44 protein-coding genes, 1 tRNA gene and 5 pseudogenes (1 of these 50 running past the window's edge) are annotated in these 57671 nt (G+C 56.6%); 35 read left to right on the forward strand and 15 right to left on the reverse strand.

Annotated features, from left to right (window positions below; translation table 11 throughout):
* Window positions 1-189 precede the first annotated feature (189 nt).
* Entirely contained in the window at window positions 190-2109 is a 1920-nt protein-coding gene (tet(W/N/W), locus tag ACTQYB_RS01945) for a tetracycline resistance ribosomal protection protein Tet(W/N/W) (RefSeq protein ID WP_441481715.1), read from the reverse strand.
* A 628-nt stretch (window positions 2110-2737) separates the two neighbouring features.
* Here tet(W/N/W) and ACTQYB_RS01950 point away from each other — a divergent pair.
* The 6 genes from ACTQYB_RS01950 (at window position 2738) to ACTQYB_RS01975 (ending at window position 12166) form a co-directional block, all read left to right on the forward strand.
* Window positions 2738-4426: an MFS transporter gene (locus ACTQYB_RS01950; RefSeq protein WP_441481716.1), complete on the forward strand. Its 1689-nt coding sequence runs from the start codon at window positions 2738-2740 to the stop codon at window positions 4424-4426.
* A 763-nt stretch (window positions 4427-5189) separates the two neighbouring features.
* Window positions 5190-7535, forward strand: coding sequence for an HAD-IC family P-type ATPase (locus ACTQYB_RS01955; protein ID WP_441481717.1), 2346 nt, complete (start codon window positions 5190-5192; stop codon window positions 7533-7535).
* Between the two features lie 248 nt (window positions 7536-7783).
* Entirely contained in the window at window positions 7784-9244 is a 1461-nt protein-coding gene (locus ACTQYB_RS01960) for an FAD-dependent oxidoreductase (RefSeq protein ID WP_441481718.1), read from the forward strand.
* Window positions 9245-9614: 370 nt separating this feature from the next.
* Window positions 9615-10589: a zinc metalloprotease HtpX gene (gene htpX, locus ACTQYB_RS01965; RefSeq protein WP_033507543.1), complete on the forward strand. Its 975-nt coding sequence runs from the start codon at window positions 9615-9617 to the stop codon at window positions 10587-10589.
* A 209-nt stretch (window positions 10590-10798) separates the two neighbouring features.
* Complete coding sequence (locus tag ACTQYB_RS01970; protein ID WP_441481719.1) at window positions 10799-11644, forward strand: phosphatase PAP2 family protein; 846 nt, start codon at window positions 10799-10801, stop codon at window positions 11642-11644.
* Between the two features lie 111 nt (window positions 11645-11755).
* Window positions 11756-12166: a peptide deformylase gene (locus ACTQYB_RS01975; RefSeq protein WP_441481720.1), complete on the forward strand. Its 411-nt coding sequence runs from the start codon at window positions 11756-11758 to the stop codon at window positions 12164-12166.
* Between the two features lie 675 nt (window positions 12167-12841).
* On the opposite strand, the gene yddG is transcribed toward ACTQYB_RS01975, so the two are convergent.
* The 3 genes from yddG to ACTQYB_RS01990 form a co-directional block, all read right to left on the reverse strand.
* Window positions 12842-13846, reverse strand: a complete 1005-nt coding sequence (gene yddG, locus ACTQYB_RS01980) for an aromatic amino acid DMT transporter YddG (RefSeq protein WP_441481721.1) — start codon at window positions 13844-13846, stop codon at window positions 12842-12844.
* 184 nt (window positions 13847-14030) lie between these two features.
* On the reverse strand, window positions 14031-14198 hold the full coding sequence (locus ACTQYB_RS01985; RefSeq protein ID WP_304326630.1) for a hypothetical protein: 168 nt from the start codon (window positions 14196-14198) through the stop codon (window positions 14031-14033).
* 93 nt (window positions 14199-14291) lie between these two features.
* Window positions 14292-14429 carry a hypothetical protein gene (locus ACTQYB_RS01990; RefSeq protein WP_441481722.1) on the reverse strand — a complete coding sequence of 46 codons (138 nt, stop codon included), beginning with the start codon at window positions 14427-14429 and terminating at the stop codon, window positions 14292-14294.
* Between the two features lie 44 nt (window positions 14430-14473).
* On the opposite strand from ACTQYB_RS01990, the gene ACTQYB_RS01995 reads away from it, so the two are divergent.
* The 6 genes from ACTQYB_RS01995 to ACTQYB_RS02020 all read left to right on the forward strand — a co-directional run bounded on the left by ACTQYB_RS01995 (window position 14474) and on the right by ACTQYB_RS02020 (window position 17130).
* Window positions 14474-14992, forward strand: a complete 519-nt coding sequence (locus tag ACTQYB_RS01995; protein ID WP_441481723.1) for a hypothetical protein — start codon at window positions 14474-14476, stop codon at window positions 14990-14992.
* A 22-nt stretch (window positions 14993-15014) separates the two neighbouring features.
* Window positions 15015-15563 carry a sugar transferase gene (locus tag ACTQYB_RS02000; RefSeq protein ID WP_441481724.1) on the forward strand — a complete coding sequence of 183 codons (549 nt, stop codon included), beginning with the start codon at window positions 15015-15017 and terminating at the stop codon, window positions 15561-15563.
* Window positions 15517-15861: a sugar transferase gene (locus ACTQYB_RS02005; protein ID WP_441481725.1), complete on the forward strand. Its 345-nt coding sequence runs from the start codon at window positions 15517-15519 to the stop codon at window positions 15859-15861. Before ACTQYB_RS02000 ends, ACTQYB_RS02005 begins: the two co-directional genes overlap by 47 nt.
* Before the next feature lie 110 nt (window positions 15862-15971).
* Complete coding sequence (locus tag ACTQYB_RS02010; RefSeq protein ID WP_441481726.1) at window positions 15972-16655, forward strand: helix-turn-helix domain-containing protein; 684 nt, start codon at window positions 15972-15974, stop codon at window positions 16653-16655.
* On the forward strand, window positions 16610-16897 hold the full coding sequence (locus ACTQYB_RS02015; RefSeq protein ID WP_441481727.1) for a hypothetical protein: 288 nt from the start codon (window positions 16610-16612) through the stop codon (window positions 16895-16897). The genes ACTQYB_RS02010 and ACTQYB_RS02015 overlap by 46 nt, the downstream gene beginning before the upstream one ends.
* On the forward strand, window positions 16879-17130 hold the full coding sequence (locus ACTQYB_RS02020) for an IS3 family transposase (protein WP_441481728.1): 252 nt from the start codon (window positions 16879-16881) through the stop codon (window positions 17128-17130). Before ACTQYB_RS02015 ends, ACTQYB_RS02020 begins: the two co-directional genes overlap by 19 nt.
* A 387-nt stretch (window positions 17131-17517) precedes the next feature.
* Here ACTQYB_RS02020 and ACTQYB_RS02025 read toward each other — a convergent pair whose 3' ends face one another.
* Window positions 17518-18057, reverse strand: coding sequence for an arsenate reductase/protein-tyrosine-phosphatase family protein (locus ACTQYB_RS02025; protein ID WP_321046125.1), 540 nt, complete (start codon window positions 18055-18057; stop codon window positions 17518-17520).
* A 90-nt stretch (window positions 18058-18147) separates the two neighbouring features.
* A complete protein-coding gene (locus tag ACTQYB_RS02030) occupies window positions 18148-18768 on the reverse strand; it encodes a hypothetical protein (RefSeq protein WP_321046126.1) in 621 nt (206 codons plus the stop codon).
* Window positions 18769-19102: 334 nt separating this feature from the next.
* Here ACTQYB_RS02030 and ACTQYB_RS02035 point away from each other — a divergent pair, with 334 nt between their 5' ends.
* The 9 genes from ACTQYB_RS02035 (at window position 19103) to ACTQYB_RS02075 (ending at window position 31345) form a co-directional block, all read left to right on the forward strand.
* Window positions 19103-20983, forward strand: a complete 1881-nt coding sequence (locus tag ACTQYB_RS02035) for a DUF4012 domain-containing protein (protein WP_441481729.1) — start codon at window positions 19103-19105, stop codon at window positions 20981-20983.
* A gap of 148 nt (window positions 20984-21131) precedes the next feature.
* Entirely contained in the window at window positions 21132-22508 is a 1377-nt protein-coding gene (locus ACTQYB_RS02040; protein ID WP_321046129.1) for a polysaccharide biosynthesis tyrosine autokinase, read from the forward strand.
* A 5-nt stretch (window positions 22509-22513) separates the two neighbouring features.
* Window positions 22514-23635 (forward strand): glycosyltransferase, encoded by a 1122-nt coding sequence (locus ACTQYB_RS02045; RefSeq protein WP_321046130.1) that lies wholly within the window; start codon window positions 22514-22516, stop codon window positions 23633-23635.
* Window positions 23632-25380 (forward strand): glycosyltransferase, encoded by a 1749-nt coding sequence (locus ACTQYB_RS02050; protein ID WP_441481730.1) that lies wholly within the window; start codon window positions 23632-23634, stop codon window positions 25378-25380. Before ACTQYB_RS02045 ends, ACTQYB_RS02050 begins: the two co-directional genes overlap by 4 nt.
* On the forward strand, window positions 25377-26570 hold the full coding sequence (locus tag ACTQYB_RS02055; RefSeq protein ID WP_321046132.1) for a hypothetical protein: 1194 nt from the start codon (window positions 25377-25379) through the stop codon (window positions 26568-26570). The genes ACTQYB_RS02050 and ACTQYB_RS02055 overlap by 4 nt, the downstream gene beginning before the upstream one ends.
* On the forward strand, window positions 26567-26803 hold the full coding sequence (locus tag ACTQYB_RS02060) for a hypothetical protein (protein WP_321046133.1): 237 nt from the start codon (window positions 26567-26569) through the stop codon (window positions 26801-26803). The genes ACTQYB_RS02055 and ACTQYB_RS02060 overlap by 4 nt, the downstream gene beginning before the upstream one ends.
* Window positions 26800-27894, forward strand: a complete 1095-nt coding sequence (locus ACTQYB_RS02065; RefSeq protein ID WP_441481731.1) for a glycosyltransferase family 4 protein — start codon at window positions 26800-26802, stop codon at window positions 27892-27894. Before ACTQYB_RS02060 ends, ACTQYB_RS02065 begins: the two co-directional genes overlap by 4 nt.
* A 106-nt stretch (window positions 27895-28000) precedes the next feature.
* Window positions 28001-30022 carry a glycosyltransferase gene (locus tag ACTQYB_RS02070; protein WP_441481732.1) on the forward strand — a complete coding sequence of 674 codons (2022 nt, stop codon included), beginning with the start codon at window positions 28001-28003 and terminating at the stop codon, window positions 30020-30022.
* Between the two features lie 321 nt (window positions 30023-30343).
* Window positions 30344-31345, forward strand: coding sequence for a glycosyltransferase (locus ACTQYB_RS02075; protein WP_441495898.1), 1002 nt, complete (start codon window positions 30344-30346; stop codon window positions 31343-31345).
* 122 nt (window positions 31346-31467) lie between these two features.
* Here the strand turns inward: ACTQYB_RS02075 and ACTQYB_RS02080 are convergent, their stop codons facing one another.
* On the reverse strand, window positions 31468-32520 hold the full coding sequence (locus ACTQYB_RS02080; RefSeq protein ID WP_321046803.1) for a glycosyltransferase family 2 protein: 1053 nt from the start codon (window positions 32518-32520) through the stop codon (window positions 31468-31470).
* A 52-nt stretch (window positions 32521-32572) separates the two neighbouring features.
* Window positions 32573-33664 carry a glycosyltransferase family 2 protein gene (locus tag ACTQYB_RS02085; protein WP_321046802.1) on the reverse strand — a complete coding sequence of 364 codons (1092 nt, stop codon included), beginning with the start codon at window positions 33662-33664 and terminating at the stop codon, window positions 32573-32575.
* A 504-nt stretch (window positions 33665-34168) separates the two neighbouring features.
* On the opposite strand from ACTQYB_RS02085, the gene ACTQYB_RS02090 reads away from it, so the two are divergent.
* From ACTQYB_RS02090 to ACTQYB_RS02110, 5 genes and pseudogenes are all read left to right on the forward strand, one after another.
* On the forward strand, window positions 34169-34975 hold the full coding sequence (locus ACTQYB_RS02090; protein ID WP_321046801.1) for a hypothetical protein: 807 nt from the start codon (window positions 34169-34171) through the stop codon (window positions 34973-34975).
* A gap of 11 nt (window positions 34976-34986) precedes the next feature.
* Window positions 34987-36522 (forward strand): lipopolysaccharide biosynthesis protein, encoded by a 1536-nt coding sequence (locus ACTQYB_RS02095; RefSeq protein WP_441481734.1) that lies wholly within the window; start codon window positions 34987-34989, stop codon window positions 36520-36522.
* A gap of 176 nt (window positions 36523-36698) precedes the next feature.
* Window positions 36699-37934 (forward strand): annotated as a pseudogene (locus ACTQYB_RS02100) (ISL3 family transposase).
* Window positions 37935-38260: 326 nt separating this feature from the next.
* Window positions 38261-40162 (forward strand): DUF262 domain-containing protein, encoded by a 1902-nt coding sequence (locus tag ACTQYB_RS02105; protein ID WP_337489749.1) that lies wholly within the window; start codon window positions 38261-38263, stop codon window positions 40160-40162.
* Window positions 40163-40559: 397 nt separating this feature from the next.
* Window positions 40560-41564 carry an Abi family protein gene (locus tag ACTQYB_RS02110; protein WP_441481735.1) on the forward strand — a complete coding sequence of 335 codons (1005 nt, stop codon included), beginning with the start codon at window positions 40560-40562 and terminating at the stop codon, window positions 41562-41564.
* Window positions 41565-41604: 40 nt separating this feature from the next.
* Here ACTQYB_RS02110 and ACTQYB_RS02115 read toward each other — a convergent pair whose 3' ends face one another.
* Window positions 41605-42015, reverse strand: a complete 411-nt coding sequence (locus tag ACTQYB_RS02115) for a hypothetical protein (RefSeq protein WP_441481736.1) — start codon at window positions 42013-42015, stop codon at window positions 41605-41607.
* A 116-nt stretch (window positions 42016-42131) separates the two neighbouring features.
* A pseudogene (locus tag ACTQYB_RS02120) lies at window positions 42132-42575 on the reverse strand (ATP-binding protein); the annotation flags it as partial.
* 56 nt (window positions 42576-42631) lie between these two features.
* Here ACTQYB_RS02120 and ACTQYB_RS02125 point away from each other — a divergent pair.
* Both ACTQYB_RS02125 and ACTQYB_RS02130 read left to right on the forward strand, forming a co-directional pair.
* Window positions 42632-43761: pseudogene (locus ACTQYB_RS02125) on the forward strand (IS3 family transposase); the annotation flags it as partial.
* A 48-nt stretch (window positions 43762-43809) separates the two neighbouring features.
* Window positions 43810-47811 carry a YobI family P-loop NTPase gene (locus ACTQYB_RS02130; RefSeq protein WP_441495902.1) on the forward strand — a complete coding sequence of 1334 codons (4002 nt, stop codon included), beginning with the start codon at window positions 43810-43812 and terminating at the stop codon, window positions 47809-47811.
* Between the two features lie 65 nt (window positions 47812-47876).
* Here ACTQYB_RS02130 and ACTQYB_RS02135 read toward each other — a convergent pair whose 3' ends face one another.
* Both ACTQYB_RS02135 and ACTQYB_RS02140 read right to left on the reverse strand, forming a co-directional pair.
* A complete protein-coding gene (locus ACTQYB_RS02135; protein WP_441481737.1) occupies window positions 47877-48287 on the reverse strand; it encodes an IS3 family transposase in 411 nt (136 codons plus the stop codon).
* Between the two features lie 220 nt (window positions 48288-48507).
* Window positions 48508-48597: pseudogene (locus tag ACTQYB_RS02140) on the reverse strand (IS3 family transposase); the annotation flags it as partial.
* A 211-nt stretch (window positions 48598-48808) separates the two neighbouring features.
* Here ACTQYB_RS02140 and istA point away from each other — a divergent pair.
* A pseudogene (istA, locus tag ACTQYB_RS02145) lies at window positions 48809-49834 on the forward strand (IS21 family transposase); the annotation flags it as partial.
* Between the two features lie 29 nt (window positions 49835-49863).
* Here istA and ACTQYB_RS02150 read toward each other — a convergent pair.
* On the reverse strand, window positions 49864-50022 hold the full coding sequence (locus tag ACTQYB_RS02150; protein WP_441481820.1) for a hypothetical protein: 159 nt from the start codon (window positions 50020-50022) through the stop codon (window positions 49864-49866).
* A gap of 153 nt (window positions 50023-50175) precedes the next feature.
* Between ACTQYB_RS02150 and ACTQYB_RS02155 the strand changes: the two genes are divergently transcribed.
* Window positions 50176-50246, forward strand: a tRNA-Gly gene (locus ACTQYB_RS02155).
* A gap of 578 nt (window positions 50247-50824) precedes the next feature.
* On the opposite strand, the gene ACTQYB_RS02160 is transcribed toward ACTQYB_RS02155, so the two are convergent.
* Together ACTQYB_RS02160 and fbaA are read right to left on the reverse strand one after the other, a co-directional pair.
* Window positions 50825-51598, reverse strand: coding sequence for an SDR family NAD(P)-dependent oxidoreductase (locus ACTQYB_RS02160; RefSeq protein ID WP_441481738.1), 774 nt, complete (start codon window positions 51596-51598; stop codon window positions 50825-50827).
* Between the two features lie 510 nt (window positions 51599-52108).
* A complete protein-coding gene (fbaA, locus tag ACTQYB_RS02165) occupies window positions 52109-53185 on the reverse strand; it encodes a class II fructose-bisphosphate aldolase (RefSeq protein WP_015449627.1) in 1077 nt (358 codons plus the stop codon).
* 130 nt (window positions 53186-53315) lie between these two features.
* On the opposite strand from fbaA, the gene ACTQYB_RS02170 reads away from it, so the two are divergent.
* From ACTQYB_RS02170 to ACTQYB_RS02190, 5 genes are all read left to right on the forward strand, one after another.
* Complete coding sequence (locus ACTQYB_RS02170) at window positions 53316-54560, forward strand: polysaccharide deacetylase family protein (RefSeq protein WP_412170878.1); 1245 nt, start codon at window positions 53316-53318, stop codon at window positions 54558-54560.
* Between the two features lie 465 nt (window positions 54561-55025).
* Complete coding sequence (locus ACTQYB_RS02175; protein WP_033506480.1) at window positions 55026-56327, forward strand: adenylosuccinate synthase; 1302 nt, start codon at window positions 55026-55028, stop codon at window positions 56325-56327.
* A gap of 183 nt (window positions 56328-56510) precedes the next feature.
* The gene (locus ACTQYB_RS02180; RefSeq protein ID WP_441481739.1) at window positions 56511-57023 is read left to right on the forward strand and encodes a fluoride efflux transporter FluC; all 513 of its coding nucleotides are present in this window, start codon (window positions 56511-56513) and stop codon (window positions 57021-57023) included.
* Window positions 57020-57442 (forward strand): fluoride efflux transporter FluC, encoded by a 423-nt coding sequence (locus tag ACTQYB_RS02185; protein WP_441481740.1) that lies wholly within the window; start codon window positions 57020-57022, stop codon window positions 57440-57442. The genes ACTQYB_RS02180 and ACTQYB_RS02185 overlap by 4 nt, the downstream gene beginning before the upstream one ends.
* A gap of 59 nt (window positions 57443-57501) precedes the next feature.
* Window positions 57502-57671, forward strand: partial view of a ClC family H(+)/Cl(-) exchange transporter gene (locus tag ACTQYB_RS02190; protein WP_441481808.1) — the beginning only. It continues 1366 nt past the right edge of the window; the window shows 170 of its 1536 coding nt (coding positions 1-170); its start codon is at window positions 57502-57504; its stop codon lies off the right edge, out of view.

Here is a 57671-nt window from a genome sequence, read left to right on the forward strand (position 1 = left end):
GGCGAACAACCACGACGATCCGACGAACGAACCTGGATTCTACATCCGCAAAGGACACGTCCACTAACCAAAAATGGAAGTCTAAAACACCACGTTTAGTTCCTATAGCCCAGTTTCTCCTCTCTGATACTGATTTTATCAATGATATTTCGCAATAGCCAGCAATGAACGCTTGCATTGCGCAAGACGTTACATTATCTTCTGAAACATATAGCGCACCTTGTCCAGGCGGCTGTTTGGACGGCGGGGCTGGATGACTGGCTTGCCGACAGCGGCCTGATACCCTTTCAGTTCCGTCAGGCACACGCTCCGCCCGTTGGTGTAAAAGGCCAGATCAGTACGGTATGCCTGTATGCAGCGGGCGGGAATCTCGCCAGTAAAGACAACTTCATCCTTTTTTACCTGGGTCGTTTCGATGGTGGCACAGTATTTCGGCGCATCATGATAAGCCCTGGAAAGGTATTCCTGGGGCGCATAGAGGGTGAAGGAGAGATAAGGTTCCAGCAGCTGCGTCCCCGATTCCTTCAATGCCTGTTCCAATACAATCGGGGCCAATGAGCGGAAGTCCGCCGGCGTGCTGACTGGACTGTAATAAAGCCCGTATTCAAAGCAAATCTTACAGTCCGTTACGTTCCAGCCGAACAAGCCCTGCTCCAGCCCGTAACGGATACCATCCCTGACAGCGTTTTGAAAACTCTGGTTCAAGTATCCCAGCGAAACCCGGCTCTCGTATTGTACGCCGGAGCCAAGCGGGAGCGGTGTAACAGACAGTCCGATAGATGCCCAAAACGGGTTGGGCGGCACCTCGATATGGATGGTGTGGCTGGCTGCTTTGAGCGGCCGCTCCATATAAATGACGGTGGGTTCCTTTACCACTGTTTCAATCTTGTATTTTTCCGACAGCAAAGCGGAAACGACCTCCAACTGCACCCGGCCCAAAAAAGAAAGAATGATCTCATGGGTGGTGGAATCCACCTCGTAGTGCAAAAGCGGGTCAGTATCCGCAATTTGCGTAAGAGCGTCCAGCAGCCGGTCTCTTTGCTCTGCCGTTTTCGGCGCAATCGCCGTCCGCAGCATAGGGAAGGGAACATCACTCCACATTTCACGAGGAAGTTGGGTTTTGTCCCCCAATATATCGTTTAATCTCAAGCTGTCGCTGGGAAGGATGACAATTTCGCCCTTATGGGCGGTATCTGTCCGAACAATCTCCCCTTTGGATGGAATACGCATCTCTGTGATTTTCAGCTTTTCTCTCCCGGCCAGGGCCACCGTATCCCGCAGACGCAGCGTTCCGCTGTATAGCCGCAGATAGACAAGCCTCTGGCCGCAATCGGTGTACTCCACCTTGAAAACGCTGCCGCATAGGGCGGCGCTCCCCTGTTCCCCAATCGGTTGGAACAGCCCTGTCACCGCATCCATCAACGGTTGAATGCCAAGGCCCTTTTTGGCGCTGCCATAATAGACCGGGAACAGGGAGGCGTCTTGAACCCGCCGCTGTTCCTCCCGCGCAAGTTTTTCCCGGCTGATTGGTTCTCCTGCGATATACTTTTCCAATAATTTATCGTTATTTTCGATGACCGCATCCCATGCTTCTATGTCGGTATTTTCCTCCAGGACTATTTCCGGGGACAGCGACACCGTCTGCTTGATGATAATATCGGCGGAGAGCTTATCCCGAACAGACTGAACCACGCTCTGCAAATCAACGCCAGCCTGGTCGATCTTGTTGATAAAGATAACGGTGGGAATGTTCATTTTCCGCAGGGCATGGAACAGAATACGGGTCTGGGCCTGCACGCCATCTTTAGCGGAGATCACCAAGATGGCCCCATCTAAAACAGCCAAAGAGCGGTATACCTCTGCCAAGAAATCCATGTGGCCGGGCGTATCCACAATGTTGACTTTACATCTGTGCCACTGGAAGGAAGTGACTGCCGCTTGAATGGTAATCCCACGCTGCCGCTCCAAAAGCATGGTGTCCGTCCTCGTTGTCCCTTTTTCGACGCTCCCCGGTTCTGAAATGGCTCCGCTGGCATATAGCAGGCTCTCCGTCAAGGTCGTCTTTCCAGCGTCTACATGGGCAAGAATTCCAATATTGATTATTTTCATGTGATTGTCCTCCCTTTACAGCCCCAAAGGGCATAAAAATCCCCAGCAGTAAAATACTTTTACCACTGGGGATTATAAGTTGCGGACATACACATATACAGCATACACCTGTTTGTGATTGCTGTTTTTGGGGATATGTCAAAATTGATAAGGCAAAAGTATTCTTAAATTGGGTACAAAAAACTAAGCCCCTACAAAAGGAGCTATCATAATCCTTTGTTCCCACTATTTGATTATAGTTTTATTTAAGAATATCTTGCCGCATATTTTTTACTCCTTTTCTGGACTAAACCATTGTATCACATCAGTTTTAGGAAAGCAAGTACCTAAAAGAAATTTTTCTTCCCCTTATATGTAACAATCATACCGGCTTCCTAGCGTTCAGAATGTTTTCTGCTGTCTGCTGTGGTGTTTGGTTGGAATTGTCCAACCAAAAGCCGATCCGTGGTGTTGTCTGCATTTTACTAAATACAAATTCAATGTATACAGAAAGATATAAGGAGTGGGAGGGATTCCGCCGTAGTTGGCATTGTAGGAAAATCCAAAAGTTTAGATTTTCCCACAATGCTTATCTTTTGGTCTTTGGTTCGGAATAGTGTAGTGCTGGCGGTCTATCTCTTGTTTTCGGTTGCTTGCTTCCTTACCGTACATGAGCATTATCGGCGGAGTCGCACCGAATTTCGCGATTCTGGTTGTGGCGCGCGTAGTGCAGGCGCTTGGCACCGGTATGATCGTGCCGGTCGGTATGAATCTGACGCTCGCTGTCGCGCCGAAGAACAAGATTGGCGTTTACATGGGTATCATCGGCGCGATGACCACACTTGGCCCGGCGTTCGGCCCGATTGTGGCAGGCGCGCTGCTGGCGCATGGCACGTGGCATACGCTGTTTTTCGCGCTCGCCGCCTTGTCTGCGATCTGCTTGGTGTGTTCGGTCCTGTGGGTCGGTGATATCGCGCAGCTGACGCACCCACATATGGATGCGTTGTCGGTGGTGCTCGCCGCCATCGGTTTGATCGGCCTGCTGTACGGCGTGTCTACGGTGTTCTCCGGTCAGCTGGTTGCCGCTGTTGTCGCGTTGGTTATCGGCGTGGTGGCGCTTGTTGTTTTCGTGTTGCGCCAGCGTCGTATTCCTGAGCCGTTCCTGAATCTGGAGCCGTTTGGCAACCGCGCGTTTGTGCTGGGTGTGCTGCTGGTGATCGCCGCGCTGATGACGGTCTTTTCGATGAATATTCTGCTGCCGCTGTTCATGGAGAGTGCGCTTGGTTTCACTCCGTTGCAGGCGGCGCTCACACTGCTGCCGGCGTGCCTTGTGTCGTGTGTGCTGTCGCCGGTGGCGGGCAAGGTGTTTGACCGTTTCGGCGTGGGCTGGCTGGTGAGTGTCGGTATGGCGGTGATTGCGTGCTTCGTGCTGGCGTTGTCGTTCACTGGCGGTTCGACGACCAGCGTGCGGATTGTACTGCTTTACGCGCCTGCGATTGCCGGTTGCGCTTGCGTGATGGGGCCTGCGCAGTCGTATGCGCTGTCCAGTCTTGACCGCCGGATGTATCCGCATGGCGTGACGATTGTGTCCACGACTTTCCAGATTGCTGGTTGTGTGGGTTCATCCGTGTTTGTTGGGATTCTGTCTGCGGTGTCCGCCGCTCATGAGGCGTCTGGCGAGTCTGTTGCGGTCGGTACGGCTGCGGGCTTCGATATCGCGTGCCGTGTCGCGTTCGTGGTGGATGTGCTGGGCTTTATTGCTGCGCTTGCGCTTGCTCGGGTTGAGGCTAAGGCGAAGGCGGCCGCGGCTGCCGGCGTTGAGGTTTCCGAAGCGCGCGAACAGGATTTGGAGCATGCCGGTGAGCCGTCGCTTGCTGATGCGATGAAGCGTGATGTGTATGCTGTCACCGCCGCCGACAGCGCTTACGATGCGCTTGTGGTGATTGTGCGAAACGGCACGACGGGCATTCCGGTGCTCGATGAGCATCATCATGCTGTCGGATTCGTGACGGATGGCGATATTATGCGCACGCTGATTGGCGATACGAATGACAAGGCGTCGATGGCGTATGTCTATGCGCTGTGGGTGCAGGGCGACAAGTTCACGCAGCGCGTGGCTGGTTTGCGCCAGACCAATGTGATGGAGATCTGCACGCATCGTGTGGTCACGGTGAATGAACATGCCACGATCCGTCGCGTGTGCGAAATGCTTGCCGGCAATCGCATCAAGAAGCTCCCGGTTACCGGTGGTGAGGATGGCAAGCAGGTGGTCGGTGTGATCAGCCGTTCCGATTTGATGCGGTACATGGTCACTACGGTTGCGCCTGCGGATGAGTGACGGGCACTGACGCTGATTGCGATCCTTTTCCCCGAACCGGTTATGCGGAGCAGGCTTGGTATTACTGAGCCGCTTGGTTGGTGTGCTTCCCTGAACGGGTTGCGTTGATTACCTCTCGCTGTAACCGGTTCGGCGGCGGGGCTTCCACGGTGGATTGTGGTGTGCCGCACTGTGGGGCCGCCTGCGCAAAAAAGAAAAGAGAAACCCGGCGGGGAGAAGAGAACCGCCGGGTCAGAGAGAAGAAGAGAAGGGATTGAGTTATCGGGTTTGCGCCCGGTCAGCGGATGCCCGCTGATAGTTTGCATACTACCGGGCAAGTCATTGAACACGCCCGTGTTTCTCTGTGAATTGACTGAGAGTCATCGCCTGTGGCCGGCATCCTGTCGCAGCGAAGCGGAACGTGGCTGCGGCTCATGACGGATTGCCTGTGACATTGCGCTTGCCGCGGGCGATTTGCGACAGGCGATTTCCAGCGGGATCCCCGACGAACAATCCGCAGACGCCGTCCGGCGCGACACGCCATATGCGCCTGACTCGCGTGGTGTCCGCAAACTGATACCATGGCAGAAGTCGCGCACATGCGCGTTGCGATAATTGAATTTCATAATTGAATATGTCATCTTTACGCCGTGTATCGGAGGCGCTTGTCCCGGGATTCAAGTCCCGGCACCAACAACGCAGTCGGTGGGTTAACAAGGCGTGATTGCAGAACCGGGTGCAAGCACCTTGCATCCGGCCCCGTATACGAGCGTAAGGAGAAACGATGAGACGCATCATCGATCTTTGCAAGCGAGTACCGCTTCTTCCAATCACCATCATCAGTGCGCTGCCGATTGCGTTGCTGTGGGGTTTCCGGCCGTGGGGCCATTCCCTCGGTTCCCTTGACCCGTCACTGGGCCAGTACATCATCATCGCGTTGGTCGCGTATACCGTCGTAGACACGATTATCGGCATGGTGGATGATTTGCGTCACGGTCACGTCGGTGTCGATATTCTCGCGGTGATCGCGATTCTGTCCACGGTCGCCGTGGGCGAGTACTGGGCGGCGTGGACTGTCGTGCTTATGGTTTGGAGCGGCGAGGCGATTGAGGAATACGCGCAGTCCAAGGCGGAAAGCAACCTGACCGCGCTGATCAAGGCTGCCCCGCAGACCGCGCATGTCGCCGCACTGCCGGGTGTTGGCTCGGCGGCAGGCAGGGCGCAGCATGGCGAGAACGGCTTCCATAAGACCGCAGACGCGACAAGTGCCGACCGCGCCGATGACTCCCATACTTCAACGGCTCCGGCGACCGATGACAGCAATGTGCACTTCCGCACGATTCCCGTCGAGGAAGTCAAACTGGATGACGTGCTGACCGTGCTTCCCGGCGAGACCGTCCCCGTCGACGGCGTGCTGATGAGCGGCCAGGCAACCCTCGATTTGAGCAATATCAACGGTGAGCCGGTGCCGCGTGAGGTATTCGCCGGCGCCCGCGTCATGTCGGGGGCGGTCAACGGTTCGACCGCGTTCACCATGCGCGCCACCCAGTTGTCGCACGACTCCCAGTACCAGCGCATTCTCGAACTCGTTGCGTCAGCGCAGAATTCGCGTGCGACCGTTGTGAAAACCGCGGATATCCTTGCTGTGCCGTTCACAGTGATTTCACTGATCATCGCATGCGTGGCGTGGGGTGTGTCCGGCGTGCCGACGCGGTTCGCGCAGGTGCTTGTGCTTGCTACGCCGTGCCCGCTGCTCATCGCCGCCCCGGTTGCGTATATGGCAGGCACTGGTCGCTTGGCGAAGGCTGGGATTTTGATTAAAGCCCAGGATATTTTGGAGAATCTTGGCCGCGTTTCACATATCTTCTTTGACAAGACTGGCACGCTGACAGTCAAGCAGCCGCAGGTCGTGCGCGTTGATTTGCTGCCGGATGCCGGCGCCGGAATCCCGATGCGCGTCACCGAAGCCGGAACGGCCGCCATGGTGGGCAGACCGGCGGGAGACGCCGCTGTCGCTGCCGCGAATACCGCTGCTGCCGTGGTCGCTGGAGGCTCGGGAGCCGATGCCGCTGGGACGGGAGCAGGCTCCGCCCACGCCCGCCTCGACAAGGATCATATTCTCATGCTCGCCGGGGTCGTGGAAACCTACTCCGTGCACATCCTCGCAAAAGGTATTGTGAAGGCGGGGGCGGCGGCAATCGACCGTTTGCATGACCGCTTCGACAAGGGCAACCGCAACTGTGCGCAACCCGCAACCGATCCGGGGCATCGCCGCGGTGATTACCCGGTCGTCAAGAACATCCACGAGGATGCCGGCAAGGGGATTACCGGCACCGTCAATGGGCTGGACGTCAGCGTTGGACGTTTCGCATATGTCACGCAAGGTCAGGTGGACGCCGGCTTGCAACCTCAGTCGGCTACACCGCTTGATTTCTTCCCGGACAGCCGGTACGGCGGTCTCGCCCCTGATGAGATGGCCACGTATGTGGCGGTGAACGGCAAGCTTGCGGCTCGTATCGTGATGAAGGATATTCCGCGGCCGAATGCGAAGGAATCATTGCAGCGTCTGCGCGATTTGGGTGTCAAACATCTGACGATGGTGACTGGCGACAAGGAGCCCAGCGCCCGTATCATCGCCGACGAGGTCGGTATCAGCGACGTCCATTCCGAGTTGCTGCCGGAAGACAAGGTGAATACTGTCCGTTCCGCCGCCCAAGACAAGGTTGCTCCACAGCCGTGGTGGGATCGCATCATCCAGAAGCTGGTCGGCGAGTCGACCACGCGTCCGGTGTCGATGATGGTTGGCGACGGCGTGAACGACGCTCCGGTTCTCGCGGCTGCCGATATTGGCATGGCGATGACCGATGGCACGACGACCGCTGCCTCCGAATCCGCACAAGTGGTCATCATGAACGACGACATCGCATGCGTGCCGAAGGCGATCGCGATTGCACGGCGGACCAAGCGTGTCATGCTGCAGGCGGTGATTGCCGGCTTGTCGCTGGCGATTGTGGGCATGGTGTGCGCTGCGTTCAATCTGATTCCCGCGGTGGTCGGCGCGTTCTTGCAGGAGTTGATTGACGTGGTGTCGATCCTGTGGGCGCTGACCGCGCTGCTCGATCGCGAGTAGGGGGTCGGGCTTCGGGGTTGGTATTTGTCTGCTGCGTGACTCGCTAGTCGCATGGCGGCGGGGTGCGACCCTGGTTCCTTCTTTCTCTGCTTGGTATCTGCCCGTCGTGTGATTGATTGATCGCACGGCGGGCAGTTTTGTGACGGAATCCTGCTCGGGCGCTCGCTATCGGTCCGTGGTGTAATCGGCCGGCTGCACGGCGCTCGTACATCTTCCGCAATTACCGAGGTTGCGTTAGGCTGGAACGCATGGTTGACCAACATGATGACAAGAATGGACTGCGGATTGCAGTGATCGGCGCCGGCCCGGCAGGCGTCTATTCGTCGGATATCTTCCTGCGCCAGCTGCGCAAGGAAGGCGAGAAGCTCGGCGTGGGCACGGACGCCCGCATCGACCTGTTCGAGAAGCTTCCGGTGCCTTTCGGCCTGGTGCGCTACGGTGTGGCCCCGGACCATCCGAGCATCAAATTCATTGCGGATGCGCTCGAGAAAACCCTTGACAATCCTGACATCCACCTGTATTGCGATGTGGAGTTCGGCAAGGACGTGACGCTGGACGATCTGCTGCAGCGCTACGACGCTGTGCTCTTCGCGACCGGCGCGGTCAAGGACAAGCCGCTGAATCTGCCTGGCGCAGACCTGGACGGCGTGTATGGCGCCGCAAAATTCGTCGAATGGTATGACGGCTATCCCACCGGCGCCCGCACGTGGCCGCTGGACGCGCAGCAGGTCGCCGTAATCGGCGGCGGCAACGTGGCCATGGACGTCGCCCGCGAGCTCATGCGCAACGCCGACGATCTCAAGGCCCGCACCGACATTCCCGACAATGTGTACGAAGGCATCAAGAACAACAAGGCGCGCGAACTGCACCTGTTCATCCGCCGTGGCGTCGCGCAGGCGAAGTTCTCCGTGCAGGAGCTTCGTGAAATGGAGAAACTGCCGGGAGTCCAGCTGATTATCAACGAGGACGATTTCGAACTTGACGACGACACCATCGAGGAAGCCGGCAAGAACAAGCTGACCCGTCAGATGGTCGAAGAGCTGTTTGCAATCCGAGAAATGGCCGAAGACATGGAAGATGACGGCGACGTCGATTTCGAAGGCAACCCCGCGGACCGCAAATACTACGTGCACTTCAATTCCGCTCCGACCGAAGTGCTCGGCGAGGACGGCAAAGTCAAGGCAATCCGTGTGGAACGCACGGAAACCGGAGCTGATGGCGTGATGCACCGCACCGGCGAATTCACCGACTACCCGGTGCAGGCGGTCTACCATGCCATCGGATACAAGCCTGCGACGGCACCCGGAATCGCCTACGATGAGCGGCACGCACATCTGGCGAACGCGGGCGGCGACGGCCGTATCACCACCGAGGCTGAAGGCGGCGAGGTGCGAGACCGCCTGTACGCGACCGGCTGGGCGAAACGCGGTCCGGTGGGCCTGATCGGCTCCACGAAGTCCGACGCCCTGATGATCGTCACCAATATGCTTGAGGACCTGTCGAAGGCCGCCGAGGGTGGCCGCATCGCCCCGGATCGCGATCCCGAATCCATCGACCGACTGCTTGCCGAACGCGGTGTCGAGCCGATTGATTTCGCCGGATGGAAGCGTATCGATGCGTTCGAACGTTCCGAGGGCGCGAAGGAAGGCCGTGAGCACAAGAAGGTCATTGAGCCTGAGCAGATGCGTACGCTCGCTCACGCCGAGTGATGCGGACGAAGTGGACGCGTGTGAAGTGATGCGGGCGGCGGACTGATGAGTTGGCGGTCTGGCGCTGGCGGACTGATCCAGCGGGCTGACACGCTGGTGGGTCTTCAGTCTGGCATGCTGGCGAGTTTGGCGGGTCGGCATTGCGCGTTGGCACGCTGACGCGCTGGTATCCCGGATTGATCGGAACCGGGACGCGCTGAGCTGAAGGCGTAGCGCCGCAGAACCCCATCGGCATAACCCCAAGAAACGGCGGTGTCGCAACGTTTTTTGCACGTTGCGGCACCGCCGTCGCGTATCTGGAACAGCCATCGCGCCGTACATCAAGCGCGTATTCAGAAAAAACTCAGCGACGGCTTTTAGTGTGAACACCATGAACGGCAACATGAAGGTGCATGGTCACTGCAACGGCTTGAAAACAGTCTTTCTGTTTGGGCTGATGTGGGCAATCATCATGCTGATATGGTGGCTGACCGGTGCGAGTCAGGACACGCTGGGGGTGTATCTCGTCATCGGTGTGGCCAGCACATTCATCTCATACTGGTTTTCGGATCGCATCTCCATCGCATCGATGGGCGCGCGTCATGTCTCCGAGCAGGAAGCACCTGAACTGTACCGGATCGTGCGTGAACTGTCCGCCCGCGCCGGCAAGCCCATGCCGCGCATCTACATCGCGCCGACCATGAGCCCCAACGCCTTCGCGACCGGCCGTAACGAGCATCACGCCGCCGTCTGCTGCACGCAAGGCATCCTGCAGATCCTCAACGAGCGCGAACTGCGCGGTGTGCTCGGTCACGAGCTTATGCACGTGTACAACCACGACATTCTCACCTCGGCCATTGCATCCGCCATGGCGACGGTCATCACATATCTTGGCTATGCGCTTATGTATTTCGGCGGTGGCGATGACGATGACCGCGATTCCGGGCCGCTGGGCTTCCTGGGGGTCATATTGAGTGCGATTCTCGCGCCGATCGGGGCGTCGCTGATTCAGCTTGCGATCTCTAGGACGCGTGAGTATGACGCCGACGAGGACGGCAGCAAGCTGACCGGAGACCCGGAGGCGCTCGCATCCGCGCTGTACAAGATTTCGTATGGCGTCAAGGAGCATCCGATGGCCGCGACCGCTGGAAATCAAAGCACCGCAGCCATGATGATCGAAAGCCCATTCAGCGAGGCAGGCTTCCAGAAGCTCTTCTCCACCCATCCGCCGACCGCCGACCGCATCAACCGGCTGATGCAGATGGCCCACGAAATGCACGGCGCCGCCGTCACCATGCCGGGCGAGACCCCGCAGGTGCCCTACCAGCAGACCGCCCAGCCCGCTTACTCCCAGTACGGCCGCTGACTATCGACAGTAAGGTGGGTGCCGGGCGTCGGCAGAAGCTTGTACCGACGCTGAGAATCGGGCGGTTGTGACGCCTTGGTGCCGGCGAGTCGATTGTCGCGTTCCGGCGATTTCTTCGATGGTATGCTAAATGGCTCGTGTTCGTGCCGCCGCCATCTTGGCCGGCAGACGCACGCAATGACAGCGAATGTGGATGAAAGGATTCGGCCGTGGCACAAACTTGGCGACAGGAAGTTCAAGAATCCCAAGACATCCAAGGACTCCCCGGCGATGTTGCGATCAATGACGTTGCAATTGATGACGCCGCTATCGGTGTCGCGACCGGGCAGACCGCAGTACAGTCCGCCACGCATGCGATTTCGCGCCACCGAACGTCAATCGGCATTGTATCGCTCGCGCTTGCGGTCGTTGCGCTTGCCATCGTCGAAGGTCTGATATTGCGGTCCAATACGGCGGACCATGTCGCGGAAATGCGGCTGATTCTTGCCGCGGGCGCGCGTTGGGCGGCGTTCGTGCCGGCAGCGCATACCATCGCCGTATGCTTCTCCGCGGTGGTGGCCGTGCCGGTGATTGTCGTGCTGCTTGGCGTGATTTGGGCGGTAACGCGCAGCGCCGGTCAGATGTTGCGGGGGCTGGCTATGGCTGCGTTGCCGATGGCGGTCGTCGGCCTTATCAAGACGATTGTTGACAGGCCGCGGCCCAGCACTGCCCGCGGCGCATTGATGCCCGACCCGAGCTTCCCCAGCGGGCACACAGCCTGCTCGGTGGTGGTCGTGTCGCTCGCGCTGTTCGCCTTGCATGTCATCGATGCGCGAATCAAGGATTCCCGCGGGCTGGCTGGCACGACAGTGCAATCGTCACAATCGCCGCGATCGCCGCTCGTCTGGCGTGTTCTGCGGACCGTGCTGACGGTCATTCTGGTCGTCGTGCCGTTCGTCGTCGCGCTGTCCCGCGTGATTTACGGCGTGCACTACCCGACCGACGTGTGCACATCGCTCGTTCTGACACCCGTTCTCGTGTGGTGCGTGTACCGGTTGTGCGATCCCGCGCGGTGAGTGGTGCGAGTGCGTCGGGCGCGGTTGATTGTGTCGGCACGCGAATCGCATCGGCGGCTGCCGGTATGATGGCAAACGCCAATCGGCACAAAGCTTTGGACAGGAGATATCATGCAGCGTGACATCGTGAAGGACAGGACGTTCCTTGCCCGGAAATCAGCGCCCGCGACGGCGGATGATACGGCGGTGATCACGGACCTGCGCGACACCCTCGCCGCGCATCATGACGATTGCGTCGGCATGGCCGGCAACATGATCGGCAGTTTGACGCGCATCATCATCGTTACGATGGGTGAAAAAGACGTCGTTATGGTCAACCCTGTGATTATCAAGCGCTCCGGCATGTACCTCACGAAGGAGGGGTGCCTGTCGCTGGAAGGCGTGACGCGGGTCAAGCGGTACGAGAACATCACCGTCGCCTGGCAGGATGACTCCTTCCACAGGCATGTGACCAGCTACGCCGGATGGGTTGCACAGATCATCCAGCACGAGGTCGACCACCTCGACGGCATTCTGGTGTGAGTTGGCTGCGGCGGGTGCTGTTCGTCGCGTGTGAGGGATTCCCGCACCATGGTGTGCTGTGGGTGGCGTGCGGCGTGCGGCGGGCTGGTGGTTCCGAGTGGTTGCGAGTAGTTCCGGCTGGTTCCGAGTGGTTTTGAGTAGCTCTGGGTGGTTCCGAGTAGTTCCGGGTGTCGCGGTTTGTGAGCGAATCCTCACACAACGGTGTGCGGAGACGTCGGATTTGCTGGTTTCGGGCGTTGTGATGCCCGTTGTGCGAGTGAATCCTCACAAAGTGGGGTGTGGGCTGTGCCGGATGGATTGATGGTGGCCGTCATGGGGCGCAGTTTGTGAGTGGATCCTCACACGGTGGGGTGTGGAGGTGCTGGTTCTGTCGGTTTCGGTGTTCGTGTTACCTGGTTTGTGAGCGAATCCTCACACAACAGTGTGCGGAGACATCGGATTTGCTGGTTTCGGGTGTTGCGATGCCCGTTGTGTGAGTGGATTCTCACAAAGTGAGTACTACGGAACCGGTACTACGGAACCAGCACTGCGGAACCAGCACTGCGGAATCGGTACTGCAGAATGCGGATCGATGTGGATTGAAAACAGACCGAGACGGATTGATGCGAATCAGTGCAGGTCTCCAGCGCAGGTCATCATCGCAGGTCGATAGATTCCTAGCTCATTCCCGGCTCATCAATTGGCCGCCCCGCTCGCGTCTGGCATGTGCGCCGCGCCCGATGTCCGCGCCTGCCGCACCCGCGTTCGTGCCCGCCGCGAGAACCACACGTTGAGCAGGGAGCCGGTGACCACAAGCACCACGCCAATCCAGAACGGCAGCCCAAGCGCGACCCCCAACAGCAGGGTGCTGGATGCGGTCGAAAACACCGGCGTCGCATAGGATCCGACTGCCAGCGTTTCCATATTGCCGTGCAGCATGCCGTACCCCCAGCACGCGTATCCGCTGGCAATCGACACGGCGCACGCAATCAACGCAAGATAGCCGCCAATCCCGGGAGCCTGCACGGGTATCCCGTCGCCGGACATGAAGTGGATGATCCATTGGGTGACCGCCACGCAGCAGAAAAAGACCGTCGTGCCGTCGTAGCCGCCGGACATGCTCGGCGTGATCGCCGCGTACACCGCCCAGATCAGAGCGCCGGCGAACGCCAGAATGAACGGCAGCGGATTCGACGCGATATTGCGCAGGGCCGACTGCACGTCCAGACTGTTGCCGCCCACCGCCATCGCAACGCCGACCGTGGCGATGATCGCTCCCGGCAAAGCCTGCCAGACTGCGCCTTTTCGGCCGGACAGCGCCGCCGTGAACAGTACCAGCAGGGTCGGCCACAGGTAGTTGACGAGGCTGACTTCGACGGATTGCGCGGCGGTCGAAGCAAGGCCGATGGACAGGGAAATCGACGTCTCGTAGGTGATGAACATGATGCCGCCGAGCAGCAGGTAACGGCGGGGCGCTTGGGAGAGCGGTTTGGGGCGGCGGGTGAGCAGCAGCATGACACCACCGGCCGTGTAGACCAAGGCGGCGCCGAGCGTGGCTCCGAACGCGTCCGCGGCGAGCCGCATGAGACCGGCCATGAAACCCCATAACACGACGGCGAACAAACCGATCACCGTGCCGCCATGTGAAATCGCATGCCCGAGCAGTGGATTGGTGGCGGTATCGGTGGTGCGGTTCGTCATGGCTGGGGCTCTCCTCTAGGATTGCTGGACGCGCGGTTCCGTTCGGCACCCGTTGCTCGGCACCCGGCACTTGGTCGGGCACTCGGTGTCGGACGGGTGTGCGGAGCGTATGTTGGAGCGGAACAAAACCGCCTCCCGCATCAACGCGTTCTCCAACTCTAGCTCCCGTATCCGCCGGCGCAGCTCATCCGGGTCGTCGCCCAGCAGTTCGTGTTCGGTTCCGGCCTGAGGCATGGCGTCCCTCCGTTCCGGTCTCCGGCGCCGCCATTCCGCCGGCGCGGTACAGTCTCATCCAATGATGCACCGCGCCGGTGCCGGCGCCAAGTTCTGCGGCCGCCTGCTTCTGCTGCATGCCGGACAGGCACAGCTCCACCGCGCGACGCCGCGTCCCCAACGGTATGGGAGGCTTGGGAACGACGTCGGCATACCGTGGATCGGCATGCAGTTACCGCTCCAGGCACTGCCTGGTCGGATACCCCAGATGCTCCACAACCTGCTTCGTGGACATCGACGTCGTGAAATACAGCTCCACCGCCCGCTCGCGCTCCTCGCGACCGGACACGGCAACAATCCTTCCGCTCATTCTCCAAGAAAACGTCCGCAGCCCCTTATCAGTGAAAATACGATGTGTGGCAGGGCAGGGAAGCGTTGTATTCTTCCCGTTTCCATTTCCATATTGGTTTGTGGTTGTATGCGCTTGCTTGCTCGTTGATTTGGATCTACTGCCTGCATAGTGTTGGCGTGTACCACCGTCATGTGATGGGTGACGGTTACCAGTTGAACGCGATACTGGTCAAAGGCACGTTTTTCACGGGATTGATGATTTGTGCAATTGATTCTATTCTCAACGTTTATATACCTTTGGTGCATACCGGCTTGGTGTTGCTGTGCGCATTCCTGATTACCATGCTGGAGCGTTTGACTATCCGCCAGTTTGTTCTGTCTAGTCGTGAAAAGGGCGCATATTCGTATGGCACCGTGGTGGTTGGTTCTCCTGATGGCATTGAGCATGCGTTGGAATTTCTGAGCCAGAAGCGCCAGCTGAATTATCATGCCATTGCGGTGTGCCCCGATTGGGGTGAACGAGCGGACTGGGCTTGTGGAGGCCGTTGCCGCGTCTGCCGATTTCAAGGAACGAATCCGTAAGATCAGTGGTAGGGACATCTCCATGCTGCCGTATTGCGGGAACTTCGCTGAACGTGCCGCTTCGATGGGCGTGCAGACGGTGATGGTTACGGATGTTATGCAGCGCTTCTCCGATAATTTCAACACGTTCGTGCTGGACATGGAGACCATGAATCTGGAGATTGCGGTGGTCACTTCCGCAGTGGACGTGAGTGGTCATGAGACCAACATCCGTGTGATTCAGGGTACGACGGTGATGACGATCAGCCTGCCGCAGTATTCGCCATGGGATATGTGCAAAAAACGCGTTTTTGATGTGCTGGTTTCGCTGTTTGCCGTGACTGTTACTGCGATTGTTACCGTTCCTATTGCGATTGCTATCAAGCTTACCGATGGCGGTCCTATTTTCTACACGCAGACTCGCGTTGGGCGCCGTGACAAGCCGTTTAAGATGATCAAGTTCCGTTCTATGGTGGTGAACGCGGACAAGATGAAGGCAGAACTGGCGAAAGAAACCGGTCAGAATGGTCGTTTCATCATTCAAAATGAAGGACGATCCGCGAGTCACCAAGGTAGGCAAGTTTATCCGTAAGTTCTCCATTGACGAGTTTCCGCAGTTCCTGAACGTGTTGAAGGGCGACATGAGCGTGGTGGGCCCGCGCCCGCCGTTACCTGAGGAGGTGGCTCAATACAATCAGACGTATGCCACTCGTATGCTGGTGAAGCCTGGTATTACCGGTCCGTGGCAGGTGTCTGGCAGATCCAACTTGAGTAAGGAAGAATCCGAGTCTTTGGACGTCAGCTATGTGCAGAACTGGTCCATGTTGGGAGACGTTGTGCTATTCTTCCGCACTGTCGGTGCCGTCGTTACTCATAAGGGTGCATACTGATAGAAGGCAAGGTATAACAGTAAGATTTCGTTAAACAATGGCAGTTTTTCCTGGTGTTGGGGAGGGGGGCTGCGGACGTTTTCTTGGAGACCGAACAAAAGGATTTGGTTGTGTTCAGTCCTGAGGAACGCAAGCGGGCGGTGGAACCCTGTCTCGCAACATCAATGATAGCCGCCGAAGTGGTCGAACGTCTCGGTTATCCGACCAGGCAGTGCCTGGAACGCTGGCTGGCGAAGGATCCCCGTCATGCCGGGCATATGAGGAGTCCCATCATCCCCATGGAAACCGGGCAGAAGGCGATCGAACTGGTATTGGGCGGCATGCGGCAGAAGCAAGCCGCCCGGCAGCTCGGCGTGAGCGTGGGCACCGTGGCCCATTGGGTCAAGGCGTATCGCGAGGGCGGCATGGCCGCGTTGCCGACCAGGAACGGGAACGCCGCGCAGGACGGCGGGGCGCTGTCGAGGCCGCGGCGTGACGGACTCCCTGGCGATGACGGTGACGTGGAGGCGCTGCGCCGCAGGGTCGAGGAATTGGAGTTGGAGAACGCGTTGATGCGGGAGGTGGCCGATGCGTTCGCCGCGTCCAAGGGTCGTTACGGGTACCGCGGGATCAAGGCCGAGCTCAGAACCGGCGTCTCGGAGAAGGTGACCGGACGGATCATGGTCGAGGACGGGCTCGTGGCGCATGTTCCCGGACGTCGCAGGTACGGTTCCCACGGGGGGCGAGACGACTCCCCGTGGGAACCTGATTGCCCCAGGACTTCACCGCAGAACGTCCCAACGAGAAGCGGCTGACGGACATCACCGAGATCAAGGCGGCGGACGGCAAGGCGTATCTCTCGCCGGTAATCGACTGCCACGATGGCAAGATAGTCGCCTACACAGCCGGATACGGCCCCAACGCGCAGCTCGCCGACACCATGCTGGAGAAGGTGGCCGTCACGTTGCCCGAGGCGCGCGTCCTCTGGCGCATTCCGACCGCGGTCGTCACCATAAGCGGTCGGGATGGCTGGAACTCATGGAGCGGTTCGGGCTGACGAGATCGACGGGCGCGAAGGGCCGTTCGCCGGACAACGCGGCCGCGGAGGGCTTCTTCGGCGGGATGAGGGCCGGGTCCGTCTACCCCGAGTGGTGGGAGGAGCGCACCTGTGGGGAGGTGCTCGCGTTGATTGACGAGTGCATCCACTGGTACGACCACGATCGCATCAAGCAATCGCTTGGTTGGATGAGCCCGGTACAATACCGGCTGAGCCATGGATTGGCTGCGTGATTAACTCCAAGAAAATGTCCGCAGCCCCATACCCGGGTTTATGGGCGTTTTTTGCCTATGGCCCACCACATCCAGCGTTGTATGAAAAGGTTCGCGAGGGTCAGCGGCACGAGCGCAAGGGCGGTGGCCGCAAGGCCCGCGAGAAGCTGTGAAAACCACGGTGTGGGCGCCACGTTGATGCCGATGACGCGGAAAACTCGCAACAGAACACGCCATGGTGTATATGGGAAACACCATGGCGTCGTAAGGTGGCGAGTTCGTTTCGTGGACTGAGAATGTCCGCATAGTGAATTCGATATGAAAAATTCCCGCAGAGAGCAAGTTTTTGGGTTGGCTGATTGACCGGTCAGTCGGTCAACCAACCCAGCCCGCTTCACCAATCTCGATTCACTTGGTGAGCGCGTCCGCGATGGTGCGGATATCGGCTTCGATGGTCTGCGCGACTTCGGCGTAAAGCGCGTCCGTGCCTCCGTAAGGGTCTTCGATCTCCTTCGCCCGCGGAAGTGTCGGCCGCTTGAACGGTTCGTTCATCTGCATGATTTCGAAACGCTCCCCGAGGGTCGTCGCCTGTGCGAAATCCCCGTCGGAGAGACATGCGTGCGCAAGATTGGCGAAATCGTCGATGAGATACGTCTTGCGTGCCGCCATCGGATACTCCTGCAGGATCTCGCTGAGCTGGGCGTCCGTGAACGCCAGGATCACATCGTTGCCATCGACCATCGCATCGGTGATGTGGCGCGACTTGTGCGGGGTGCCGTCGATGTGGCGGGAGGCGAGTTCCCGCACGTAATGCTGCTCCATGGGATGCCCTTCGAGATACAGCAGTCCGCTGCTGGTGACCGTCGCATTCGGCAAAGCGTCGCGAAGCAGGTATTCCGATAACGCCGAACGGCAGACGTTGCCGTGGCAGACGAACATGATGCGCATGATTGTTGCTCCATGGAAGAGGACAAAAGTATTGGAAGGAAAAGAAAAGGCTTTCGGCTCGGAGAATCGGAAGCCTTGAGGCAGTTGGACTCAGTTGTTGCGCCTGCGTGCAAACGCCAGTGCGAATCCGGCGGCGGCAAGAACCGCTACGCCGAAGGCGATCGGTGCCACGGAGGCGCCGGTCTTGGCGGTGGTTGCGCTGGTGCCGCTGTTGTTGTTCGTGATCTCGCCCACAGCCGGAATCGTCACTTCGAAAGTGTTGTTGTTGGCGTCGGCGCTGTTGGGCACGACCTTCACCAACGCCTCATTGTTAATGTTCTTCAACAGGTCAGCCGTGGAAAGGTGTTCCTTGGACAGGTACACCTTGAACTTCACGGTTCCCGCGTTCTTGCGGGCGCTGTCAGTAAGCTCCAGCGCAAGCTTGAAATCATCGGAGGAGACCTCGCCAAGGTACTTGACGGTGTCGAAATCCGACACGAGCTTCACGTCGGAGACCTGCGTGTGGTCGTACTGTGCGTAGGCGTACTTGTAACCCTGCTCGACGGCGCCGCTGGAGTGCACGGTCACGTTGATGGTGCCGGTGCTCGCGTCGTAGCTGATTTCGTTAGGATTGATGGTCGGTGCGTACTGATCCGCCGATGCGGTTGCTGCTGCGAAGCCAAAGCCCAAAACTGCTGCAATAGCCGCAATTAATGACAGAATCTTTTTCATTGATTTCCCACCTCTTCTTGTGCGCGTAAATCGTGTGGTTCAAGTGGGTGACCCATCACATAGACCATTTTGTAATTATAGAGAGGCTTAACATTCGGCGTGCATTTAGGGTGATTCGGTGTTTCCTCCTCCGAGGGGGTATATCTAAACATTTGTAGTCTTTTTGGAGATGCGAACGGTGTGTTTTGGTCGTTGAAGGGACCATGTTGGACCGGCTGATGAGTATACTGTGCCCTCGGCGGAATTTGCACGCGTTGATGGGCGGTTTAAGGTTGAGGAACGGGCGTGCAGACATGCGTCAAACACATTGGCAGGCGGTAATTAAGAGGTATTTATGGACGCGCTCTCGCAGGATGGGCGGCATGATGAAAAAGATGTGATCGCACCTGATTACTCCAACGTCATTGATGATCCGAATGACAATCGCCGACGCAGGAAACTGACGCGCGAGCAGTTGGAACAACGGCGTAGGCGTCTACGCCATAGGCGTATCGTTCGCGTGGCCTTGGCACTCATGCTGGCGTTTGTGGCCTATCTGGGCTACTTGGCGGTAAGCGCGTTCGTCATGGTCAAAGAGGCGAAGGACGCGGTCTCCTCCGTACAGCAGCTGCAGTCTTCGGTCGATATGTCCCAAGGCACGGTGAACAAGGCGCTGATGATGCGGTCGCTTGATGATCTGTCCGACCATATCAATGGCGTGTACCGTCAGATGAAGAGCCCGGGGTGGACGGTGCTTGAATATGTTCCGTATTATGGCAAGGACGTCAAGGCCGTGCGGGACACGGTGGCCGTGGCGAACGACATCGCAGACAACGTCATGCCGCAGTTGCGCAATGCGGTGAAAGTGATTGATTTCAACGCGGTTTCGTTGAAGAACGGCACGGTGAACCTGTCGGGCGTGCAGAACGCCGCAACCAATCTGGAAATCGCGGACGTGGCCATGAACAAGGCCAATACGGATATGCAGGCGGTCGAAGGTGGGCACATCGGCAAGCTGTCCGAGATCGTGGAGCAGGCGAAGCGTATTTCCAATATCGGGGAAGAGACGATAGACGGCTATTCGCGTTTCGCGGACGTCGCGCCGTCGATACTGAATCTGGACAGTTCCTCGCAGGCCCGCAACTATCTGATTCTCGCGCAGAACAACGCCGAATTGCGCGCCACTGGCGGCATACCCGGTTCCTGGGGCGTGCTGACGGTGCGGCAGGGGCATATCCAGCTGCAGGGATTCGTGCCCGACACCACCATCGCGGCTCAGGACCAGTCGGTCGTCTCGCTGACCGACGAGGAGCGGGGTCTGTTCAGCGACATGATGGGCAGGATCGCCCAGGACGTGAACCTGACTCCGGATTCCCCGCGGGCTGGCGAGGCCGCCAAGGCCCTGTGGGAGCGCACCCATGATGGCCAGCAGATAGATGGCGTCATCGGAGTGGACGTCGTGGCGCTGCAGGATATGCTGAAGAACGTCGGTGCGGTGACGATGTCCGACGGCACCGTGCTCGACGGTTCGAATATCACGCAGGTGCTTCTGCATGATGTGTATGCGCGCTCCGATGACAGCAACTGGCAGAACGAGTTCTTCTCCCAGACCGTGCGGGCCGTGTTCGATCAGGTGATCGGCAGCGGCAATCTGGTGCGTCTGGTAATGGGTGTCGGATCCAGCGCGCAGGGCCGTCACATCTCGTTCTGGTCAAGCCACAGCGCCGAACAGAACCGCATCGACGACACCGCGATCAGCGGTGGCCTGAACGACACTCCCGCCAAGCCGTCCGTCGGAGTGTACCTCAATGATTTGGGCCAGTCGAAGATGGACTGGTATCTGAAGCGCTCGGTCTCGACGAAGCTCGACCATGAGAATGAGGACGGCTCCAAGGTCTATCAAGTCAAGGTGACGCTGACCAACACGATGAGCGCCGATGAGGTGGCTTCCACGCCGCAGTACGTTCTCGGCGATCTGGCCAATGGCATGCAGGCCGGGCAGATCGGCGTCAACGTGTTCAATTACGCGCCCGCCAGCGGCCGACTGGTGAGCTGGAATCTGCCGGACGGGAAGAAGAACTTCGATTTGCTGACCACGCACGACGGGCACACCGTGGGCGCGTTGCAGGTCGCCCTGAGCCCAGGGCAGCGGTATTCGTACACCTTCAAGGTGCAGACGATCGCCAATGGCAATCAGTCCATGTTGACTATCAATCAGACTCCGTTGCTTCGGTGAAGGGTGTTATATATGTACAAAATGTACAAAAAATACATTTGGAAGAGGTCTTTCTACATGTCGGTGGTCACCCTTCCTGATTAAATATCATATAGATTGAGAAGATTTCGAATGGGAGCGAGCATTGACTGTTGCTGATATTCTTCAAATGATCAAAAGGCGCTGGATCTTCGGCGTGATTGTGCTGCTGGCCAGTTTGGGCGTCACCGGTGGTTTGGTGCATTCCGTCGTTCCCGTGTATTCCGCGTCGATGACTGCGATTGGCAATGCCGCTTCAGCCGGAGACAGTGTGGGCAACGGCAGCAAATTGGGTGTTGTGGCGCGTGTCGCCACGGCTCCGTCGGTGCTGCAGCCGGTGATCGACAAGCTCGGTCTGAACATGACGGTGCAGAAATTGGCGTCTTCCTTGACCGCTTCGAGCGACGAGAACGGATTCATCACAATCACGGCGCAGAGTACGAATCCCAAGATGGCGGCCGACATCGCCAATTCCGTGTACGCGAGCCTGGTGCAGCAGATCAAGAACGACAGCTATGCGAGCAGCAAGAACGATAGGTTGAGCGACGTCGAGCTGTCGATCGTCAGCCAGGCGGAGACCCCGTCCACTCCCGTTTCCCCGAATGTCAAGAAAATGTGGTTCGAGGGGACTCTGGCGGGCGTGGTGCTCGGTCTGATGGTCATCGTGGTCGTCGACCTTGCGGACAGGCGCATCAGCCAGGCCGAAGACGTGCAGCGCATCATGCACACCCCCATCATCTCCAACATTCCCAAGACCGACGTCTTCAAAGGCACGTCGCCGGTGGTCATCGCCAATCCGGCCGGTATCGCGGCGGGAACCATTCGGCGCCTTGCCATGAACCTCGACTTCATCACGCCGGACAAGACGAGCATGTCGAACATCACGGTGGTCACTTCCGATGACATGAACGAGGGCAAGACCACGGTCGCGGTCAACCTCGCTTCCGCGATCGCCGAAAAGGGCCGTCGTGTGCTGCTGGTCGACACTGATTTGCGCAGACCTTCGGTTGATGCCTCATTGGGCATCAACGGCAAGATCGGCCTGGCCCATGTTCTTGCGGGAAAGACTTCGCTGGAGACCGCCATTCAAAAGTACTGGAAGCCGAATTTCCATGTGCTTCCGGCAGGCGAGCAGCAGGCCAACCCGTCCATTCTGATCAACTCCCAGGCCATGCACACGTTCCTGGCGAAGGCCGCCGAGCACTACGACAGCGTCATCGTCGATTGCGCGCCGATGAACGTGACGACGGATGCTGCCATGTTCACCAAGGCCGGCGGCACTATGCTGTTGGTGGTCGCGCAGAACGTGTCCACCAAGAAGGGCCTGAAGGAAGTCGCCACTGAACTTGAACTGGTCGGCGCCGAACCTTCCGGCGTGGTGTTCAACATGGTGAAGAGTGCGCACCGAGGCAAGAAGGGCGGTTATTACTACTATGAGGACGACAACAAGCAGCAGCCCGCGCGCCGTGCCTCGTCGTCCCATGGGACGAAGCGTGACAAGGAATAAGTAGAATGCGCGTGCTGTTCATCATCGAATCGATGGGTGGGTCCAGCCGTCATGTCGCCGATCTGATCAGAGGCTTGGATTCCGATCTGTTCGATATCGAGTTGATATATGGAACGTCGCGAATCGATGATTACTTCGCGCAGGCGTTGCCGGAACTGGCGAAACATGCCACGCTTCATCCCTGCGACGATTTGGTGCGTGAGATCGAGCCGAAGCACGAACTTCGCGCATTGCGGTTCGTGATGCACGAGATTCACGCCTTCCGGCCAGACATCGTACACTGCCACAGCTCCAAGGCCGGAGTGATCGGCCGCATCGCGGCGAAGCTCTGCCATGTGAACAAGGTGTTCTACACGCCACACGCGTATTCGTTCCTCGCGCCGGAATTCAGCGGCAAGAAACGCGATGTGTTCATCATGATCGAACACATGCTGTCTCGCCACGCCACCACGCTCACGTTCAATGTGTCCGACGGCGAACGCAAGGTCGCCATCGCGGAGCGTTTGGACAAGCCGTCCAAATTCCGCACGTTGTACAACGGCTTGGCCGATGTGCGGCTTCCCGACAGGCGCGAGGCCCGGGCGTCGCTTGGATTGGATCTGCCTGACGGCGCCAAGCTCGTCGGCTCGACCGCGCGTCTGGTGAGGCAGAAAGATCCCATGACTTCCGTGGCCATCGCCGTGAAGCTCATCGAGCGGCATCCCGAGCTTCACGTCGCCTATATCGGCGATGGTCCGTATCTGGAATCGATGACGGATTTCGCCCGTCGGCATGACGTGCTCGACAACATTCATTTTTTGGGATACCGCGCCGATGCTGATCGCATGGTCGCCGCGTTCGACGCGTATCTGCTGACTTCCCTGTATGAGGGATTGCCGTATTCGTTGGTCGAATCGTTACGCGCCGGCGTTCCCGTCGCCGCGACCGACGTCACGGGCAACAACGAGGTGGTCGACCGCCCAAGCAGCGGCAGGTTGTTCCCATCGAGGGACGTGGAGGCCGGAGTCGCTGCGGTGGAAGGTCTTCTCGCTCATCCGATTCCCCGCGAACAGGTGAGGCAGGGCTATCTTGACCGGTTCACCATGGATGCGATGCTGGGCGCCATTACGGAGGTGTATCGTCAATGATCGTATTGAAGGTCTGGTACCGAATCTGCGGTCTTCTGCTGAAGGCGCTGTACAAGGTGATTTACGGCGGCAAATTCACATGGGGCAAGGGCTTCCACGTGAGGAAGCGCTTCCATGCCACGGTCGAAGGCGCGAACGCGTCGATTCGTCTTGGCGACAATGTGGCGTTCAACGATGGCTGCTCCCTGCACGCGCTCGATTCCATTGAGATTGGCTCCGAAACGATTTTCGGTGAGAACGTGAAGGTCTACGACCATAACCATCGTTTTGCCGACCCGGATGTTCCCATCAAGGACCAAGGCTATTCCACGGCTCCGGTGGTTATCGGACGTCATTGCTGGATCGGCTCCAACGTCACGATTCTCAAGGGATCGCATATCGGCGATAACACGGTGGTCGGCGCGGGCTGCGTCATCAACGGCGACGTGCCTGCGAATTGCGTGGTGTCCGTGGACCAGAAGCATGTGATCCAGCCCATCCGCAGGACGAACAAGACGGGCGGAACGAACAATCAGACGAATAGCCAGACGAAGGAACTGCAATTGAAGGACTCGGCTTCCGAAAACAATCGTGGTGATGGCGTGAACCATGGCAAGCCCATGCGCGTTTTGGTGCTCGACACGGTGATGGACCGTGGCGGCGCCGAAACCATGATGATGAACTATCTTCGTCACTTCAACCGTGACAAGGTCGTTTACGATTTTCTGGTGAACAGGGACTACCGCGCCGCATATGAGGATGAGATCGAGCGGCTTGGCGGCCATATCTACCGCATGTGCCCGATGTACCCGCAGTATTTCGGCAAATACAAGAAGCAGATCCGCGAATTCCTCAAAGCGCATCCGGAATACCGGATCATCCATTCCAATCTGGAGGAACGCAGCTATTTCGGATTGAAGGAAGCCAAGAAGCTCGGCATTCCCGTCCGCATCGCCCATGCGCACAACCGCCCCGTAGGATTCGACCTCAAGTCCATCTTTCGCGAGTACTTCCGCCTGCGCCTGCCGGCACAGGCGACGCATATGTTCGCATGTGGCGAGGAAGCCGGTGATTGGCTGTTCGGCAAGAAGAACCGCGGCAAGGTCATCCAGCAGCGCAACGCCATCGACACGAGCCTGTACCGGTACGACGCCGATACCGCGCGTCAGGTGCGCGAGGAGTTCGGCGTCACAGATCCGAACACCATCGTGCTGGGCCACGTGGGACGGTTCTTCCCGCAGAAGAACCACGCGTTCCTGATCGACATCTTCAAGGCGGTGCACGACCAGCATCCGAATTCCGTGCTCTGGCTCGTCGGCGGCGGCGAACTACACGACGAGCTCAAGAACCAGATTCGCGCCAAGGTGGACGAGCTTGGTCTGCACGACGCGGTGAAGTTCCTGGGGGTGCGCTCCGACGTGAACCGCATCATGCAGGGCATGGACGCGTTCGTGCTGCCGAGCCTGTTCGAAGGTCTGCCGGTCACCATGATCGAGGCGCAGGCCTCCGGCTTGCCGTGCACGATTTCCGACCGTGTGCCGCCCCAATGCGACATCATCGGCAACACGCAGATTGTGCCGCTTGAGGCGAAGCCGGAGGAATGGGCGAGGCACATTCTCTCGCAGGTCGAACACCCCAAGGTCGCTGATCGCGCTCAAGGCCCCGTTTTGGTGACCAAGGCCGGCTTCGACATCGTCAAGAACGCCGAATGGCTGCAGCGTTTCTACACGGAAGCGTTGGCGAAGGCCGAGCGGGAGCGTGTATGAGTTCTGCTGTACGGAATAAGCGGCAAAGCCGTAAGGCGATGCGCGTCTTGCGGAAGGCTTATGACCGCCGGAACAAGAATGCGCTGCTGTTCTGCATTCTTCCGGTGTTCCTCATTGCGAAGCTGATGGTGGTGTATGTGCTGCCACCCAAATACTTCTACGACAACAACCGCATTCTCGGCATGACGAACGTGACGTTGGGAATCCAGCAGACGTCTGGCATGCCTGAGTGGGAGGGCAGCTACCGCATTGCTTCGGACTTGTTCGCGAATCTGAATGTGATGCGGCTGGAAACCATGATGGATTGGTCGTTGTGCCTGGGAGTGATCCTGACAGCATTGGTTGCCGTGCTGATCATGCAGGTGGATTCTCCTGATCTGCTCCAGTCGTTGTTCATTCTCGCCACGGTGGGGTTGCTGAACATCTACATCTTCACCATCGGTAAGGATGTCATCCAGTTCTTCTTCTTCCTTGGCGTGTATGTGGTGCTCATACTTCCATTGGACAGCCAGATACTGAAGGTATTGCTTAGCGCCGGCATCCTCTATTACGAGAGTACGTTCTTCCGCAGATACTATGTGCTGATCGCCGCATTGGTGATCATCGTCTATGCGGTATTGCGGTACTTCTGCAATCGTAAAAAGCTGGATGCGAAAACGGTGGCGGCGATCATCGCCATTCTGATGGCATCCATATATGTGTTGCTGCTGGTGGCGAGTGTGATTATGCCGGATGACTACCATCAGGTGATGGCGCTGCGTGACATTTATAGCGACACAATGGACGGTAATTCCGATTCATCGACGTTCATCCAAAATTGGGTTTCCGGCGGTGGTCTGCCGATTTTCATGGTGAATTACGTCATCAACGCATTCCGCATGATGATTCCCGTGGAGTTGGCGATGCGTGGTGCGTATTATCTGCCGTTCTTCTGTTTCCAGGTTATGATCACCGTGTATGTGGTGAATTTGCTTCGCCAGATCAACAAGATCAACGAGCCTGTGTTGTTCCTCGCGCTCTGCGTGTATCTGGGTTATGCTTTGGCATCGTTTATCTTCGAACCCGATTTCGGATCGTGGACCAGGCATGAGGCCGCGACGTTCCCGGTGCTGCATCTGCTGGTGCTGAACAGCTACCAGAAAATCCCGTTGACTGAACAAGAGCGTTTGCTGAACCGAGGTATGCTGTGAGTTCTTTGAATGATTTGATTCCCAGTGATTGCCGACACTATCTTGGCGTCAATGATGTGCTCATCGCTCCGAACAGTTATGTGAATTTTGATGTGCCGGACCACAACATTGTGATCGGCAATCCCGCTCGCGTGATTCATCGTGAGAACGCGACGGTCGGGTACTGCCATAACTTGGTGTACGAATCGGTGCCAGATGAGGAATATTCGGTGACTTCGGGAGGCGAACGATGACCGCTCATGTCGCATTCTTCTCCGGTGACATCACCCGCTCCGGCGGTACCGAAAACGTCGGCGTGATGATCGCCAACGCATTGGCTGCTGCCGGTGATTACCGCATTTCCTTCATCAGCTTGTTCGAAGAGGCGGATAAGCCGTTCTTCGAGATTGACGGGCGTATCGACCGGTTCACGTTGTATCCCGTGCCCACGCACGGGATACAGCATTATTTCGACACCTGCAAACGGCTGAAGAGGCTGGTTGGGGGGGAACAGCGGATCGATGTGTTGGTCGACATCGATGGCATCCTCGACATGTACTCGCTGGCGATTAGACGCGCCACGGGCGTGAAGGTGGTCTCCTGGGAGCATTTCAACTATCTGCAGAACCCGGGTGTGCCGTATCGCAAACTCACCCGTCGTTGGGCGGCGCATTCTGCCGATGCCATCGTGACACTGACCGATGCGGACAAGAAGCTGTACGAGCGGCATCTCAAGCTCCATTGCCCGGTCGTCGCCATCCATAATCCGATGGCGGTGGCGGATTCCGGGCAGGTGTACGACGATGGCTCCAAGCTCATCATCAGTTCCGGTCGTCTGACGGCCCAGAAGGGTTTCGACATGGCGGTGGACGTGGCCGCGAAGGTGCTTCCCAGTCATCCGGACTGGCGCTGGTCGATTCTGGGCGAGGGCGAGGACCGGCCCATGCTGGAGCGGAAGATTGCCGATGCCAAGCTCGACGGCCGTCTTGTTCTTGAGGGACGTGTGAACGATATGGGCGAGTGGTACCGCAAGGCCGCCGTCTTCGTGCTGACTTCACGCTTCGAGGGTCTGCCGATGGTTCTGCTTGAGGCCAAAGCCCACAAACTGCCCATTGTGAGTTTCGATTGCCTGACCGGCCCTGGTGACGTGGTGGATGACGGCGAGAACGGCGATCTGGTCGCTGAAGGCGATGTCGATGGCATGGCCGCGAAGCTGGCCGCGCTGATGGAAGACGATGAACGGCGGCAACGGTATTCGGATCGCGCGCTCCAGCATGCCGAACGTTTTGACAAGGAGTACATCGTCAGTCAATGGAAAGCGTTGTTTGCGGAAATTGGGGAATAGGAATTCAATAATGGCCGATTATAAAAGGTGGAATACGCGCGAGGTGTCATCGGAAGCACAGATAGGCACGAGACATTCTTCCGGCTCTTTCGCGCGGCATGAAGGCATGCGGAACGCCAAGCGCATCGCATGGGTGGATTATGGCAAGGGTTTTGCCATGATTCTTGTGTTTTGGGGGCATACGTTGTGCCCGCAACCATTCCGTGACTTCTTTTACGCGTTTCACATGCCGCTGTTCTTCTTCCTGTCCGGATTCGTGTTCTCCACGCGGCATTATCCGACGTTGCGGGCATTCGCCGTTCGCCGTGTGCGCACTTTGCTGGTTCCCGGACTGGTGTTCAACGTCATCGTGATCGCTTTGGAATGGCTGAACGGGGTGATTATCGGCCAGCCGTTCAATGTTCCGGTATTGCATTATCTCCTTGGCGTGGTGCTGGAGATTCGTGGCGGCGATTTGGGAATCATTCCTTGGTTCTTCACCAGCTTGTTCGTTATTGAGATAGCCATGTATATAGTGCAGCGGTTCATCACATCGAAGGCGCAATGGCAATTCGCGTTGGGAATCATCGCCTCCTTGGTGGGGTACGGCTATTCCGAGTTCATCGGGCATGCCGCTCCTTGGGCTTTGGAAACAGCTTGTTCGGGTTTCTTCTTCTTCGTGCTGGGCAAGATCATGCGTCAGCAGTGGGATTCCATGCCACGATGGCTGTTCTCCGCTCCGATGATTGTGGTTTGGGGCGCCGCCACGGAACTGTTCGCATGGCTGAACCGTCATGTGGCCGGTGAGCAGACGGATATCTATCTGAACCAGTATGGCTGGTATCCGTTCTATCTGGCGGATGCGATTGCCGGCATCATGTTCTCCGTCGCTTTGCTGATGATGATCGAGCGTTTCCATGTTCCGGTGCTTGTGCCGATTCTGGGCTTTGTCGGTGCGAATTCATTGGTGTATTACAGCTTCAATAACTTTGCGCTTGCTCTGTGCCAGCAGTGGCTTGGTGCGGTGATGAATCTGAGTGGACGGCTTTCCTGGCAGATGCAGCTGGGAGCGGGGGGGGCTTCTCGTAATTGGCGCGTGCCTGCTGTGCGCTCCGATCGCGGTCATCGTCAATCGTTGGTGCCCCGAGATCATAGGAAAGCGTCGTGCTTCGGCGGGGAAAGGCGGGATGACGAAATGACGGTTCCGAAAATCAGCGTCATCGTTCCGGTCTACAACGCCGAGCGGTATCTCGACGAGTGCGTGTCAAGCCTTACGCGGCAGACGTTTCCGCTGATCGAGGTGCTGCTGGTGGACGATGGTTCAACGGACTCAAGCGCCGGCAAATGTGATGCGTGGGCTTCGAAAGACGACCGCGTCCGTGTGATTCATCAGTCCAATGCCGGTGTCTCCGCGGCTCGCAATGCCGGTTTGGACCATGCGCGGGGCGAATGGATCGCTTTCGCGGACGCCGACGATTGGCTGGAAGACGATGCGTTCGAGACCCTGTTGTCGGGCGACGGGCAGAAAGCCCCCGATATGGTGCTCTTCAACTACCGCAAGGCCGGTGATCAACAGTCCGAGGAACCGATACCGGATGGTTTTTTGGAGGTTCCGGACGCGCTGGACGCGGTGCTTGCGTACCACGGTGTCAAGGGATACGTGTGGAACAAGCTGTTTCGACGCGAGTTGATCCAGCGCGCGCATGCCAGGTTCGATACGGCCATAGGCATGTGCGAGGATCTGCTGTTCGACGTGACCTGCTTGGTGCATGCCACGCGCGTGTATTCGATGAATCGATGCTTGTACAACTATCGGGAGAATCCGGATTCGGCCTTGCATGCCATTAAACCGGAAGTGGCGAAAACCTGCCTTGCTGCGCATGAGCGCATGCTGCGCATGGTTCCCGAGGCGTCACGTTCCGCGGTGCAGGCTTCGGACGCGATTATGGCGGAGGAGTTTCTGATGCGCGCGTATGCCTCGCATGACGTGCGGAATCGCGACGACTACCGTGCCGTGCTTCGTCGGTATTGGCGTCAGGCGTTCGCCCGTGAACATTCGTTGAAATACCGGTTGCGCTTCATTGGGGGCGCATGGTGCCCGGCGCTGTTCTATCGGGTGTGGAATATGTTGAAAGGAAGTAGCCGATGAGTAAGCCCATTCGTATTGTGCAATTCGGAATGTCCGACACTTTGGGTGGGGGTCGAGACGTTCATCATGAATCTGTACCGCATATTGCTTGGTGAAGACGACGGCACGCATTTGGTGACGCAATGGTAAGAGGAAAGGTCGAGGAATTATGGAAATACGGAAGAAACGGCTGGCGGTGGTGTGCGGACTATATGACGGTGGTACGGAAATCGCCATGGTCAGGTTGCTTGAGAGGCTTGACTATCACGATGTTGATGTCACGCTGATCACCCAGGACCCGTCAGGCCCCATTGAACCGCGTATCCCCCCCCCCAGGTGCATGTGGTCCATCTTGATTTTTCCTCGGACGCTGCGCGTGCGTGGGCGTTGAATGATTTTGCCGGCCTTTCTTCGGTGAAACGCGCTGCAAGCCGTTTGGGGCGCAAAATCCTCACTCTCGCCAGTTCGGAACGGCATAATAGGTTGTGGGACGCGGCTGTGCGCGGCATTGCGAACATTCCCGATGAGGAATTTGACTTGGTCATGGACTTCATGGGATACGGCAGAATCACCACGGCGATCGGCGCTCGTCTGCGTGCCGGGAAACGCGCGACATGGCTGCATGACGATCGCATGGAATGGCTTCATTATTCCTTGCCTTATTTGCCTCGCTACGACAAGGTGTTCTGCGTATCGCAGGCGGTGAAAGACAGCTTCACGGCCAAGGCTCCGCAATATGCCGACAAAGCCGAGGTGATGTACAACCAGGTTGACGTGGGTGCCATTCGGAACAAGGCGACTGTGGAATTGGCGGATCCGCGTTTCACCGGTTCCAACATTATTCTGACCTTGGGGCGTCTCGAACCGCAAAAGGGTCTGGACATAGCGATCAAGGCTGCGGCTTTGATGCGCGACCGTGGTGTGGACTTCCACTGGTATGTGCTTGGCGCGGGAAATTACCGTGCGGAATATGAACGGCTCATCGCGCAGAACAACCTCGAATCGCGTTTCCAGTTGCTGGGCAAGGTCGGCAACCCCTACCCCTACATGCGGAAGGCGGATATATACGTTCAGCCTTCGAGATACGAGGGTTTTGGCCTTGCTGTCCAGGAGGCCAGGATTCTTGGTAAGCCGGTCGCCGCTTCCGATATCGCCTGTATTAAGGAGCAGATAACGGATGGCCGCAATGGTCTTCTTTTCGCCTTTGACGAGCGGGACATGGCTGATGCTGTTTCGAAGCTGCTGGAAGACCATGTCATGCAGCGGAGATTCCATGAGGCATGCGAACAGGAGAGCTTCGATTTCTCGGATCAGCTCGACAAACTATGGGAACTCATGCGATGAACGTGGAGATAGGGGCTGCGGCGACTATAAAGTGCCTTCTGCTTGGATGAGATCGTGCACGTGATCATTGGCGGGAATGGTGGCAGAATCACTTCCTCACCAATGATCACATGCACGGAACATTAGCGATGACGCAAACGATTGACGAATTTGGCATACGCCAAAGGAGAGGACGCTAGACAGAACAGAAATTTGATTTTTTGGAGCAATGATGAAGGTTGCTGAAGACAGATGAGACAAAATTTTCGCCCCCGAATCGATAAGGATTGCAAACGTTGACGCGCCTGCATATCACCACGCAAATTTTTTTCTGCCACAACAAAGTTCTTTAAGATAAAATCAAGAATGTCCGGAAGGCATTCAGCAAAACCGTTTTCATCGAGGAATAGGAACCGTTGGCACAATGCTTCGATTTTGTCAAGATTCCTAATGGAATATTTCTTGTTCGTGATGCTGTCATCATGCTGCACGTAATGGTAAAGAACATCATTGATGCATGCGACACGGCGGCAGCGGACGACCAACTGTGCGAACACGAATTCGTCCTCATTGATTTTACCGACAGGGTATGTGAGATCATCCCAAATTTCGCTTCGGTACAGTTTGTTCCACGCCACGATAGGCTTCCAGTGCTTCCAGCATAAGTGCATCGCATAGAACATGTACTGGCGGCTAGTGAGCGTTTTAGTCTCAAAGTCAGGATCAGTCTCTTCCGTGGGTGCATTGCCGTTTTCGTCTTCTTTCCGGACATTGCAGACCACCATATCGGCTTGTTTAGCAAGCGCGGTGTCGAGCATGCGCTGAACGTAATCATGTTCGACGTAGTCATCGCTATCCACAAAACAGACGTATTCGCCCTTGCGTAGCCGCAATCCTGTGTTCCTTGCCGCGGATAGTCCTGCATTTTGCTGGTGCACGACGTTGATACGGCGGTCCTTGGCTGCCCAATGCTCGCAGATGGTTGGAGCTTCATCGGTTGAGCCATCATCGACGAGAATGATTTGCAAATTATGATAGGTCTGCTCAACGACGCTCTGTATGCAGGTATCAAGCCATTTTGCAACATTGTAAACAGGCAAGATGATGGTGACCAAAGGGTTTTGCGTTGCCTGTTCGGTCGGCGCAGGACAGATGCTGGTTTCGGAAAATACCTCGGTGGATTGGTTATCGTGCATGGAGTTCCTTATAGTGCGAGTATATAACGAGGGATATGCAGTAGCTGGAAGTTCAGCGATGCAGAATGCGTTTGAGCATGCCTATGAACCATGCGTAGAGTGAGAAAATTCTGGGAGAGTGGGTTCTCAGCAGCTTTGTTATCATAGTGTCGCGCATTTTCTGTGGCCGGACATGTGTCGCACATTCGATGACGACAGGGTCGGTAGCGATGCCACGGATGAATGCGAGGCGTGCGCGACCGGTGCAATCATGCTGATGACCATAAAGGTTACCGAGAATGATGTCTAGGTCATAGATGAAACCTAGACGGTGCCTATTGAGATAGCCCGGATTCCAACGCTGGATGGTGGGAAGGAGATGCCGGTACACATCACGACGATCAGTGAACCATTGCGTTTTGAATGAGCTCATGGCACTGGTGCCGCGGATGATGTACCGATACAGGGCCTGCGGCACACAGCTGACTCGTTTCGTCTTCGTGTACAGCTGGAAGTTGAATATGGAATCCTCGCCGACGATCACCCCCACGGGGAAACGTGCTCCGCATTGTTCGATGAAGGTGCGTTCGAATAGTTTGCCCCATGGCGCGAAGACGTAACTGGCGTCGACCAGCTTGCCAAACCATCCGATGAATTCCCTGTTGGTATTGGTTGAGAAATCATAATAGGTGTTGTGCCGTAAGGGTTTCCACTCATTTTGCACCATATGCCCATCCCAATTCGCGCAAAAAACGATTTGGCTGCGGTTGTGCATCGCCCGATCCAGCATAATTTCCACTGTATTCGGTTCGATCATGTCATCGCTATCGATGAACATGACGTATTCGCCTGTGGCATGGTCGAGACCGTTGTTACGCGCTACTGATACGCCGGCATTGGACTGGTGCATGGCGTGGACTCGCAAATCCTTATGTTCCCATGTGTCGCAGATGGAGGGAGTTCTGTCTGTCGAACCGTCATCGATTACAAGGATTTCCAAGTTCGTGTATGTCTGACGGACAACGCTGGACATACAGTCGGGCAGAAAATCCTCGGCGTTGTACGCAGGAATGATGATAGTGACCAGAGGGGCTGATTGCGACTTGGCGGGTGCGGGAGATTCGCTAATGACAGGTATCGATTCTTTAAATTGCCTGTTGTTCATGCTTGTCCTCTTCCATAACAGGTATGTATGAAGAAGAATGGTTTGTGCGGTTCATCCGTAATATGCCTCTCGCTTTCATATGCCATATGGACTTCTAGAAAGTCAGTATAGCTAATAGGAGACTACAGTATATAGGGGAGTGCAGGGAATGGCTAGGATGTTGTAGGTCTTTTTATTGGGGTATTTGGCCCGTTGTTTTATTGTCATCGGGGAACCGCATAATAAAAAGGGTAATGGCAAGGTGGTCGGCGGATACACTAGGTTGGCTGTCTCCCCTTCATGGGGGGCAAAAAGCTTGATGAAGCCGAAACCCTGCAAGTGTTGACAGGGATGGTTTGAGACGTTGGGAATGACAAACGCTTGGCGATTAACATGATTGCCAATGTCGTCGCATTCGGCGTGCAGTTTGTACTTGAGGGTTTAAATCGGTTCCGTGAGACGTTGAATACTTGGGACATTAGACGATAATTGTGATTGTTTTATTGGCTGATTGGAGAGTCTAATATGTCGGACACGCCGATTCGGGTGTGCTTGGTCTCGCCTGGTTTGCTGCCTGTTCCCGCGACCCAGGGTGGTGCCATCGAGACGTTGATGACGACGCTGATGCGTCAGAACGAACGTTTCCATCGTATGGATTTGACGGTTGTCTCGCTTGATGAGCCGAAGGCTCGCGCATTGGCCGAGGAATACCGTTCGACCCATGTCGTGTTCCTGCAGAGCCCCGGCCTGCCGTACAAGGTGGTCAACCGGGTTCGGAACCTATGGAACAGGAAGAGGCGTTCCCGCGTTTCCGCGTATTATGCGAAGGCATTGGTGGAGGTCAAGAAGGCCGGCCCGTTCGATGTGGTGGTCATCGAGGGCGGTCCGTGTGATGCCATGGCTCCGTATGAGGATTATTGCGGCGACGCTTTGACGTACCACCTCCACTATGATCCGACGACGCCGTTCCATAGCACGGGATATTCGCGCGTGATCGCGGTGAGCGACTACGTGGCGAACTCCTGGAAACATAATTGTCTCAATCCAGTGACGGATGTGCGTGTCGCACGCAACGGCATCGATATTTCCAAGTTCCAACGTGAGTTCACCGAGGAGGATCGGAAGGCGGTACGGGCGCGGCTCGGGTTTGCTCCCGATGATTTCGTGGCATTATATTGCGGCAGGATCATCGATTCGTTGGTGGATGCGCTTAGGGAATTGAACGGCGACTCCAGGAGACTGGAATCGATGTCGCAGGCGGCGTTGCTGCGTTCGCGGAAATTTACGGAAGAATCCTTTTATCGTGAATTCGTGGAGACGATAGGCGAGTAATAGGCTGAATTATGGGAGATAAGAAGCAACTGCTTGTGAACATGGTCGCAAGCTTGGTGAATTTCACGGTTTCCGTTGGAATCGGTCTGGTGCTTACGCCGTATATCGTGCGTAACATCGGCGCTGAAGCCTATGGGTTCATCGGATTGGCGAACACGTTCGTGAGCTATGCGCAGCTGCTTACCATCGCATTGAATTCGGTGGCCGGGCGCTTCATCACGGTTGCATACCATGAAGGCGATGATTCCAAGGCGAACGGGTATTATTCGTCCACACTTGCGGCAAACGGCGTCATGGTCGCCGTACTGGTGGTCGTCGCGGTTCCGGTAGTGACGTTCCTCGACAAGCTGGTGAACATCTCTCCACATCTTGTGGGAGACGTGAAGGCTCTGTTCGTCTTCATATTCCTGAATTTCATGCTTTCGACCATCGCTACGGTGTATTCCGTCGCCACATTCGTGAAGAACAAGCTGTATCTGAGCAGTATCGCGAATCTCGCGTTTTCCTTGGTACGTGTGGTGGCCATGGTCGCGCTTTTCGGGATTTTGCCGCCAAAGGTCTACTACGTGGGCTTGGCCGTATGCTTGGCGACGGCGGTGACGACGCTGATGAATCGCTCGTATACGCGCAGATTGCTTCCCGACATTTTCTTCGACAAGAAATCGGTGTCTTGGCTGAGCATTCGTGAGATGCTTTCCGCCGGCGTGTGGAACGTGGTCACGAAACTCCAGCAGATTATGATGTTCGGATTGCAGTTGCTGGTGGCGAACCTGATGATCAGCCCGTATCTTATGGGCATGCTCTCCATCGCCCAGACTGTTCCGAACCAGATCAGCGGACTGATGTGGACTGTGTCGAGCCTGTTTTATCCTGAACAGACGAAATACTATGCGCAGGGCAAGCATAAGGAACTCATCGAAGACCTCAAATCGGGTATGAAGGTATCCGGTTTCTTCACGAATATTATTTTTGTGGCGATGCTTGTTGCAGGATATGATTTCATGAGTTTGTGGCAACATGGTCAGGATACGGAGCTGTTGTATCAGTTACTTACCCTTACCATGCTGGGCTTGCTGATTTCCGGTGTCGCTACGACGTTGCAGAATCTGCCGTTGATTGTCAACCGTTTGAAGAAGTATTCTATTGGATGGCTCGTCTACAGTGCGATATCCATGGTCGTGCTGATTGCTTTCATTGGGATTCTTCCGAAGTGGGGCGTCTTCCTTGTAGCTGCGATTCCGCCTCTGTTCGAGATACTGGCGAATGTGACATTTGTGCCGATTTATGCCTCTAGGTGCTTGGGCATCGGGAAATTCGAGTTCTATCCCATCTATATTCGGTACTTCGCCTCCACGGCGGTGGCTGCCGCCGTCTGCTGGGGAATCAGGCACGTGTTCGCGCTGGTCGCCAATGGCTGGGTCTCGCTGATTGCGACGTGTTGCCTCTATGCGCTGGTCACGATGCTCTTGGATGTGCTGCTATTGCTGGGAAAGAAGGAGCGTTCCATGTTAGTGGGTATGCTGAGGAGGAAGCTGCATATCGGCTAGTTTTGCAATTTGCCGAAAGAGGCCGGTGCCGAAATCGACAACGAGTTCAGCGAGCACCGCCATTTCCGTTTGATGTTGTGCAAGGGATTTAAGGATTATATGGATAATTGGCCTTTCGCTGTTTGGTGTGGGTGAAGCGGGTTAGGCGGTGACGACGGTCGGGTAGTTTTGGTGGCATGGATACCACGATGCTGTTCACCGCCGCCCTGCAGTTGCCTGACCCATGGAGGGTGTCGGGCGTAGAGTTCCGCGATACCGACGCGGGTGGGCGGGAGCCGCACATCACGATTGGATACGGGCCCGGCTCGCGTTTCCACTGTCCCGATGCGGGATGCGGGGAGGCATCTTGCCCGGTATATGACACGATGGAACGCACGTGGCGTCACCTGAATTTCTTCCGGTACAAGGCGTTCATCCACGCCTCCGTGCCACGGGTGGCGTGCCCGGAGCACGGCGTGAGGACTGTGACGGTGCCGTGGGCGCGTCCGGGCAGCGGCGTCCGTGCTCCTGTTTGAGGCGATGGTTGTGGAACTGGCGAAAAGCCAGCCGGTCGCGGACGTCGCCGTACAGGTCGGCGAGCACGACACGAGACCGTGGCGGTTCATAAGGCATTACGTGGACGAGGCGCGCCTGTACGAGGACTGCACGGGCGTGGAAGCGATCGGCATCGACGAGACCAGCTGCAGGGGCCACCGGTGTATCACCGTCGTCGCCGACCTGACGGAGCGCAACGTGACCTGCGTGATGCCGGGCGAGGACTCGACCACGGTGAAACGGTTCGGGGACGATTTCATGGCGCATAGCGGCGACCCGAACCGCGTGCGCCTGGTGACGTGCGACATGAGCCCGGGATTCGCCAGGGGCATCCGCGGCCGCTTGCCCAACGCGGCCAAAACCATCGACAGATTCCATGTCATCAAACACGCCAACGAGGCCGTCGGCAAGGTCCGCAAGGCCGAGGCCAGGGAGAGCCCGCTGCTCAAACGCACGAAGTGCCTGTGGTCCGGGAACGAGTCCAACCTCACGGACCCGCGGCTGGAGGTCAAGCGCAATCTGGCGAAGCGGCGGTCGAAGACTGCCAGGGCGTGCGGGATGCGCGAATGCCTGCAGGGCATCTACGCCGACAGCGTCAACCGCACGGAGGCGGAGGCCGGTGTCAAGGCATTGTGTTCGTGGATGATGCATTCGCGGCTGGAACCGATGAAGGCCCTCGCCGGACAGTTCCGACGGCACTGGTAGGACATCCTCGCCTACTCTTCGACCATCGGTGCGCCAACGCGATCCTCGAAGGACTCAACGGCATCATCCGGCACGTCAAAACCCGCTCCCGCGGCTTCAGGAACATGGACTGCTTCAGCACCATGATCTACCTGACCTGCGGCAAACTCGGCCTCAACACCGTCACCGCCTGACCCGCTTCACCCACACCAAACAGAGAAAGGCCTTATTTGATGATCGTCAACGGGGTGATGTCTGTCATCCTCATCCCGCTGATCGCGGACTCCGCGGATTATGCCCCGTGCGCGGTGCCTGGCACCGACACTGCGGTCAGGCGGTCAACTGGGCACGCAACATGTTATTTACTCTTCCCGTGACGGCCCGTTATCGGGGCCTTAGACATTCGGCTACGTTGTTTGTTCGTGTGCACCACCGGAGCCTAGACGGAAACTTTATCGGAATGCTGATATACCGGGTATATCATCGAGGATATACAGTTTTGCCACTAAGAAGGTAGTTTATGGGAAGTTCTGATTTTACTCCACATGTCGAAAACATCGGTAATGTATTGGGACGTAATGATAATTGGTTTGATATTCCACGTTATCAGCGTGACTATGCATGGGACAAGAGAAATATCAAGACTTTTTATGATGATATAGTTTCTCGTATTGGTGCAAACAACACTAATCTTAGTATAACCCCATACTTTCTTGGTACCATCCTTCTGCTGGGGAAGTGGGATGATTCCCACAAACGTTTTGACGTCATTGATGGACAACAGAGATTGACAACCATGTATCTGTTTCTTGGGGCTATGATGAGAGTGGCGGAAGAAGTCGCAGGTGATGGGAGTAATTCCCTGAGTCAAGAAGATCGTGATACCCTCCATGCTTTAGCATCAAGGATTTTGAAGCAAAAGCTTAAGACTCAGGATATTAAAGAGTCGGATATTAAAAATACGGTGCAAATTAATACAGGAAGTGATCTTTTTGAAGATTTGATTTTCGGGAAGGGGGACGCATGGCACAATCAGCATCCTTGTTGCGATGCAGAAAAGAAACTTATTGAAGCTTATGCATTCTTTTATAAGAATCTTGCTCCAGAAGAATTGTCTAAAAATATTGTCCATGTAGATGGTGCATCGTATGCAGAATATCTGAATGCAGTATATGAACAAGTGATGTATCCCACCGTTATCATTATTGCGGTCAGTTCAGAAGAAACCATCAATGAGATATTCGAAGCAATCAATTCCAAGGGAAAACATCTGGATTCTGTTGATCTTGTCAAAAACGCTATTTTCAATAAACTAAGTTCTCAGCCACAGGATGAAGCTAAGAAAGAGTGGGGAAAAATTAAAGAAAATCTCTCTAAAGAGAGCAAAGGGCTCGATGATGAGCCGTGGCTGTCTATGGCTGAATTCTTTAAATTATTCTGGACCGCTACGCAGTCAGGTAGAGGATCTGACTTGTATCAGAAATTTGAGAATGTATATGGGAACGCTAGTGTCGATGAGCTAAAGGACTTTGTGCATCTTGCTACTCGATATTCTAAGGTGTATGCCGATATGAATGGGCTGAGTAATTATTTTGTTTTCCAAAAAGATTATCGTGAATATGTGAAAAGTGATCTCATCGCAATGAAAGAGCTGAGATTTACGCAAGCAATGGCATTAGTGTCGACATTGGTGTGGGCATATGAGCAAAATAAGATAAAAGCTAGGTTTCTAGTAGAAACGTTGGATTTTCTTCTTGCGTTCAGTATCATATGTTCAATGTCCAATACGCCGTCAAACAAGCTGACAAAATTGTATAAGAAATGGGCAAAATCCATTTTCCATGTCAGCCAGGCATCAGGGAAAAATATGCAGGATGTTGCAAATTGCGTCAAAGAGATGAAAGAAGATTTAGCTAAGATTCTTCCGGAATGGTCTAAAAAGGATGTTGCAAATGCATTGAAAGAGCAAATAAAGGACTTTTTATACACTAACAAGACTGTAAGTCCTGATTACAATTCCAAGGCCAAGATTCGTGTGAGGGCAATCCTACGTATCTTGTTTGTTGACAGCGTGAAGAAGTGGGATATTCCAGCCAATTACAGTTGGAATATTGAACATATCATTCCAGATGAAGACTCTAATGAGTCTTCATCTGGGACACATCAGCTTGGTAATTTAATTTGGTTGGAAAAGCAGATTAACAGTGAAAGCGGGAACGACGACCCGGCCAGTAAAGCTATTCGCTACAAAGAATCACGTAATAGAGAATCCAAACAAATCCTTGTTGACAAATTGCCTCAACGTTTGGCGAAGGCGAAGAAAGCTGAGCGCGATGAGATTATTGCTCAACGTTCTGTGGATATAATGTGGCGTTTTTACAATTTTGTATATCGTGAGAATCCTTCATGTCTCAAAGATTAACAATCCTTACCGAGATTGATACGCACGCCCTTGCCCAAGCCGATGCCCTTTACGAACTCGGAACCCTGTGGAACTCTCCTTTGACTACCATCTCTCACTGTCGATTATATGGAGGAGACGAGAAACAAACCGAGAGTAGAAGAACAAGTCAATCATCTGCCGATTCGGCCCAATCGAATCGAAATCATGATTACACTTCGACAGAGTGGAATGAGATGAATCCTGTATGCACTCACCATATTTAGCGTTTTCGCCTTAGATTAACCACTAGCAGTATGGAGCGTCTTTTTATTGGACAAAAAATTCTACCTTTGGTAAAATATCCATCTGTTAAAAGCCACCAATGCCTCTCACTGAAGCACACTAGGGTGGCATTTTTCTTGCTCGAGGGGGCTCCATGGCAAATTCGCATGACGGCAACGCTCAAGTTCTTTCCTACCCGCAGCACCCACAAAAAGATTTTTCGGATCTGGCAGTCACTCTAATTAAGAACGGCCTGGGCGGAGTAGATGCCGGGACCCTTGAACGCCACCTCGAACAGGTTGGCTATTTTCGTCTAAAAGGATACTGGTATCCATTCCTTGGCCCATCCTCCTCATGCGACCACAAACATGTCCTCCCGTTCAGAGAGGGGACACAGTTCCAGCAAATCTGGTGCAGATACACGTTCGATCAGGAACTGAGAACTCTCGTGTTCGACGGCATAATCACCTTTGAAATATATCTCAAAAGCTTTCTCGCACACGAGCTTTCCTCGTTTGGCGGCGAATTTGGATATACCAAACCTGAAGGATTGCCTGAGCTCAGCTTTGATGACTATCTGGCATGCATTAACTCGTTAAGAGCATCGTTCACGAAATCCAATCTGCCATACCTTAAACATTTCAAAAGAACATATAAAGACCCATTGCCGCCGTATTGGATGATAGTAGGCTGCCTAAGCTACGGAACGTTGAAAGGGTGTTTTTATCAGGGATCCCCTGATTCTGTTAAAAGAAAGCTAGCAGCGAAGCTTCATATTTTTAACCCAAATACCAATCCCGCAGTACATGGAGACATCAAGATTCTCTCAAATTGGCTGGAAACGATTAGGCAAGTCCGCAACATGGTTGCACATCATGATCGTTTCTGGAACGAGACCAGTACCCGTATCGTTCCGAAGCTGCCTAAGCATCGGAGCGGTTTACACGCCAATGAATGGTGGGGTAACGATTGGGACGCTTTCAGAACGGACTCTACCGGCCCCGCCGCTTTCCTCACCATGGAAAACTACCTGCTGCAACAAATCGATGGCTCCGCATGGAAGAACAAATTCATCAGCCTCATGGACCGCTATCCGGAAATTCCTGCAACGGAAATGGGATTCCCCGAGGATTGGCGATCACTCGCATTGTGGTCATGACGACAGGCGCGCACCGTCCGTGGTTCCATGCTCCCCTTGATCATGATTTGCAAGCGTCCTCCGGAGGTCGGCGACCGCGCGATTGCTTGACGCGATCGTAGTTGAACCAGTGGATGCACTCGTCGATCAACGCGAGCACCTTCCCACGGGTGCGCTCCTCCCACCGCTCGGGGTAGACGGACCCGGCCCTTATCCCGCCGAAGAAACCCTCCGCGGCCGCGTTGTCCGGCGAACAGCCCTTCGCGCCCGTCAATCCCGCCAGCCCGAACCGCTCCATGAGTTCCGGCCATCCCGGCCACCCATGGTGACGGCCGCGGTCGGAACGCACCAGAGGACGCGCGTCCTCGGACAACGTGGCGGCCGCCTTCTCCAGCATGGTGTCGGCGGGCCGCGTGTCGGGGCCGTATCCGTCTGTGTAGGCGACTATCTTGCCGTCGTGGCAGTCGATCACCGGCGAGAGTGTCTTTCGTCAAATAAATCTGCGTGTCGTCACCAGTTAATCTGAACACCGTCGGCGTTCAAAATGGACACCGTCACCGGCGGTCCGGCTGGTTCCCCTCTTTTCGTTTATCTCATCAGGGAGTGGCTGTTGCGGTACGACTCGCCACGGAACCTGACGATCCTTCCGTGGTGCACGATACGGTCGATGACCGCGGCGGCCATGTCGCCGTCGCCGAACACCTCGCCCCACCGTCCGAACTCCAGGTTCGTGGCGGACACCACGCTCCGCTTCTCGTAGGAATCCGCGACGACCTGGAACAGGAGCTTGGCCCCGTCGATGTCGATCGGCAGGTAGCCCAGCTCGTCGATGACCAGCAGCCTGGCGCGGCCTATCGCGCGCAGTTCCGCGTCGAGCCGGTTCTCGTCCCTCGCCCGCCGCAAACGCATCACCAGCGACGACGCGGTGAAGAACCTCACCGGCATGCCCCTCTCGCACACCAGCATGTCCGTGGCGATCGCCATGTGCGTCTTGCCGCATCTCACGTCGCCGTAGAGCACGAGTGGATTGGCTACAATGTATTAGACAGTCCGATGAGGGACGAATGACATGGGATTGGAGGCCGACGATGGCCGACCCGAAACAGCCCCGCCACCACGACGGGGCGTTCAAACGGCAGACCGTGCAGTCGTGCGAGAGCGGCAAGCCCTCCCGGGAGATCGGGGCCGGGCACGACATCGCGCGATCGACCCCGCGGCGCTGGGTCCAAGGCATCCGCAACAGCGGCTCCACCCGGGTCATGGGCAACCGCACGCCCGACCGGCGGTTGGAGATGGAGGCGGACGTTTCAGAACAAGCGGCGCCGGTATTCGCACGAAGGCAGGCATGATACGGGCCAACGCCGCCCGATACCCGATATCAGCGCAATGCAGGATACTGGGCGTTCCCCGCTCCACCTGTTACTGGATGACCGGGCATCCCGGGACGGAGCATGTGGATCCGATCGCCAGCGACGTGCGCGCGGTCCGGCGAGACAGCTGCGAACGCTACGGCGCCAGGAAAATCAAAGCCGCCCTGGAAAGGAGGGGCGTCACCGCGTCCAGGAGACGCATCGGCGGCATCATGTGCGAACAGGGCATGTGGGCGCGTACGCGCGCAGACGGTTCAAACCGCGCAACACGCGGGCCGACGAGGCCAGGCCCGCGAACCTGCTGGACCGCGAGTTCGACGGCTACGCCCCGCACACGCGTCCGGCGGGCGATCTTACCTATGTCCGCGTCGGCGGAGACTGGGCGTACGTGTGCCTGCTGGCCGGCCTGGCGGACAGGGGAATCGCCGGCCATTCCGCCGGCCATTCCGCCGGACGGCCCCGGGACGCAGGCCTGATGCTGGCCGCGTTCGCCGCCCTCGACTTCCCGCTGACGGACGTCCAGGTGTTCCACACCGACCGGGGCAGCGAGTTCGACAACACGAGGATCGACGAGCCGCCGACGTGTTCGACATCAAAGGATCGCTGCCGCGCAGGGGCAGCTCCTACGGCAACGCCGTGGTCGAGTCGACGGATAGGCTGCTGAGGAAGGAGCTCGTGTACCGGAACCACTACACCACGGCCGGGCAGCCGAGGCGCGGCCCCGACTGCTGCGTGTGGTGGTCCGACAACCAGCGGCTCCACTCCACCCTCGGATACCGGAGCCCGAAGGAATTCGCCGAACAGGGACTCGTCCTCTAAGAAACCGTCCAACACACCGTTGCCAATCCAGGGTGTATGATTTGTCGCGGAATGTTGAGCGGAGCAATGAGGCTGGTTTGGAGAAAGAGGGATCAGTCATGGATGAGTGCGAAGTTAAAGGTGTCACTGATATGACGGATTCTCAAGAAGTGAAGAATGTCTCAGAACAGCAGGACGCTCTTGAACTGAAACCGCTGTATCCGGAATATCAGGCGGAACATCATAGTGAATATGTCGATGCTCTCAAAAGTGCCATAGGAAGTGATAAGAAGGGCAAGCTAAGAAATATAGCGATATCTGGAACGTATGGTTCGGGAAAGAGCAGCATCCTCGAGAAAGTGGTCGAAGACTTTGAAGGGGTAAAACCGTGTAGCACAAAGAACATTTCGCTTGCTCCGCTGGCATCCTGTTGCGGTAATGCTGAATGGCGATTTGATAATAATGAAGATGGGCTTGGCTCTGAGGTCCATACAGATGGTTTTTCGACAGACGCTCAGACGAATTGGATTCAGCGGGAGATTGTGAAGCAACTGTTGTACGGTGTCGATCCGAAAGATGTCCCGCTCTCTAGATTTCATCGGATTCATGAGAAGAGCAAATGGGAGAAGATAGGGTTTTCCTTGCTGACGAGTGTATTCCTGACGATGTTGTTGGGGACGTTTTTCGGTGATGATTTAGGTAAATTCGGGCAATCGCTGTTGTCTTCCTTGCCGTTTATCGATAAATGGGCGATAAGTCCATCAGAGAAGTTTTTGCTAGGCTATGTAGTCTTGCTAGTGCTTCTTTTCGCAGCATCATGGATGATTTGTTCTTATCTTCTAAAAAGCAATTTGAAAATCGGACAAGTTAACGTGAGCGGTGCCTCGTTGAAATTGGATCAGGGAGTTGACTCATACTTTGACCAGTATCTTGATGAAATTGTATACCTATTCGAAAAATCAAAGATCGAAACCGTGATTTTCGAAGATCTCGACCGATTTAAAAGCCCTGAAATCTTCGATTCATTACGTGAATTAAATCAGATTCTGAATGACGATCCAGTTATTACTAGGGAAAGATCTCGTCGAGATGGAAGAACCATCCGTTTTATTTATGCAATAAGTGACGCTGTGTTTGATGATCAATGTATCAAGGCCTCGGAAGAAACGTTAAGCGAAGAAAGGCGAATAGGAGCTTTCTCTCGTGCGAAATTCTTCGATCTTATTATTTCAGTAGTTCCGTTTGTCAGTTCAAATAATTCCTATCAAACGGCACGAAACGCTCTAGGCGATGAAATCACTCGAATAGACAAAGTCGGAGATCTACTTGAAGACGTCGCCGGTTTTGTTCCAGACCAGCGTACTTGGATAACGATCCGCAACGATTTCATCATGTACAGCAGAAGACTGCATGTTAACCTGGATGAGAAGAAAGATGAGGAGAATGCTCTTGGACTATCCGCCGCGCATCTTCTCGCATTTTTGATTTACAAAAACTGTTATCTTGCAGATGCGGAAAAGATGCGAGAAGGCAACAGCAAGATCGATAAAATATATTCGACTGCACGGAGCATTTCCACAGATAACATTTATAGGCTATCCCAACGGCGCAAAGACGAGCAAGAAGAGTTTGAAATGGCTTATGAGTCTATAGATTTTGATGATGACATCAGTCTGCAGGCAGGGGATGCTCTCAAACAGAGGTTCTGTAAAATTGAAAACCGCATTGAAAATCTGAGAACAGGTGATTGGAAATATCTTCTGAATGATAAAGCCTACGAGATAGATTTCGAGGGTCCCGACATGTCCGGCGATTCGAGCCGCCAGACATTGTCTCAATTTATCCAAGACGATCTGCATGAACAGGGTACGTTGCTATCAAGTTTGATTGCTGGTGGTTGGATCGCTCAAGATTACAAGCTGTATTCCACGATTTATTCAGATGAAGGCATGTCGAGGAATGCTCTAAATTTTGTAATACACAATATTGACGAAAATAAATCTGATTTCTCTTTTCCTCTCAACGATGCGGATGTGCAGAATGTGCTGAAACGTGTGCGACATCGGGATAGTTCTCTCTTCGGGCAGGCGTGGATGCTGAATATCAGTATTCTCAACTACCTTCTGAAATCAAAAAGAGATGACGATAAAAAGACACTACACATGGTTATTTCGTATCTATCCAACTTGGATGGTATGACAAAGGTTTTCTTGCTTGCATTTCTCAGCGATGAGAAAAACAAAACAGCTGAAGTCCTTGAAATGCTTACATCGAACTCATGCTCGGAGATACTGACATTTTTGACGAACGATGTTGCTCCGTTGATTGACACTATAACTTTGTGTAACTTCCTAGACGTTGTACTGCGTCATCTAAAGAAGGGAGTTCAATACGAAGTTTCCGATACTTCCAATACTTCCAATACTTTCAATAATTTCATTCAACAGCATTGGGAATCTATCGCCGTACTCAAAGATGGTTCCCTGAGCGAAGGAGAAGCAAAGCGACTCGGCAAGGTGCTGCTTGACTCTCACTACTCCGCTCCAGATCTGTCTTGTTTGAGTGAACCATTGCGCAGACTCCTCGTTGAACATGATGGGTATGATTTCACCAGAAGCAATCTTCTTTGTGCGATTAACGATTTGCAAGGCACGTTTGCAAAGCATGAAATGCTCGCTCTGAACCAGATCAGAAGCATTTCCACCCCCGTCTACCGATACGTCATTAAGAATGTCGACAAGTATCTTGACTTCCTGAAGGAATCTGAATATGCGCTCGACTTCGTTGATGGGACTGTTGCCTCGGATGTCGATTCAGATATTGTTGCAGTGTTGGGCGACTCCGTCCGCTCGATATTTGACACTCGCGAATCAGAAGATAAATGGGTGGAGCTTGAGCAAGTTGTTAGCGGAATAATCAAGAAGCATTCACATACTGCTCGAATTCTTCATTTTGAGTCGGACGAATTAAAGAACAGACTTTCTTCGGGAATTGACGATGAAACACGGAAACGAATCAGCGTTTCTTATGTCAATGAGTTACTGCGGAATGATGCGATTTGGTTTACTCCGATGAATCTGCAGACCGTGTTGGAGTCTGTTGGGGATACCGAGGAGTCGGATGCGTGCGGTGAGTGGCTAAAGCTGCATTCTTCCTTTGAATCAACTAAGGAAGAACCAGAATTTGACAGGGGAAATCTTGCGGTCAAACTGTTGAACCTGCCTCTTGATGTTTACAATGCGAAGAAAAAGGAATCGCTGGTTCGTTCGTTGCAGCTCGAATCACCACTTTCGGATGAGCAGGTTTCTGATATTAAAGTGGGTGATTCCAAAGTATTCGATCTTAAACGTGAGCCCGATGCCTATGCGCGATTGTTGGATGATAAATCGATTATTGGCGACACTGAAACCGCTTTTGGAATGATTCCTGATATTTGTTGGGAAGCACGTCGAACGTGGATGCTGCGATCTGCAAAATTTATTACTTACTTATCGCCGAATCTTCTTGGACCGAATGAGGCATGTAGGATCATCGCCGATGAAGATACTCGTCTTGAACCTGTGCTGCAGAAGATAGTCGAGGATATGTCTGTTTATATTCAAGATGCGGATTTCGATTATCTTTTGGAAGCGGCAAAGGCGTGGATGAGTCATTCCGGCAAAACTGTAGACAAGGATAGAACCGAATTGTTCGACGAGCTGGCCACCAAGGATGAACGACTGCATGGAGTAAAGGAATTGTGGGAACTCGGACTCGAATCGAATCTATGCGTAAGAATGATTAATCGAGCGTTTGACGAACAAGGTATTGACGATGCCAATATTGGCGTGGCTCGAGAGATCATCCAGCATCTCGATGTGCCCTATAGACAGTTATTCAATGATAAAAATCGTACCTTGAATACTGATGATGAAAACTTTGTCTCGTTGATTGCAAAACTGAATCAATACGCTAAACGAAGTGGTATTACCTCAGAAGACATATGGAGAAATCCTCAGGAAAAAGATGGATTTACCAAATATACCGTGGCCTTTTCTTCTGTAGAAGAACTTAATGAAAAGATTGATTTACTGCAAAACCAATCAGCAATTAATAATTGAGCCTCGTTCGTCTTTGCATGCGTTGTTTTGTTATGGAGGGGCTGTGGACGTTTTCTTGGAGATGGTCACGCAGCCATTCCCTGGCTTTGACGGTATTGCACCGGACCCATCCAACCGAGCGACCGTTTGATGCGCCCGTGGTCGTACCAGCGGATGCAGTCGTCGATCAGGACGAGCACCTCGTTACGGGTACGCTCCTCCCAACGCTCGGGATAGACGGATTCCGTCTTCATGCGCCCGAGGAACCCCTCCGCGGCGGCGTTGTCCGGGGAACAGCCCTTCGCGCCCGTCGACCGTGCCAGGCCGTAGCGGTCCATGAGCGCCAGCCAGCTGGGCCACCGGCAGTGGCATCCGCGGTCGGAATGCACCAGGGGATGCGCCCCCTCCGGCAGCGTCTCCGCGGCTCTTGACGAGCATCCTGTCGGCGAGCCCGGCGTTGGGACCGGAACCGGCCGTGTATGTGACGATCTTGCCATCGTAACAGTCGACCGGCGGGGAGAGGTACACCTTCCCATCCCTGGCCTTGATCTCGGTGATGTCCGCGGGCCATTTCTCGTTCGGCATCCCAGCCGTGAAATCGCGGTCGGCGAGGTCGCCGGGAGCCGGCGTGGTCTCGCCTTCGCATGAGCCGTACCCGCGTCGTTTGGGAACATGCGCCGTCAGACCATCCTCGGCCATGATCCTGCGGAGCGCCTTCTCCGAGACGCGGGTTCGGAGCACGGCCCTGACCCTGCGGTATCCGTACCTTCCCTTGGAAGAGGCGAACGCCTCCGCCACCTCCCGCATCACCGCGTTCCCCAGTTCCGGCTCCTCGACCCTGCGGCGCGGGGCCTCGGCGTCGCCGGCGGATCGATCCCGTGTTTGTGTTCAATTAGTTGTTGCGGGTTTAGTCACGATGATTTTTCGGGTTTAGGCAGAGCATGCCGATCACGGAATGGCCTTAACTGGATGGTGCTTGTATCTCCGCCAGAAAGGACCGGAAAGGATTATGACCGGCATGCCCCAAGTACAGTCTATCCGTCGTTTGCGGCGGAACGGGGAATCCGTCGCGTCGATCGCGCGGAAAACACATGCCGGCGGAGCCGACGGTGCGTAAGTACCTCGCGAAGGAGAATCTGTCGGCCGTGCCGTCGTCGGGGAAGCCGCGCGCGTCGGCGGTCGGACCCGTATCTGCCCGCGGTCGCAGCAGTGGCTCGCGGAGGATCGCGCGAACTGGCGCAAGCAGCGGCATACCGCGACCAGGATCTGGGAGCGGTCGGGGGACGAGCATGGCATGGTGGTCTCCCTGTCCACGGTGACGCGGGCGGTGGCGCGGCCCGGGCGCGGGTTCGCGGCGGAGCGTGACGAGGCGTTCATGGACCTGGTATGGCATCCGGGCGAGGCGCAGGCCGATTTCGGCGAGGTCGACGTGCTGTTGCGCGGCGTGGTGCAGCGGATGCATCATTTCGTGCTTGATTTCCCGTATTCGAACGTCGGTCTGGTGCAGTTGATGCCGGGCGAGAACGCTGAGTGCACGTGCCTGGCGTTGCGCAACCTGTTCGAGTGGCTGGGCGGTGTGCCGGAGCGGATCGTGTTCGATAACGCCGCCGGCGTGGGCCATAAGGGGTACGGGGAGCGCGAGCCGCGCCTGACGCACCTGTTCCAGGCCTTCCAGGCGCATTACGGGTTCGATTGTTCGTTCTGCAACCCCGTATTCCGGTCATGAGAAGGGCGCGGTGGAGTCCAAGGTCGGCATGGTGCGGCGCAAGCTGTTCGTGCCCCGGCCGAGCGTATGGAGCCTGGAGAACTGTAACGCCGGGCTGCCGGACCGGTGCCTGGAGCTGGCCACGAAACCGCACTGCCGCAAGGACACGGAGGAACGTGGCCTGTTCTCCGAGGACCGTGCGGCGCTGCTGCCGTTGCCCGGGAAGCGTTTCGACGTCGGCCGCGTGGCGGCATATGAAGGCCGACCGGTACGGCGTGGCCGCGCTCGAGGGACGGCATCGTTATTCCGCGGACCGGGCGAACGCGGAGACACCCAGTCGGACGAACGGCCGGACGAGCCGCACCATGCTACTGCCGTTTCGTGCGCGACTGCCACCACCAGCTGATGACGTCAAGAATCATACCGGCCGCCGTGATGATGATAATCGGAACGTCGTGACCCCTGACGCCGAAGACGATCAGCAATATACCGAGTGCGATTTGCGCGATGAGCAAGCCTTTGTCCATGTGTCCCTCCAGATGTTGTGCTCTTGCGACGATAGTCCTAGGGGTTCGGTAGCGGCGTCAGCGTCCCGGGTAGTGGTCCCGCGCGGGCAGGATGCGCAAATCGGCTCGCTGTGGTAAAGTGCTTACTTGTATGTGCGGCTTTGCCGTGCATCTGCGGATGTAGTTCATCGGTAGAATGGAAGCTTCCCAAGCTTCAGAGGCGGGTTCGACTCCCGTCATCCGCTCTCGCGATCGCGGTACCGGCTTGGTGCCGCGATTTTTCGTATCGCGCCAGGCTCCTGCTCAGGACTGCGTGACTCCCGGGCGACCGCCGCCTTTCCAAACTGGTTATGCTGGCGGCTTGCTGGACGCAGCTAGCTTGTCTGATTCCCCAACTGGTTACGCTGGAAAGCCTGTGAGCGCAGCGAATTCGTGATACGGCGAGTGAGCGGTTGGGTGACAAACGGTTCTCACCTTGAGTGGCTTATCCGGGAAGCGCGCTCATCTCACATTACCGGCGTCCGTTGCGCGTTACGGTTGTGTGAGTGAATCCTCACACGGTGGCCTGTGGAGGGGCGGAAACTGTGGGTTTTTGAGGGGGCGGTCCGGGTGTCAGTGTGTGAGTGAATCCTCACACGGAGGCACCTGAGATCGTCAGGCTTGCTGATTTCAGGTGCCGTGCCGTCCATTTTGTGCGTCAATCCTCACACAACGGCCGGTGGCGAGTGGGAAACAGGCTGATCTGGGTCTTTGGGGTGCCATTGTGTGAGCCAATCCTCACAAAGACACGCTTTGGGTGGCCTGATTCGCTGATTCGGGCGCTCTACCGCCCGCGATCGTACCGGTCCATGAGCCGCAGTTGTGCGCTCCACGGCAGGAATCGCGCGGCGAACAGTCCGGCTTTCACCTGCCAGGTCGGCACGATGATGAGCTTGCCGGCCAGCGTCTTGTCGATCGCGTATCGCGCAACCGCGCGGCTGGATGCGCCCGGCGTGAGGAATTCCCCGCCCGCGGTCGCGTTGAAATGCGTGTCGACCGGTCCAGGGCACAGCGCGCTCACGGTGACGGGAACGCGGTCGCGCCGAAGCTCCTGCGCTACGGCCAGCGTGAGTTTGAGCGTGTAATTCTTGGTCGCGTAGTAGGTGGCGAGACGCGGTCCGACCAGGAATCCGGCGGCGCTGCATACGTTGAGCAGCCGGCAACGCCCGTCACGTCTGAACTTGCGGACGAATAGTTTGGTGAGCACGTGGTAGGAGACCACGTTGAGGTTGATCATCTCGAGCTCGCGGTCCAGCGGGGTGTCGGTGAAGTCGCCGAACAGGCCGAATCCGGCGTTATTGACGAGCAGGTCGGTGCGTTCGTCACGGTAGCGCGCGAACAGTTGCTCGCACGCGCTACGCTGCGCCAGATCAAGCGCGACGGTTTCGACCGTGATGGTTTTGCCGTGCGCGCTTGCGATCCGCTGCGCTTCTTGCGCTACATTGTCTAGACGCGCCTGATTGCGTGCCACGAGCGCAAGATCATACCCAAGTTCGGCGAGATACAGCGCCATGTCGCGGCCCAATCCGCTTGATGCTCCGGTGACGATTGCTTTCATTGCAGCTCCTTGTTCTGTTTCTGCCGACGCTGGGTGGGGTGTGAGTGTCGGTGGTGGGTTGATGGTGGCCGCTCTGAGACCTGGTTTGTGAGCGAATCCTCGCACAACGGTGTGTGGCGGACAGAAAATGACTGATATTGGTGTCCGAGGTGCCGTTGTGTGAGTGAATCCTCGCAAAGTGGGGTGTGGAGCGTTCGGATTTGCCGGTTTCGGTGTTCGTGCTACCCGTTTTGTGAGTCGATCCTCACAAAGTGGCGCGGTGAGCGTCGGTGGCGGGTCGGGTTTTGTTTCTGCCGACACTGACAGACATCTCAGCGTCGGCAGAAGGTTAATAGGACACCGCGTAGCCGGGACGCGTCGGGACGCGTCGGGACGCCGTACAGTCGGAACGGGACGCCACGTAACCGGGACGCCCCGTAGCCGCAACAACACGCATCTTGACTGGGACGGGACACCGCGCTGGGCCGGGATGCGCCGGCGCGGGAAGCCACGTAGCCGGAACCCAACCGCCTACTTGAGTCGCCGTCCTGCCGACCCGAGTCGCTCGCACGCTTCGACCACGCGCCGCGCCATCGAGTCCTCGGCTTCACGTCCCCACGAGCGCGGATCGTAGAACTTCTTGTCGCCTACTTCGCCGTCGATCTTGAGCACGCCGTCATAATGCGCGAACATGTGTCCGGCAATCGCCCTCGTGAACGCGTACTGCGTGTCGGTATCGATGTTCATCTTGACAACGCCGTGGCTCACTGCTTCGGCGATTTCTTCGGCGCTGGACCCGGAGCCGCCGTGGAACACCAGCGGGAACGGCTTGTTTTCAGGCACTTCTCCCGCGAATCCACGCCCTGCGGCATGCCCGGCGATCCGACCGTCCGCCACGGCTGCGGCGACCTCGTTCTGAATATCGCCCAGCAGTTCCGGCCGCAGCTTGACCACGCCCGGCTTGTACGCGCCATGCACGTTGCCGAAAGTGAACGCGGCCATGTAGCGCCCGTTTTCGCCCAATCCGAGCCGTTGCGCGACGGTCACGCCGTCTGCGGGCGTCGAATAGAGCTTCTCGTTGATTTCAGCACGCTGTCCGTCTTCCTCGCCGCCGACCGCGCCGATTTCGATTTCGAGCACTGTATGCGCGGCGACCGACTTGGCGAGCAGTTCCTCGGCAATATCAAGGTTTTCGGCGAGCGGGACCGTCGAACCGTCCCACATATGCGACTGGAATGACGGATCTTTGCCGTGCGCTACCTGATCCGCTTCGACGGCGAGTAGCGGCCGCACCCACTCGTCCAGATACTGTTTGGCGCAATGGTCGGTGTGCAGGGCGACCGTGTTCGGGTATTTCGCGGCGACCTCGTGCGCGAACGCGGCGAATGCGAGCGACCCAGTGACCCGGTCGTTGACCCGCTGCCCGGAGAAGTAGGCGGACCCGCCTACGGACACTTGGATGATGCCGTCAGACTCGGCGTCGGCCAGACCTTGCAGCGCGGCGTTCAACGTCTGCGTGCTGGTCACGTTGATAGCGGGGTAAGCATAGCCGCCGCGACGCGCCGCATCGAGCATCTCGGCATACCGTTCAGGGGTTGCGATAGTCATGATTCCATTATCGCTCAGGGGGTGCCGGATTCGCGTTTCGAATCCGGTGTGTTGTTTTTGCATGAAGTGCTACACAAAGGGGCGGGTGTGTGTGACAATACCGTATCAGGATCGTCAGGATGGAAGGGCCATGAAGGAAGTAGAAGAACTCTCGTTCGGCGACAGTGCCACCGGCGCGAGCGAACGCAAGCGTCACTCGTGGGTCGGCAAGCTGATTGCCGTGCTGATTGTTATTGTGCTGGTTGCGGTATGTACGGGCGCGTGGGCTTGGGAGGCCAGATTGCGTCATATCATCGTATTCGTCAATGGGCAGCAGGTGGAGATTTCCGCGGGGACCACGGCGAAACAACTGTTGAAAGACCATGACGATTTCGGTGCTCATCCCGGTCGGCTGCTGGCGGTGGACGGTAGCGTCATCAAGAAGTATGGCGGACATCCGGCGGAATTGAGGGTTGACGGCAGCGTGATTGACCCTGCGGATTGGGGCAATACCCGGTTTTCCGGCAACGCTGATATTTCCGTGAAGTCGGGAGGAGATGTGGTCGAGGGACACGCGATCGACTATGCGCCGATTCCCTATACTGTATCGGTTAATATCAAGGGCAGCGTCATCCAGATGGTGAAAACGCGCGGAAAAGACGGTAAGCGCGAGATTTGGGCCGGCGATATCTCCAAGAAACGCATCACGAAGCGGATCGTTGCGCAACCGGTTGATGCCCAGATTGTCGGCGTATCGCCGCGTCCGCAAGGCCATAAGGTGATCGCGTTGACGTTTGATGATGGTCCGAGCGATCAGTACACCGCCCCGATTCTCGACATTCTCAAGCAAAAGGGCGTGAAGGCGACGTTCTTCGACGTGGGCCAGTATTCGGTACTGTACCCGGCTTTGGAGAAGCGGATGGTCGCCGAAGGCCATGAGGTCGCGAGCCACAGCAACACGCACCCGTATATGCCGAAGATGAAGCGGGACGCGTTGCGGGCGGAAATCACCGCCGGATTCGCCAACATGAAGAAAGCATCCGGCGTGAGCACGCGCATGATGCGCTCGCCGTACGGCTCGTTCACGGTGGACCAGTGGAAGGACGTGTACGATCTGGTCGACTACAACGTGCTGTGGAGCATCGATACGGAGGATTGGCGTCGCCCCGGCGCTCAAGCGATTCATGACGCGGTGCTCAACCACGCGTACAACGGTGCTGTGGTGCTCATGCACGACGGCGGCGGCAACCGCGACCAGGACATTCAGGCCCTGCCCGGCATCATTGACGATTTGAAAGCGCAAGGCTACGAATTCGTGACCATCAGCGGGCTGTTGAAGCTTGCCGGTATCAGCGCCGCCCCGCTGGCCGATGATGGCGGCGACGCGAAGAAGTAGGCTGCGGCGAGTGCCCGTGGACGCTGCCCGCCGAATTGGTCACGCAGTGCGTGACGAATTGAGTGGCGGTAGAAGGTAAAAGGAGGGGCGTGCAGGCGTCTGTGGATTTTGTTGCGAGTGACGGCGCCCGCCAATTGGTCACACACTGTGTGGCCAATTGAGCGGCGGTTCTATTGATTCATTGGCCTGATAGAAAAGCATCCGCACAAACTCCGGATGCGTCGAGATGGTTCCCAGCGTAACCAGTCTGTGTATCCCAACCCTCTGCCGACGCTGAGGACCATGTGGGCGTCGGTTGTGGGTTATAGCTCCGCTTCTGCCGACGGTGACGGTACTCTCAGTGTCGGCAGAAGGTGGGGGATGTGTGCCGGCCGGCATCCCGCTCCACCCAGCCCCCGCGTCACCCGGTAGAGGGGATACGGTAATCTGTGGGCGGCGGAATCATGCGTTTTGCGGAGGTGCATCATGCCCGGAATCATTCTTATCGGCGCTCAGTGGGGCGATGAAGGCAAAGGCAAGGCGACCGATCTTATCGGCTCGCATGTCGACTATGTCGCCCGCTTCAACGGCGGCAACAACGCGGGCCATACCGTGGTCGTCGGCGACGAATCCTACGCGCTGCACCTGCTGCCCAGCGGCATCATCAGCCCGAACGTGACCCCCGTCATCGGCAACGGCGTGGTAGTCGATCCTGAAGTCCTGTTCCAGGAGATTGACGGGCTGGAAGCCCGCGGCGTGGACTGCTCGCGCCTGCTGGTCAGCGAGTCCGCACACGTGATCGCCCCCTACCATCGCACCATCGACAAGGTGACCGAACGTTTCCTGGGCAAACACAAGATCGGCACCACCGGTCGCGGCATCGGCCCGGCGTACGCCGACAAGATCAACCGCGTCGGCATCCGCGTGCACGACCTGTTCAATGAACAGCACCTGCACGACAAGGTCGAGGCGAGCCTGCACCAGAAGAACCAGATGCTCATCAAGCTGTACAACCGCCGTCCGGTCGACGTGGACCGCACCACCGACGAGCTGCTCAAGCTCGGCGAACGCCTCAAGCCGTACGTGGCGAACACGTCCCTCGTGCTCAACAACGCGCTCGACGCGGGCAAGACCGTCCTGTTCGAAGGCGGTCAGGCCACCATGCTGGACGTGGACCACGGCACCTACCCGTTCGTCACCTCCTCGAACCCGACCGCCGGCGGCGCCTGCACCGGTACGGGTGTCGGGCCGACCAAGATCAACCGCGTTATCGGCGTGTCCAAGGCGTATATCACGCGCGTGGGCGAAGGCCCGTTCCCGACGGAACTGTTCGACGAGCAGGGCGATTGGCTGCGCGAACAAGGCCACGAGTATGGTGTCACCACCGGCCGTCCGCGTCGCTGCGGGTGGTTCGATGCTGTCGTCAACCGCTATGCGGTGCGCGTCAACGGCCTGACCGATATCGTGCTCACCAAGCTTGACGTGCTCACCGGTCTCAAGGAAATCCCGATCTGCGTTGCCTACGACGTGGAAAACCCGGACGGCACGCACACCCGGTATGACGACATGCCTGTCGACCAGGCAGCCTTCACTGCGGCGAAGCCGATTTACGAGACCATGCCCGGCTGGAACGAGGATATTTCTCAAGTGCATGATTTCGCTGATCTGCCCAAGACCTGCCAGGATTATGTCAAGCGCCTCGAAGACCTGTCCGGATGCCGGATTTCCGCAATCGGCACTGGTCCGCAGCGCGACCATATCATCTCGGTGCGCTCGCTGATCGACTAGTTCCGACGAGTTTCGACGGATTTCGACAAGTTCCGTTTCACGGCATGCTGACCGGACCGGAGGCGGGACGCAGAAGCGTCGCGGCTCCGGTCCGGCATAAGAGGCACGTTGACCATCTGGAGAGCATCCGGAGGCCGCAACCGTAAGCTGCAAGAGAGCGCCAGAAGAAGGAAGAAAACAGTCATGGCAAAACGTTCCCCGCTTGCCGACCCACAACTGTATCTGGTGGTGTTCGTCGGCGGTGCGATCGGCACCTGCGTGCGCTATCTGCTGGGGTTGGCGATACCCCAACAGGCGGCAGGATTCCACTTCGGCACGCTCGCCGCGAACCTGCTGGCATGCTTCGTATACGCAGGATTGAGCGCATATCTGGCACAGGCCGATTGGATTCGTCCGCGCGACCGAGAGTTGGTCAATCGTGGCGCCGGCATGGGTGTGTGCGGCGGGTTGTCAACCATGTCCACACTCGCGTTGGAAGGGTTCACCGGCATACTCGGCGGGCAAGTGTGGCAGGCATTGCTGTACCTGCTGGCCAGTGTGGTATTCGGCCTGCTGGTCGCGTTCGCGGGCGTCCGGTGCGCTGATCGGCTTGCGACCGGGCATCGCGCGGAGCGTACCGCGGCGGCCGGCCAAACTGCCCGGTCTGGTGATTCCGGTGATTCCGCCAACTCCGCAGAACAGGAGGCCCGGCAATGACATCATTCCTGATCGGTGCACTCCTGTGCCTGATGGGCGGCCTGGGGGCCGTCACCCGGTTCGTGCTTGACACCGCGGTCAAACAGCCGTGGTCCCGCATCCCCGACAACGCGGACGAACGCACCGCAGCCATCCACGCGTTCCCGCTGTCCACGCTCGTCGTGAATATCGCGGCCTCACTGCTCGCCGGCATCGTCGCGGCGGCCTTCGTCTACCACGGCGACCCGGCCAGCCCGTGGCGTCTAGTGCTCGCCACCGGCTTCCTCGGCGGGTTCTCCACGTTCTCGACCGCCATCAACGAAAGCATCACCCTGCTGCGCAACGGCAAGCACGCCGTCGCGGCAGCCAACATCGTCCTCGAATACGTCGTTCCGCTGCTATGCGTGGCGCTCGGCTGGTGGCTGGCGGCAGCACTGTGAACGACGTGCACGCCACCGCAGACCGTCTGCTCACATCCTTCGCCCGTCTCAAATGGCGCATGGCGGGTGCCGGAGTGCTCATCGGCCTGCTGTCCGGCGTGCTTGTGGCCATCTACCGGCAGGGCATCGAACTGAGCACCCGTTTCGCCCGCTGGATGTACGGGCAAATCCGCATTACACCTTGGCTGATCGCCCCTTGGGCGCTTGCCGCAATCCTCATCAGCCTGCT

Origin of the sequence: Bifidobacterium sp. LCP19S3_E9 (assembly GCF_052121135.1) — a bacterium.
GTDB lineage: Bacteria > Actinomycetota > Actinomycetes > Actinomycetales > Bifidobacteriaceae > Bifidobacterium > Bifidobacterium thermacidophilum.

Bases quoted from the DNA above. Each gene is read 5' to 3' on its own strand.
- ACTQYB_RS02000 (WP_441481724.1), top strand. From the start codon at position 15,015: ATGCTGCCGTATTGCGGGAACTTCGCTGAACGTGCCGCTTCGATGGGC.
- ACTQYB_RS02095 (WP_441481734.1), top strand. From the start codon at position 34,987: ATGGGAGATAAGAAGCAACTGCTTGTGAACATGGTCGCAAGCTTGGTG.
- ACTQYB_RS02085 (WP_321046802.1), bottom strand. From the start codon at position 33,664: ATGAACAACAGGCAATTTAAAGAATCGATACCTGTCATTAGCGAATCT.
- ACTQYB_RS02005 (WP_441481725.1), top strand. From the start codon at position 15,517: ATGAAGGACGATCCGCGAGTCACCAAGGTAGGCAAGTTTATCCGTAAG.
- ACTQYB_RS02055 (WP_321046132.1), top strand. From the start codon at position 25,377: ATGAGTTCTGCTGTACGGAATAAGCGGCAAAGCCGTAAGGCGATGCGC.
- ACTQYB_RS02170 (WP_412170878.1), top strand. From the start codon at position 53,316: ATGAAGGAAGTAGAAGAACTCTCGTTCGGCGACAGTGCCACCGGCGCG.
- ACTQYB_RS02160 (WP_441481738.1), bottom strand. From the start codon at position 51,598: ATGAAAGCAATCGTCACCGGAGCATCAAGCGGATTGGGCCGCGACATG.
- ACTQYB_RS02065 (WP_441481731.1), top strand. From the start codon at position 26,800: ATGACCGCTCATGTCGCATTCTTCTCCGGTGACATCACCCGCTCCGGC.
- ACTQYB_RS02105 (WP_337489749.1), top strand. From the start codon at position 38,261: ATGGGAAGTTCTGATTTTACTCCACATGTCGAAAACATCGGTAATGTA.
- ACTQYB_RS02035 (WP_441481729.1), top strand. From the start codon at position 19,103: ATGGACGCGCTCTCGCAGGATGGGCGGCATGATGAAAAAGATGTGATC.
- ACTQYB_RS02175 (WP_033506480.1), top strand. From the start codon at position 55,026: ATGCCCGGAATCATTCTTATCGGCGCTCAGTGGGGCGATGAAGGCAAA.
- ACTQYB_RS02030 (WP_321046126.1), bottom strand. From the start codon at position 18,768: ATGAAAAAGATTCTGTCATTAATTGCGGCTATTGCAGCAGTTTTGGGC.
- ACTQYB_RS02180 (WP_441481739.1), top strand. From the start codon at position 56,511: ATGGCAAAACGTTCCCCGCTTGCCGACCCACAACTGTATCTGGTGGTG.
- ACTQYB_RS01960 (WP_441481718.1), top strand. From the start codon at position 7,784: ATGGTTGACCAACATGATGACAAGAATGGACTGCGGATTGCAGTGATC.
- ACTQYB_RS01985 (WP_304326630.1), bottom strand. From the start codon at position 14,198: ATGCAGCAGAAGCAGGCGGCCGCAGAACTTGGCGCCGGCACCGGCGCG.
- ACTQYB_RS02025 (WP_321046125.1), bottom strand. From the start codon at position 18,057: ATGCGCATCATGTTCGTCTGCCACGGCAACGTCTGCCGTTCGGCGTTA.
- ACTQYB_RS02185 (WP_441481740.1), top strand. From the start codon at position 57,020: ATGACATCATTCCTGATCGGTGCACTCCTGTGCCTGATGGGCGGCCTG.
- ACTQYB_RS02080 (WP_321046803.1), bottom strand. From the start codon at position 32,520: ATGCACGATAACCAATCCACCGAGGTATTTTCCGAAACCAGCATCTGT.
- ACTQYB_RS02020 (WP_441481728.1), top strand. From the start codon at position 16,879: ATGGAGCGGTTCGGGCTGACGAGATCGACGGGCGCGAAGGGCCGTTCG.
- ACTQYB_RS02110 (WP_441481735.1), top strand. From the start codon at position 40,560: ATGGCAAATTCGCATGACGGCAACGCTCAAGTTCTTTCCTACCCGCAG.
- ACTQYB_RS01955 (WP_441481717.1), top strand. From the start codon at position 5,190: ATGAGACGCATCATCGATCTTTGCAAGCGAGTACCGCTTCTTCCAATC.
- fbaA (WP_015449627.1), bottom strand. From the start codon at position 53,185: ATGACTATCGCAACCCCTGAACGGTATGCCGAGATGCTCGATGCGGCG.
- ACTQYB_RS02045 (WP_321046130.1), top strand. From the start codon at position 22,514: ATGCGCGTGCTGTTCATCATCGAATCGATGGGTGGGTCCAGCCGTCAT.
- htpX (WP_033507543.1), top strand. From the start codon at position 9,615: ATGAACGGCAACATGAAGGTGCATGGTCACTGCAACGGCTTGAAAACA.
- ACTQYB_RS01975 (WP_441481720.1), top strand. From the start codon at position 11,756: ATGCAGCGTGACATCGTGAAGGACAGGACGTTCCTTGCCCGGAAATCA.
- ACTQYB_RS01990 (WP_441481722.1), bottom strand. From the start codon at position 14,429: ATGAGCGGAAGGATTGTTGCCGTGTCCGGTCGCGAGGAGCGCGAGCGG.
- ACTQYB_RS02070 (WP_441481732.1), top strand. From the start codon at position 28,001: ATGCGGAACGCCAAGCGCATCGCATGGGTGGATTATGGCAAGGGTTTT.
- ACTQYB_RS02050 (WP_441481730.1), top strand. From the start codon at position 23,632: ATGATCGTATTGAAGGTCTGGTACCGAATCTGCGGTCTTCTGCTGAAG.
- ACTQYB_RS02040 (WP_321046129.1), top strand. From the start codon at position 21,132: ATGATCAAAAGGCGCTGGATCTTCGGCGTGATTGTGCTGCTGGCCAGT.
- ACTQYB_RS02150 (WP_441481820.1), bottom strand. From the start codon at position 50,022: ATGGACAAAGGCTTGCTCATCGCGCAAATCGCACTCGGTATATTGCTG.
- ACTQYB_RS02135 (WP_441481737.1), bottom strand. From the start codon at position 48,287: ATGGCAAGATCGTCACATACACGGCCGGTTCCGGTCCCAACGCCGGGC.
- ACTQYB_RS02090 (WP_321046801.1), top strand. From the start codon at position 34,169: ATGTCGGACACGCCGATTCGGGTGTGCTTGGTCTCGCCTGGTTTGCTG.
- yddG (WP_441481721.1), bottom strand. From the start codon at position 13,846: ATGACGAACCGCACCACCGATACCGCCACCAATCCACTGCTCGGGCAT.